Below are 54,070 nucleotides of genomic sequence, written 5' to 3'. Positions count from 1 at the left end.
AGCTTTTCGCAGAAAAGCTAGCTTCGTAAGCATACGCTGTCCCCGGATTTCAACCGCTAATTCGGTTCAAAATCAAGAAATCTGGGGACAACAGCGATCGGAAGATCGATCCCGTGACCGTAGGCTTTCAATTGAGGGTATCCGATAGGGGGTATCCGGGATGAGACGCGACATGAACGATAACCAGCTTCGCATCGTAGGCAAGGCATGGGAGGTCCGCCATACGCTGCGCAAGCTGGCGCGCGCGGGCGGCGCAGGCGCGACGCTGAGCAGCTATCTGCAGAGCGGTGCGCCATCGAGCTCCGCCAACTCGAAAACAGGTCAACCGCAAGCTCGCGGTTAACCTGTCTGAAAGTTGTATGCCATCTACCTGGCTGCCGCGCGTCCGATAATCTCGACGACAAGCCGGGCCGTCTTGGCCAGATCCTCGACCTTGATCTGCTCCTTGGTCGTATGGATATGCTCGTAGCCTACAGCGAGGTTGACCGTCGGGATGCCAAAGCCATTGAAAATATTGGCATCGCTGCCGCCGCCCGAATGGAAGGTGCGCGGCGTGCAGCCGATCGCCTCGATCGCTTCGCTCGCCAACGCCACCACCTCATCCGACTCTGTAAAGTTAAAGGCCGGATAGATAATCTCGCTCTCGAACTCGGCTTGCGCGCCGTAGTCCGCAGCCGCGCTGCTCAGCGCTGCGCGCATCGACTCGACCTGCGCATCCAGCTTGTGCTGGACGATGCTGCGCGCCTCGGCGTCGAGCCTGACATGATCGCAGACGATGTTGGTAGCGCCGCCGCCCTCGAAGCGACCGATATTGGCGGTCGTTTCTTTGTCGATTCGGCCGAGCGACATCCGCGAGATTGCCTTGGCAGCGACCTGGATAGCGCTGATGCCATCCTCCGGATTGACGCCGGCATGGGCCGACTTGCCAATCACCTTCATCGTAATCTTGGCCTGCGTCGGCGCAGCGACCGCGATGTCGCCGATCGTGCCGTTAGAGTCGAGCGCAAAGCCGAGCTTCGCCTTCAGACGGGCAGGGTCCATCGCCCGTGCGCCGTACAGACCGGCCTCCTCGCCGACAGTAATGACGAATTGCACATGCCCATGCGGCAGATTGTTCTCGCGGATGACCCGGATCGCCTCCAGCATCGCCGCGATGCCCGCTTTGTCGTCCGCGCCGAGGATCGTCGTGCCGTCGCTGCGGATATAGCCGTCCGCATCAAGCTGAGGCTTGATCCCCTGACCCGGCGTGACCGTATCCATATGGGAGGTGAAGAAGATCGGCGTCCCTTCGCCGCCGCTCGCCGGAGCGAGCGTAGCGAACAGATTACCCGCGCCGTGACCGGTCTTGGCAGCCGCATCATCCTCTTCGACGAGCAGGCCCAGCTCTCCAAAGCGCTGCTTCAGCACCTTGCTGATCTCCTGCTCATGCCGCGTCTCGCTATCCACCCGCACCAGCGCCATAAAATCCTCGACCAATCGATCTTTGTTGATCATAGACTTTCCTCCATCCCTGCAGTTCGTATACAATAGAAGCATAGATCAGTAACTTGTCCGAAAGGAGACCGATTATGAAAACCAACAAATGGATAAAGATCGTGGTCTACCTGATCATTGCCTCCATGCTGCTCTCTTCACTCGTGATGGGCATCGGCTTGATCCTCTAGACCCGCAGAGCGGACGCCGAACATCCGGCAGAAATGCGGCAGCAGCTCAGCTGCCGCCTGCCGGAGCGTCAGCTCCCTTCCTGTCAGCTCCGCCAGCGACGTCACCCCGTACTGCTGGATGCCGCACGGGATAATCCCCGCAAACCCGCTCTCCGCCAATCCTGCATGCAGATTCAAGGCAAAGCCGTGACTGGTCACGAAGCCTCGGCGATGCCGACACTTGTTGAACTTGACGCCAATCGCCGCGATCTTCTCCTCGCCGACCCACACGCCTGTATACTCTTCCTTGCGTCCGCCGACAATGCCATACTCGCCGAGCCAGTCGATGATAATCTGCTCCAGGCTGCGCAGATAGGCATGCAGATCGAGTCCGACCGCATCCAGATAGAGCAGCGGATAGCCGACGAGCTGTCCTGGACCATGATACGTAATATCGCCGCCCCGATCGATCTGGAAGACAGAGATGCCGCGCTTAGCCAGCTCCTCCTCCGAGAGCAGCAGATGCTCGGGATGCCGCTGCGAGCCAATCGTATAGGTCGGCGGATGCTGGAGCAGCAGCAGCGCCTCATCCTGCTTGCCTTCATCGATCGCCCGCACCAGTCGCTTTTGCAGCTCCCACGCTTCGCCGTACCCGATCATTGGGTAGTAGCGGGCATCGAGCGCCCGTTCTGTCTGACTCATATGCACGCCCCCGCACTAGTAGATGTTGTTCAAAAAGTACGCTTTTGATTACTTTTTGAACTCTCACTAATATAGCTTCGTCTCCAGGTTGTAGCTCTCCAGATTTTCCTTGACCCGTTGCAGGAATCGTCCGCAGATGATGCCGTCGAGTATCCGGTGATCGAGCGACAGGCAGATGTTCGCCATCGAGCGAACCGCGATCATATCATTGATGACAACCGGCCGTTTGACGATCGATTCAAAGGAAAGGATCGCCGCCTGCGGATAATTGATGATCGGATACGACAGGATCGAGCCAAAGGAGCCGGTATTGTTCACCGTGAAGGTGCCGCCTTGCAGGTCGTTCAGCGTAATCTTGCCCTCCCGCGTCTTGCGCGCGAGATCGTCGATATCGCGGGCCAGCCCGGCGATCGTCTTGTGATCGGCGTTGCGGATGACCGGCGTCAGAAGCGCGTCCTCGGTGCCGACGGCCAGCGAGATATTGATATCGCGCTTGACGATGATCTTGTCAACGGCCCACACAGAGTTGAGGATCGGATAGTCCTTGATCGCATTGACGACTGCCTTCATGACGAAGGCCAGATACGTTAGATTGACACCCTCGCGCTTGACGAACTCGTCCTTCATCTTGTTGCGGAGGACGACGATATTGGTCACATCGACCTCGATCGTCGTCCAAGCATGCGGAATCTCGCTCACGCTCTGGCGCATATTACGGGCGATCGTATTGCGGATCGGCGTCACATCGATGAAGTATTCGCCGCGACGGCCGTCCGCCTTGTCCTCGACCTCAACCTCAGGGACGCGCGGCGGCTCCGTCAGATGCAGACCGGTCGTCCGGAGCGGCAGCTTGGGCTCAAGCGTCACTTCGGCGGCTGTATCCGCGCGTACGCTGCGCGGCGGATTCTCGATATAGGCCAGCACATCCTTGCGCGTGACGCGTCCGCCCAGACCGCTCCCCTTGATCGCCGTCAGCGGCACCTGGTGCTCGGCGGCCAGCTTCTGGACCGCAGGCGAATACCGGTGACGCATCGATTGATCCGCATCCTCTGACGGATGTCCATCCTCGTCGTCCGCGCCGTCTGCCGGGCTCCGTACGTCCGGGACCTGGGCGGCTGAGCCTTCGGTCTCGATCAGACAGATCGGCGTGCCTACCTCGACCTTCTCGCCGTCGCCGACGAGTATTTTGACCAGTGTGCCCTTTACCGTGGAGGGCAGCTCGGCGTTCACCTTATCGGTCAGCACTTCGCAGAGCGGCTCATACACATCGACCGGGTCGCCCGGTTGTTTGAGCCATTTATCGATCTGCGCCGAGACCAGCGATTCAGCGAGCTGCGGCATGACGATTTCCGTCAACGATTTCATTTTCTTCATCTCCCGTGCACTTGTATCGTGTCAATACAAAGCGAGCTGCTGCATCGCTTTTTTGACTTTGTCCTTGTTCAGCATGTAGAACTTCTCGCCTGGCGGGTTGATCGGCATCGCCGGCACATCGGGCGGCGTCAGCCGCATGATCGGCGCGTCCAGCTCATAGAGCAGCTCTTCGGCGATGATCGCCGCTACCTCCGCGCCGACGCCTCCGGTCTTGTTGTCCTCATGAATGATGAGCACCTTGCCGGTCTTGCGTACAGCGGAGAGGATCGCATCCTTGTCGAGCGGCTGCAGCGTCCGCAGATCGAGGACATGCGCCGAGATGCCTTCCTGCTCCAGCTCAGCCGCCGCCTCCATCGTATAGTGGAGCGGCAGGCTGTAGCCAATGACAGTCAGATCCTCGCCTTCCCGCAGGACATTCGCCTTGCCGATCGGCACGATATAATCATCGTCCGGCACCTCGCCGGTGACCAGCTTGTAGCATTTTTTATGCTCGAAGAACAGCACCGGGTCGGCGTCGCGGACCGCCGCCTTCAGCAGCCCCTTGGCATCGTACGCCGAATAAGGCGCGACGATCTTGAGCCCTGGCGTGCCGAAGAAAACCGACTCGGGACATTGGGAATGGTACAGTCCGCCAAAGATGCCGCCACCGATCGGCGCGCGGATGACGACAGGACAGGTCCAATCGTTGTTGGAGCGATAGCGGATCTTGGCCGCCTCGCTGATGATCTGGTTGGTCGCCGGGAACATAAAGTCCGAGTATTGCATCTCGGCGATCGGCTTCATCCCGTACATCGCTGCTCCGATCGCGACGCCGGCGATCGCCGATTCGGCCAACGGCGTATCCATCACCCGCTCTTCGCCGAATTGCGCGAGCAGCCCCTTGGTCGTCGTGAAGACGCCGCCCTTATGTCCGACATCCTCCCCGAGCACGAATACATCCTCGTCCCGAGCCATCTCCTCGGCCATCGCCTGACGAATGGCTTCGATATAATCTATCTGTGGCATGCTATGCTCTCCCTTCCCCGTCCTGATCCCCGTATACATGCAACAGGATGTCCTCCGGCGCCGGGAACGGCGCTGCGTCTCCGTAGGCCGTCGCGTCGTCGACAATCTCGCGGATGCGCCCGAGCAGCGCTTGCTCCTGCTCCTCCGACCAGATGCCGCAATCGATCATATACTGTCTGAACTGGGCGATCCCGTCCTTGCCGCGATGCTCGTCGACCTCCTCCTTGGTCCGATACATCAGATCATTGTCGGAGGTGGAGTGCGGCGAGATTCGATACATCATCGCTTCGATCAACGTCGGGCCTTCGCCCGCCACTGCCCGCTCCCGGGCTTGCTTGACCGCCTCGTATACGGCCAGCAGATCATTGCCATCGACACGGACGCCGGGGAAGCCATATCCAGCAGCCCGATCACTAATGCGGCCGCTGATCTGCTTGTGCAGCGGCGTCGAGATCGCATACTGGTTGTTCTCGCACATGAGGATGACCGGCAGCTTGTGCACGCCCGCGAAGTTCGCTCCTTCATGGAAGTCGCCCTGGTTGCTCGAGCCCTCCCCGAAGGTGACGAACGAGACGAACGGCTTGCGCTTCATCTTGGCCGCCAGCGCCAGTCCGACCGCATGCGGCACCTGTGTCGTCACTGGCGACGAGCCGGTGACGATGCGCAGCCGCTTGCTGCCAAAGTGGCCCGGCATCTGCCGTCCGCCGCTGTTCGGGTCCTCGGCCTTGGCGAAGACGGAGAGCATCAGCTCGCGCATCGTCATCCCTACCGAGAGCACGAAGCCATAGTCGCGGTAGTAAGGCAGATAGTAGTCCTGATCCCGGTCAAGCGCGAAGGCGGCGCCGACCTGGGCGGCCTCCTGACCGATCCCCGAGACGTGGAAATTGATCTTGCCAGCACGCTGCAGCAGCAAACAGCGCTCATCGAACGCGCGAGCCAACTTCATCTTGGTATACATATCGATAGCCTGGTCGTCGGTCAGACCAAGCTCCTGGTGTCTGGACGTCTGTTCTACGGATCCGGGTTGGGTCATACAAGCGTCCTCCTTCGATTCGAATCATAGTGCAGTCTTAGCACCTGATTGATACCAGGTACTAAGACTAGGTATTGCCTATTATAAACCTTCACGGCCAAAAAAGAAACGTCTAGTACGCAATCGCAGCGCCATCCACGGCCAGCATCGCTTCGCCAAGCGCCTCCGACAAGGAGGGATGCGGGCGGATCGCCTGCGACACCTCCCATGGCGTCGCGTCGAGCAAGCCTGCCAGCGAAGCCTCCGAGATCATCTCGGTCGCACCGGGCCCGATAATATGTACCCCTAACAGATCAGAGGTCGCTCGATCGGCGATCACCTTGACGAAGCCCTCCGTCTCGCCGCGCACCCACGCCTTGCCGATCGCCTGGAACGGAAGCTTGCCCGTCTTCACAGCATAGCCTCGCTTGCTAGCTTCATATTCCGTGAATCCAATCGATGCGATCTCCGGGCGGCTGTAGATGGCTCTCGGGATGCGATGCGCCTCGAGCGGCTGCGGTTCCAGCCCGCAGATGTGCTCCACCGCGATGATCGCCTCATGAGCGGCCGCATGAGCAAGCTGGAGACCGCCATTCAGATCCCCTACCGCATAGATATGCGGCTCTGACGTCTGCATCATCCGATTGACCGGGATGATGCCGTGCTCCGTCCGCACATCGGTATTCTCCAGGCCGATCCCGTCGATCCGCGCCTCCCGTCCGACCGAGACGAGCATCCGCTCTGCCTCGAGCTGGACTCTGCCTGACTCGGTATCGGCATGCACCGACACCCCTGCTTCCCCGCTGACAAGACTTGAGGCATCCACGTTGATCCCGGTCAGGACGCGTACGCCGCGTCGTGTCAGCAGCCTCTCCATCTCCGCCGACACCTCGCTGTCCTCGCCTGGCAGCAGCCGCGCAGCCGCTTCGGCGAGCGTCACCGACACGCCAAAATCGCTCATCATCGAAGCCCATTCGATCCCGATTACGCCGCCTCCGAGGATGAGCAGCGAGCGCGGCAGCTCCGTCATCGCCAGCGCGTCATCGCTTGTCATGATCCGCATGCCGCCATCATCGAGTCCTGCCAGCTTGCGAGGGCGGGAGCCGGTTGCCAGGATCAGATGCTTCGACACGACATTCTCCATCTCGCCATCTGTCAGCTCGACGGCAAGCGAGCCGCTGCGGGGAGAGAAGATCGAGGGTCCGATTACCCGACCCTTGCCCTTTACCACCTGGATGCCATGCTTGCGCATCAACGATTGCAGTCCGCGATGCAATTGATCGACTGTCTGCTGCTTGCGTTCGAGCACCTTGGCATAGTCCAGGCTGATGCTCCCCTTCTCGACGAGGATGCCGTAAGACTCTGCTTCTCTTACGGTATGGTAGACCTCGGCGCTGCGCAGCAGCGATTTGCTAGGGATGCAACCCTGGTGCAGGCAAGTGCCGCCCAGACGCCCCATTTCTACTACTGCTACCGACTTGCCCAGCTGAGCTGCGCGGATCGCTGCCGTGTAGCCAGCCGGCCCGCCGCCCAGGATCGCTATATCAACTTCTATCGTCATATATTACGCCTCCACTATCTCAACCTGCTATGACTTACTTCTCTATTGTACCTGTTTTCAAAGAGGAAAAAAACATCTCCCCCCGCCGACCTCTATTGGACAGGAGCGGGGCTGTCGGTTATGATAGTTCTAGCTGCTACAGCCTGGCAGTTTTTTTGGAGGAGGAACGGATATGAGATTGATGATATCGCGCTTTATTGCGATATTGCTGCTCGCCATTCCCGGTGTCGCGGCAACCTATGGTTTTCTGGCTATGAAGAATGAAATTTTCCGTTATTTTTCGGACTTCGGCAACGATCAGATTACGCCCGCCTTCGGCTGGCTTCGCTTTATCGTCGGCGCCTTTTTGTTTTTGGCGGGAATTGCCTTCATCGGCGGGTGGATTTTTTTCCGCGACCGCAAGCGCAACTATGTCTCGTCCCGTTTTAAGCCCAAGCGTCCGCGTCCTCCCAGATCCGGATCCACGTCCTAATATGAATGATAAAATTAAAATGGATGGCTCCTTAACGGGAGCCATCCATTATTCTTGTTGCGATCCATTGTCAGTGGACAGGCCGCTGTCTAGTACAGTATAACGCACCTGACCACGCAGTCAACCGGGTTCTTTTGTCTTGTTTTGTCAGCCGCTGCTTAACCTTTAACGCCGCCGACCATCATGCCTTTCACAAAATACTTCTGTACGAACGGGTACACCATAATGATCGGCACACTGGCGACAATCGTCATCGTTGCCCGGATCGAGACTGGGGTCACCGTATTGGCAGCGGTATTACCAGCGTTGGCAAAGGCGTCCGTCGCCGTGCGGCTCGTCATCGAAGCGTTCGAATTTTGCAAAATTTTCTGCAGCTCGTATTGCAGCGTACTGAGCTTTGGATACGAGGAGTTGTACAGGAATACGTCAAACCAGGAGTTCCACTGATAGACTGCGGTGAACAGCCCCACTGTCGCGAGGACCGGCACGCAGAGCGGCAGGATGATCCGCATGAACGTTGTGAACTCTCCTGCGCCGTCGATACGCGCCGACTCGATGATGCTCTCCGGCATGCCATCGATGAAGGATCGGATAATGATCAGGTTGAACACGCCGATCAGTCCTGGGACGATGTACACTGAGAAGGAGCCGATCATATCCAGCTCGCGGATAAGCAGGTAGTTCGGGATCAGACCGCCATTGAAGTACATCGTCAGGATAAAGGCTAGTGTCACGAACTTGCGCAGCACATACTCCTGGCGACTCATCGTATAAGCGACCATCGCCGAGCAGAACACAGTGAGCACTGTACCGATGACGCTCCGCAGCACAGAGATCATCGTCGCGTGCATGATGCTGGCTTCCCTGAAAATATAAGCATAGTTGTCGAGTGTGAAGACGCGCGGCATCAGCGTAATCCCGCCCCGAATCGTGTCAGTTGCCTGGTTTAGCGATACGGCAAGCGTGTTGACAAACGGGTAGAGCGTAATCAACATGAGCACGAAAAGAAACGTATAGTTGCAAATATCGAATATTTTATCTTCTCGCGAGCTGTTTCTGCGAAAGATGCTTTTTTTCGTTGTTGAAGCTGCAGGCATTTCGCCGCCTCCTTTCTCTGGTTAGAACAATCTGGCCTCTCCCATGCGCTTGGCCAGGTGATTGGCGCCGAAGAGCAGGATAAAGCTGACGACGGTCTTGAACATTCCTGCGGCGACCGAGAGCGAGAAATTGCCCTGCGCGATCCCGTACTTCAGGACGAAAATATCGATGACCTCCGAATAGTCAATGTTCAATCCATTGCCGAGCAGGTATTGAGGCTCAAATCCGGCTTCCAGCAGGTAACCGATCTGCATGATCAAGAGGACGATAATAACCGGCTTGATGCCTGGAAGCGTAATGTACCAGATGCGTTGCAGACGAGAAGCGCCATCTATTTCAGCAGCCTCATATTGGGCTGGATCGATCATAGTCATCGCTGCCAGGTAGACTATCGTATTCCACCCGACATCCTTCCACACCGACGCTGCTCCGAACAATCCCCAGAAGTACTCTCCAATCCCCAGGAAAAGAATCTCGTTGCCCTTGTCTATCATCCCCGACCAGACGAGCAACTGGTTGATCGTGCCATCTGGAGACAAGGTAGACTGGACAAGGCTTGCAGCTACGACCCATGAAATAAAGTGAGGCAAATAGCTTACCGTTTGGACGACACGCTTGTAGACGATATGTCTAACCTCATTGAGCAACAACGCAAGGCTAATGGCCGTAACGAAGCCCAATATGAGATTGATGACGCTCATCGCAAGCGTATTGCGCAGTACCCTTAGAAAACGCTCGTCTTGAAACAAAAATTGGAAGTGCTTTAATCCTGCCCAGTTTTGATCCAGAAAGCCTTTGGCCGGCTTAAAATCCTGAAACGCAATCGTCCAGCCCCACAGCGGGACATATTTGAAGATAAACAACCAGATGAGAAAAGGAACCGACATGTAGACAAGAGAACGCTGTCGAATCAGTTTGGTCCAAAAACCAGCCGGTTTTCCTGCTGTCGCCTTGATCGTTGACGTTCCCACAGGGATCTTCTCCATAGCAATCTACTCCTTCCGGCATGATTCGTCTATGGCGGTATGTGGGCGGCTGCTCTACGCAACCGCCCGCCCGCTTCTTTAAAGGTTGTTCAAAAAGTCGCTTTTAATCACGATGTACCGACTTTTGAACTTTTATTTAGCGTTTTGTTCGATCAGCTTTTTAACCTCTTCCGTTGTCCACTTCTCATAAGCCTCTGTATCGAGCTTGCCGAATTCATTCGTATACTCGGTCCAGATTGCGTCGAACTCATTCGGATTGGACAGGACCAGACGCGGGAAGTATTTCTTCGTCAGCTCTTCACGCTGCGTCTCCCAGATCTGTTGCGGCGATCCTTGCTCTTTCGGGATGCCCCAAGCCGGGAACCATGGACGATCATCCGGCTGCGAGAACATTTCCGCATACGTTTGAACGCCGTATTTTTCGAGGATCAGCTTGTCGCCGTCGGTCAGACCCATCTGGAATACTTCCGGCTGTTCGCCAGGGCCGAGGGAGTTGCCGTCTTCGAACGACGAGCCGCCGCCATAACGAGGCCAGTTCCAGCTGTAGTACTTGAAGCCAAACGTTTCGTTGAACGCTTCGGTAATCATGTCGATTTGCTCTTTTGTCCGGTACATGCGGCCTTCATCATTCACTTCATAGGTCTCGCCTTCGATACCCCACATGACCAGCTTTTGGTTCTCGTCAGTCAGCAGATTATCGAAGTATTGAATGATGCGCGCTGGATCTTTGGCGCTTTGCGTAATGCCGATGCCGCGGTTTTTGACGAAGCCCGGTGGATCTAGATACTGATCCTTGCCGCCATCGAACGTTACCGGCAGCGGGAAGTAACGATAGTCGTCCTGCGTCGGATCTTGCAGCGCGGCGTCGCGCAGGGCGTTGGTCGCATTGGCAACCTGCCAGCCGTAGTCGAAGAATCCGAGCACTTTGCCGGAAGTCAGCTTCGCCAGGTATTGGTCGTAGTTGTCTACGAAGGAAGCTTTGTCGAACAGACCTTCCGCATTCAGATCATTGAGCGCCTTCAGCCAGCGCTTCGTCGAATCGGCATTGGCGTAGACTTTAGCCTCGTGCGTATCCATATCGACGATAACGTTGCCGTCGTTCGGGTAGCCCTCGAGATGCATCGGCGGGTTCGCGGTGACGAAGAACCGCCAGTCATGCGTCAGGCTCACAAATCCGGTCAGATCCTCGCTCGCATGTTTGGCGCGATAATCGCGGAGCAGTTGGAAATAATCGTCGAGCTTTTTAATTTCAGGATAGCCTGCTTCTTTTAATACGCGGCGTTGTACCCAGAAGGCGCCTTGCCCGATATTCGGATCCGGGATGAACTCGTTGACCAGGTTCGAGAAAGGCAGGAAGTAAATATTGCCGTCCTCTGCTGTCATCTGGTTGAAGTAAGGACCGTATACCCGTTTGATATTCGGGCCATACTCTTCGATCAGATCGTTAAGCGGGATAAATGCGCCCGCATCGAGAATTTTATCGATCGCAGCATCGGGGATCAGTACATCTGGATAATCGTTGGAGGCGATCATCGTACCGATTTTCGTGTTAATATCGCCGACCAGGAATTCCAGACGGAAGTTGACGCCTGTCTGATCTTCTAGAATTTTACCAATTTTCGTTTCATTGGTATTAACATCCTTTGCTGCCCCGGCTGCGTTAAAAATCGTAAAGGTAGCTTTTTCAACCTGCTTTTCGCCGTTGTCCGGCTTATCCGTGCCTGTGGCAGGCGGATCGTTTGGTCCATTGTTGCCATTGCTGCAAGCGGTTGCCAGCATCATGGTTGCCAGCGTCAGCATTAGCCATTTCTTGTTCATCTGTTTTGCAAACCCCTTTCTTAAACTCTAGTATTTGTAAGCATTTTCAGTATAATTTGAAATCCATTTTCAAGGCACCCAACAAACTATATGCCTTACTGTAAAAAACAAATATGTTTAATTCCATTAAATCTCTTTTGAACGCCATCTAATACTCGGGAGGCGTTTCAGGCAATCGAAGTCTGACCTCTGTGCCTTGACAAGGCTCGCTTTTCATCTCAAAGGATGCCGCTTGACCATAGTGCATGGTAAGGCGGTAGTAAAGATTTTTGAGTCCAACGCTATCCCCCATCTCATCGCCTTCATAAAGCGAACGGAGTAGCTCATTGAGACGCTCTTCGGACATACCTACGCCATTATCCTTGATCGTGCAATGCAAATAACCATCCGCTCGTCGAATCGAGATCTCGATGCGCCCCGGGTCTTTCATCTGTTCAATTCCGTGTATGCTTGCGTTTTCTACCAGCGTTTGGAGCATCATTTTTGGAATTTTGCACATATGGGCGGACTCGTCGACATGTAGCTCGTATTCGAGCTTTTCGCCAAAACGATAGACCTGAATCTCCAGAAAACACAATACCAGATCCATCTCCTCCTTGATCGACACCCAATCCTGATTCCACTGCAACGATTTGCGGAAAATTTTGGCCATATTATGAATAATGCGAGCCGTCTCCGTCTCCTCCTTCATCAGGCTGCGGGTACGAATCGTGTTAAGCGCATTGAACAAAAAGTGCGGATTGATCTGGCTCTGCAACGCATGAAGCTGCGCTCGATTACGCTTCAGCTCCAGATCCTTCTTCTGAATATCCGCGACATAGACGTCGTCGATCAACGTGCCGATCTGTCTCGTCATTCGATTAAACTCGCTTGTCAGCTGGCCGATTTCATCGCGGTAGTTGCCGTGCGCGACCGTTTCGAACGAACCGTGCTTCACTTGCTTGACGTGACGGACCAGACGGACCAGACGCGTGCTTAGCGAGCGAGTGATCCAGATGATGACGAGCGTTGTCGCGAGCAGATTGGAGATCGCCAGATAGAGCACAAACGATTTTGATTTGCTGACCTCCTCCAATACCGAATGCTCCTCAACCGCCAGCATAATCGACCAGTTGCTCAGGTTGTTAATCCCGGCGTCATGCTCGAAGGTGATCACATCGTCTGCCAGCAAAGAAGCTTCAAAAGCGACCGGTTCGGAGATCCAATCCAGGTCGCTTCGGTTCGTATATTGGATAACGCCCTTCTCGTCGAGCAGGTACACATCGCCGTCAAGCGTTGCCGATCCAACCGCTTGTCGTATAGCATCCTGATGGAGATCGATTTTGACGATTTTGGTCCATCGCTCGAAGTTGCCCAAGTAGTTCAGCTTTCGAATAATACTATAATTATTCTCTTTGCCGAACGCGCCTTGCTCAAGATGACGGAACATGATCATCTGGCCCATAACCTCTAGCCTCCGGTACCACCCCGTCTGTTCGACCGCATCCGTGATCGGCAGCACATAACCACCGCCGATAATCGTAGGATTGTCGGTATACAGCCGGATCTGCTTGATGGAGCTGTAGGCCGGGCTGTACTTATTGAGGATCCAGAATACGTTCGTATTGTAGCTGTCCACATACTCATTGTCCGTAATGTATTGACGCTCCAGACTTTCATTCAGGAAGTAATCGGTGTTGAGCACTTCAGAAATGCCAACCGCAATCTCAAACTGATCCCGCAAGTCGTTGGCAACCTTCTCGGCCGTCAGCGCGAGGTCTTGCATCCGTTGCGCCTTGACATTATTAGTAATCACTTGGTAAAAGATAACGTTGGTCAGTACGATTGGGATAAGGACGCATAGGAAATAGATAAGCAGCATTTTATCGCGGAGCTTGATGTGATGTAGACTTAGTTTTATCATCCGTAGTCCCCTGCTTTAGGTTTTGGCGTGAAGTTCGTTGCGATATTCACTAGGCGTCTTCTGGACGACTTTTTCGAATTGGGTTACAAAATAATCCGAATTGCTGAAGCCGACCTGGTCGGCTATCTCATAAATGCGAAGCTCAGTCTGCCGCAATAGCCGCTTGGCCTCGCGCATCCGAATATGCAACAGAAAGTCGTTGAAATACATCCCTTGCGTCTTCTTGAACAGCTGTCCTAAATAGACGGGGTTCATATAAAACTGGGCGGCAATCGACTTGAGACTAATCGATTCGTTGTAGTGCGCTTCGATGTATTGGCGGATCTTTTGAATATTGCCTTTGCCGTTTGCTTTGCGGAGCTCGCCAATCAGACGAATGCTTTCTTTGACGAATTGCATGACCATCACCCGCAAACCGTCGAGCGTCACCAACGATTGGGACCACTCGTTGATCGCGTGAAACGAAGGCAGCTCTCGAACATTGCCTTGCATCGCCTCGATGATGCGCGCCACCCCGTACAGCAATCTCGAGACGGCACGGCTGACTGCCGATTCGGAGAAGTGCTGCTCCCGGAATTGCACATAAAGCTGATCTAGCAGGTCGAATGCCTTGTTTTCCTCCTGCTCCTCGATCGCTTCCATCAGCCGACTGAACAACGTATCCTCCAGATCGCTATATTGCAGTTGGACCGACTGCAGCTCTTCATAGATAAAAGGCTGCAATTCAGGCACCGCATATTTGTAAGCGCGCAGTTGAAGGGTGCTGCGGTACGAATCATGAAGCTCGCAAACGTCGCGCGCGACTTGTCCTGCATACAGATAGACATGTGTTCCGAAGGCTGCGATCAAACGGTCGTAAAAATCGCGAAGAAACCCGCCCCAGCTACCGCGCCCGCGAAATTCCATCGAAGGGTCTGCCGCTAGCAGCGAGTAGATGCCGGACTGGCGTTTATGAATGTAGCGTTCCCCTGGACCATACAATCGGTTGATCGTCTCGAGAAGGTTTTCAGGCTGACTGACGGTTCCCGGCACCAGATCACAGTTGTTGAATTCGATCTCCACGTAACGCATCTTACGGCCCCGCAGCTGCAGCGCCTCCTCCGCTTCGCCCGTCATGCTTAACGGCATCCGGCCGTTGATCATTTGTTCGAAATAAAACTGAATCTGCGCCCGACTGCGCTCGGCCTGCTCTTCTCGCCGTTTGCTCAAGACTACGTTAAGCTTGGCCAGCAACTGCTCCATCTCTTCTTCGTCGATTGGCTTCAGTATAAAATCCTCTACCCCAAAGCGCACTGCTTGCTGGGCATAGCTAAAATCGTTGTAGCCGCTAATGATGACGAATATAGGCTTCAGCGTTGTCTGTTCCTTTACGGCTTGTATCAGCTGCAGTCCATCCAGCTCGGGCATCCGAATATCGGTCACCACAAGATCCGGCGCAGTCTGCTCTATAATATGTAGTGCCTCTTCGCCATTGGCGGCTTCGGCGATAATATCGAATCCATGCTTGCTCCAATCGGTAAATTGCTTTAACCCCTGTCTGGCATAGATTTCATCATCGACCAGGACGACTTTAAACATAGGCTGCCCCTCCTTGCATTGGTAACCGCTTTCAATAATTATACCTTACTTTAAGACTCATTTGACTTTCAGATGTTTAGCTTTTGCTTAGTTAATTTTACACCTTTCCCCAAACTGCTGATTCCGACCATGCAAGCATAGACGGATTACTTCAACTATACTACACTTGTCTAAATTGAAACCAGCAAGCGTCGCTCGCAACAAGAAAAAACCATGCTTTGACCGGTTGTCACATATCGGCAACGGCAGGTACGATGAGAGCGAAAGCAACAACATGCGAAGGAGGAAACAGGTATGAAGGAAATACAACACGTATCGAGGCAGTTGGATTACAACCTGGCGCCAGAAGGCTACGATCTTCCATTAACGGATCAGCCACAAGGCAAGCTGGAGACGGTAAGCTATCCATCCTCGACAGTGGGAACAACTCGTCAAGCAGTTGTGTATACCCCGCCTGACTATGAGTCGGGACAGCCCTGTTCTGTGTTGTACTTGCTGCATGGCATCGGCGGCACCGAACGGGAGTGGCCGGATCAAGGAAGCCCTCAGGCGATTTTTGATAACTTGTATGCGGGGGGCAAGCTGGAGCGGATGATCGTCGTCATGCCAAACGGTCGGGCGATGAGGGATGATCGGGCAGTCGGAGATATTTTTGATCCGGAGCGCGTACAGGCCTTCTCGACCTTCGAGCAGGATTTGTTAGACGACTTGATTCCTTATGTCGAGTCGAATTACAAGGTACGGACCGACCGAGAGCATCGGGCCATTGCCGGACTGTCGATGGGCGGTGGCCAATCGTTGAACTTCGGGCTGCGGCATCTGGACCGCTTCGCATGGGTAGGCGCCTTCTCACCTGCTCCTAACACATACGAGCCTGAAGTACTGGCGCCTGCTCCTGCTAGGCTGAAAGACGAGCTGTCTTTGCTCTGGATATCTTGCGGTGTAGACGACGAGCTCAAGTACATTAGCAACCGCACGCATCATTACTTGGCCGCACAACAGGTGCCGCATATATGGGTCGAAGAGATCGGCGGCCATGATTTCACCGTCTGGAAACGCGATTTATACCACTTCTCACAGCTTTTATTTTCCTGAAAAGCACAAGCGCCGCAACACGCTGGATATCCCCAGGCGTTGCGGCGTTTGATTGACAGCTCACCTTTGCAATGGCTGTCCGTCCTAACCCTTTCACGACACCTTGTGCTCAATTCTCAGCTTGTCCGCGACCATCGCAATGAACTCCGAGTTGGTCGGTTTCGACTTGCTGATGTTGATCGTGTAGCCGAACAGGTGACTGATGCTGTCGATGTTGCCGCGCGTCCAGGCGACCTCAATCGCATGACGGATCGCACGCTCGACACGGGATGGCGTCGTCTTGAATTTCTCAGCAATCGCGGGGTAGAGCGTTTTTGTAATGGCCCCCAAAATTTCGATATTGTTGTACACCATCGTAATGGCTTCACGGAGGTACTGGTATCCTTTAATATGCGCAGGTACGCCAATTTCATGTATGATGCTCGTAATATTCGCGTCCAGATTTTTGCCTTTGGCGAGCGGCACAACATTGGACTTGGGCATGCTGCTCGTTGTAAAACTTGAACTGGACGTAACGGAGGTGTGACCGACGAGCTGACGAATCCGGTTGGCGAGAATTTCCATATCGAACGGTTTCAAAATATAGTAGGAGGCGCCGAGTTGCACCGCTTTTTGCGTAATATTCTCCTGACCAAATGCAGTCAGCATAATAATTTTCGGCATTGACTGGAGGTTCATCTCACGCAGCCGCTCCAGTACACCCAGACCATCTAAATGAGGCATGATGATATCCAGAATCAGGACATCCGGAACATTGTTCATTTCTTCCAGATGGCGCAGTACTTCTTCACCGTTATAGGCGATACCAGTTACAACCATGTCATTTTGCTCAGAAATATATTCTGAAAGCAAATTCGTAAATTCCCGATTGTCATCCGCCAAAAGTACTTCAACTTTTTGCAATGGTGGGTCCTCCCTTTGAAATCTAATTTCCTACTGGATGGAGCAAGCTCGCAGAAGGTCTACTGAACGTCCATTCGACGGAAGCCACTTCTGCTCGTACTACACGTTTTCGACATCCGTTAGCGATTTCCTTCTGTCGAAAATTATTTTTCTTTATTTTTTTTTTGCAATGCTTTATAATTAATATTTTGTTCCATGAGTCGTGCTTTTTCGTTGACTTTCTTTTTTTTTCGACAAATTCGCTGGCTCCACAAAAAAATAACTCAAGGCGGGCATTAGCTCGCCTTGAGTTTGGAAGCGGACGGGCTGAGTAGCACACCCGCGTCCTGTAGCATCCATTCGATAAAACAACCATATCCCGATGAAGGATCATTAACAAATACATGCGTCACAGCGCCAATCAGCTTGCCGTTTTGAAGAATGGGGCTGCCCGACATCCCTTGTACGATTCCCCCGGTTTTTTCGATCAACGCTTTGTCCACCACTTTAATAACCATGCCTTTCGTGGCCGGTGACTGCTGTTTGGATACATGAGACACTTCAATCTTAAATCGTTCAACTTTTTGTCCGTCTAGCACAGTCAAGATCTCGGCCGATCCCTCCTGCACCTCTTCCGCGAATGCAATCGGCACAGGCTTGGTATCATAACTATGAGAAGGTAATTCGGTCATCTGACCAAAGATGCCAAACGCTGTATTGCGTTTTACATTGCCGAGCACCTTGCTGTTCTTCAGGAAATGTGCCCGCTTCTCGCCTGGTTCGCCATTTTGGCTTTTGTTGATCGAGGTAACATTGGACTGAACAATCTCGCCGTCGCCGACTTCAATCGGGGATTGGGTATCCATGTCGGTAATAACATGTCCCAGCGCGCCGTATACGCCTTGATCCGGCGCGTAAAAGGTCAAAGTGCCAACACCAGCAGCAGAGTCGCGTATATAGAGTCCGAGCCGCCAGGCTTGATCCTCTACATCAAACACGGGCATCAGTTGCTTGTTCAGCGTCTGACCTTTACGCTTGATGACAAGCTCAAGCGGCTTTCCGTGTTTGCCAGCTTTTTTGACCATGTCGGCCACTTTGGCTACCTCGTTCAAATGTACGCCATTTACCTTGACGATCAGATCGCCGACTTCGATTCCGGCTGCTTCGCCGGGCGATAACTTGTGGGTGGAGGCCGTCACCTGATGATGACCGACGACCATGATTCCCGCGGATTTGACCTTGACGCCGATCGTCTGACCGCCGGGAATGACCTTAAGATCGGGAACGACATTGACCTTAACGGTTTTGAAGGGAATCGTACCGAATAATTTCAGGGTCATCTCGGTTTCGCCGCTCCCGTAAGGCTCCAGTGCGAGCGGGCGATTAAGATTGACCTGGACGGATCGGTTCGTCGATCCATTGACGCGTACCACCTCGGGATCCACCGTCAGCTGCGCGTGTACCGGCATTGCATAATCCAGTTGCTTGGATTGACCGGCAAACATGCGAAGTTCATTCGGAAAGGATGCGAAGTGTTGAAACGGGGAGGAAAGCCCGATCAGGCAAACGATGATTGCCAATGCCAAACCGAACCATCGCTTTCGTTGACTGGAGTTCAATGCGTTCACGCTCCCTATGGTTCCATCGCATGACGATGTCGACACCGTCAATGGCGTACCTATAAGGTAACCCCGCCAACCCCCTTTTATGTCCCACAAAACATTCCCGAAATGGCTGTGCTACGCCCCTTTGCGACGACTCGCGAGATCCAGCATTTCCTGCGCATGATGCCGCGTCTTCTCGGTTACTTCGACGCCACCAAGCATGCGTGCAAGCTCCTCGATACGCCGAAAGACCTGCAGCTCTGTAACCGACGTGGAGGTACGCTCCGCAATGATGTTTTTGCAGATCTCGTAATGATGGTCAGCCATGCACGCGACCTGCGGCAAATGCGTAATCGAAAACACTTGGCAGCGCTTGGAAAGGTCGGACATTTTCTCGGCAATCGCTTGAGCCGCCCGTCCGCTCACCCCGGTATCGACCTCGTCAAATACGAGCACCGGCACAAGGTCAATCCCGGCGAAAATCGCCTTCAAAGCAAGCATAATCCGCGACATCTCGCCACCGGAGGCAATTTTGTTGAGCGGCTTAAGCGGCTCGCCCGGATTAGGCGCAATCATGAACACTGCTTCGTCTGCGCCCTGCGCCGTCAGACGCACCGTCTCGCCGTCTCGCAGCTGATCCAGATGCACGCGAAAGGTCGTCCGCTCCATCTGGAGATGCTTCAGCTCGCTTTCGATCGCCTCGGCCAGACGAACCGCTGCATGTCGGCGCAGTCCAGACAGTGCAAGCGCTTGAGACATCGCAGCGTCATAGGCGGCTTGCTCTTCTGCACGAAGCTGCTGGCAATATTCATCACGGTTTTCCAGCTTATCCGCTGTCGAGGAGATCCGCTCCAGATAAGCCAGAATATCCGGTATCGTCTCCCCATACTTGCGCTTCAAGCTATGGATTAAATCGAGCCGCTCTTCAATATAGGCAAGCCGCTCCGGGTCGGCTTCGATGCCGTCACGGTAACCGCGCAGTTGGAACGCCGCATCCTCAGCCTGATAATACGCGGACTGTAGCTGCTCGACGAGCGGGTCCAGCACGGCATGGTCGTAAGCCCGGATATCCTCCAGCCTGGCCAATGCAGCCCCAAGCTTCTCCAAACCGCCTGCAGCCTGCAATAAGGAATACGCTTCCGAGGCATAATCCAGCCGTTTCTCGGCATGCGCCAGCCGGCGCTTCTCCTCGATAAGCGCTTCATCCTCGCCGATGACGAGGGAAGCCGCCGAGATCTCTTCGATTTGGAAACGGTACAGATCCAACATCTGCATATTCTGGCGGGCGCTATCCTCCAGCTCCCTTAGCTTGGTGCGGATCTGCTGATGCTTGCGGTAAGCGACCTGGTAAAGCCGCTTCTTCTCCATGAGAGGTATGCCCGCGTACAGATCCAGCCACTCCAGATGCTTTTCGGTTTTGATCAGCGACTGATGCTCATGCTGACCATGCAGATTGATGAGACATTCCCCGACCTCGCGAAGCATCGTTAAATTGACGAGTTGGCCATTGATTCGACTTACGCTTTTACCCTGAGTGGATATTTCCCTGCGGATGACCAGCATCTCCTGCGGGTCGGCTGTGACTCCGAGTCTGGATAATACAGACCATACCGGATGAGTATCCGAGAGGTCGAACATCGCTTCGATCTCCGCTTTGTCGCAGCCATGGCGCACCATATCTGCCGCCCCTCGGCCGCCTGCGACTAATCCGAGCGCGTCGATCAGGATGGACTTGCCGGCTCCCGTTTCGCCTGTGAGCACATGAAAGCCTTGATGGAAACCAACTGTCACCTGTTCGATCACCGCCAGATTGCGGATGGATAATTCTCGAAGCATAGTTAACCTCTCCTTTACTTATTTTTCAGCAATTGTCCCTTAACTTTCATTCGCATTCATAAACGATAGCAGACGCTCGACAACCTCGCTGCTATGCTCCGTCTTCCGGCAGATGATGAGGATCGTGTCATCGCCGCATATCGTCCCCATGATTTCTTCCCATTCCAAATTGTCGATCAGCGATCCAAAGGCATTGGCCGTGCCGGGCAAGCTCTTCATAACGACCAGATGATCGGTATAGTCGATATGGACGAAATGGTCGAGCAGCGCTCGCTTCAGCTTGTGGATCGGATTGATGCGATGCTCCTGCGGAATCGCATATTTATAGCCTCCTGCATCGGTGGGAACCTTGATCAGCTGCAATTCCTTAATATCCCTCGATACGGTCGCCTGAGTCACCTGCAGACCGCTGCTCCGCAGCATGTCCACCAGCGTTTCCTGCGTCTCGATGTCATGCTTGGCGATCAATTCCTTAATCTTGATCTGTCGAAAGCCTTTCATGAGCATCCCCCCTTCTGTCATTCATTCACATGAAAGGTAATTGTACGAATCTGATTATTCTTCGCATCGACGTACAATATACCTGCGCTGTGGGGAACCAGCAAGGAATAGACCAGCAATCGGTCGCGAACGCCGCTGCCTGTCCAATCCATCGGCATGCGCTCTCTGGCTGTCTTGACCAAAAACAGTTCGCCGCGCTTCTCCGCGACATAGTCAATATAAAGTCTGCTGCTCAGCATCTCCCCGTCCAGTCCGACGCCGATCGGGATCCGATGCCTGGCGGAAGTGACGCTATAGCCCGCCTCCTCCAACAGCTGTACATGACGATCCGCTCCATCCGGCTCCTCACCGTTGTCGAGCAGGATGAGCCGATTCGTCACCGGTTCGTGGAGCCAGACGTAAAATCGCTTATAGACCCATATTAGAAAGAGTGCTCCGACGACGAACATAATAAACCAGTCAGCCATTCCCCACCGCCTCTTTTTTGAGCAAGTTTAAAAATGAAGCAAACCAATTTTTTTAAACTTGCTCATTTGTGAATGGATGTACCATACACTTCGCTACGGGCGGATGAAATTCCTGTTACACAGTTTACGAACACTTGTTTGCTTCGATATTAGTGTACCAAATTGTTGTCCGTCTGGCTATACCCAAAACAAAAAAATTATGATTAATGTCAAGCTGCCAGGTGAGGACTACTTTTATCAGCACTGCCGTGATGTCCCTAACCAAAACAAAAACGATGCAACATTTTCTGTCGCATCGCTCGTATAGCAGCTATCGCTTGGTCTTGCCTGCCGCAAAGGTCACTCCCGCCTCTCGGACGATCTGTGCAATCTGCTCCTGATCGATCTCGGAGACCTCTTGGCCAGGCCGCCAGAGCCAGTAGGCCAGAAATTCGATGTTGCCCTCTCCGCCCGTAATCGGAGAAAAAGTCAGGCCTTGCAGTGCAAAGCCCAGCTCGGCAGCAAAGCTAAGCACGTGTCGCAGCACATCTTCATGTACTGCGGGGTCCCGCACGACGCCCTGCTTGCCTACCTTCTCCCGCCCCGCCTCGAACTGCGGCTTGATGAGCGCCATCACGCCCGCTCCGCTGGCGATCAATCCCGCCAGAGCAGGCAGAATGATACGCAGCGAGATAAACGAAACATCAATCGTCGCAAACCCTGGCGCAGGTCCCTTCAGATCCTCGGGCTGCATATAACGAAAGTTGGTGCGCTCCATGACGCACACTCGCTCATCCTGCCGCAGCGACCAGTCGAGCTGATTGTAGCCGACATCGATCGCATACACATAGGAGGCTCCATTCTGGAGCGCGCAGTCCGTAAACCCGCCAGTGGATGCGCCGATGTCCAGCATCGTCGCACCGGTCAGGTCGATCCCGAAGTGCTTGAGCGCCTTTTCCAGCTTGAGCCCGCCTCGACTAACGTAAGGGTGAAGGGCGCCCTTTACGGTAATGGAAGCCGAGCGAGGCACCTTGGTGCCGCTCTTCTCGATCCGCTCGCCGTCGACCAGCACCAGACCGGCCATCAGCGCCGCTTTCGCCTTTTCGCGGCTATCATAAAATCCCTGCTCCACGAGCAGCAGATCAATCCGTTCCTTGATCGTGCGTTCAGTCGTCATGTCTCTCTCCCAAATCCTAGCTTACTGAGTCGATACGCTCTTGTGCTGACGAGGCAGCAGCTTGATCAGTTCCGCCGCGACACGCTCTCCTGTCAACCCGCAGTCTCTGCGTTGCTCCTTAATGGAGCCATGCTCGATGAAGGCGTCCGGGATACCGACGATGCGGACAGGCACATCATGGATGTCCTGTTCCGAATAGAACTCTAAGATCGCACTGCCAAGTCCGCCCTGCTGCGAACCTTCCTCAAGCACGACGATACGCTGTCCTTCGGCCGCCAACTGACGCAGCATCTCGGCATCGAGCGGCTTGATAAAGCGCGCATTGACGATGCGGATGCCGAGACCGTCGCGCTTCAGCAGCTCGGCTGCCTCCTCCGCCACTTGAAGCATCGGACCGATAGCGACGATCACGGCCGAATCGCCCTCGCGGACGACATCCCAGGTACCGATCGGGATCGGCTTCATCTCCGCTTCGATCTCAACGCCGGTGCCGTTGATCCGCGGGTAGCGCACCGCAATCGGTCCGCCGTCGTAAGCAAGCGCGGTCTTCATCATATGCCGCAGCTCATTTTCGTCCTTGGGCATCATCAGCACCAGATTCGGGATGTGTCGGAGGAAGGCGATGTCATAGACGCCATGATGCGTCTCGCCATCCGCGCCGACGAAGCCTGCGCGGTCGATCGCGAAGACAACATTCAGATTTTGCCGGCAAATATCGTGCACGACTTGATCATATGCCCGTTGCAGGAACGTCGAGTAGACGGCAAATACCGGCTTCATTCCTTCGAGCGCCAACGCTGCCGACATCGTCGCCGCATGCTGCTCGGCAATGCCTACATCGATCATCCGCCCCGGGAAACGATCCGCGAACTTCAGCAGGCCGGACCCGCCCGGCATCGCAGGCGTCACCGCGATAATCCGGTCATCCTGCTCGGCCAGCTCGATCAGGGCGTCCCCGAACACTTGCGTGTACATCGGCGGTCCGACCGCCTTGAGCACTTGACCCGACTCGATCTTGTACGGCGATATGCCATGCCACGTATGCGAGTCGGCCTCGGCTGGCTTATAGCCCTTGCCCTTGGTCGTCAGGACATGCAGCAGCACAGGGCCATTGACATTGTTCGCTTGGAGGAACGCTTCCTCCAGCTTTTGCAGGTCGTGACCGTCCACCGGGCCTAGATACGTCAAGCCGAACTCCTCGAACAATACGCCGGATACGACCATGTATTTGAGGCTGTCCTTGACGCGCTCCGCCGTCTTGGCCAGCTTGCCGCCGATCGCCGGAATTTTGTTGAGCAGATACTGCAGCTCATCCTTGGCTTTTTTGTACGTCTTGTCGGATCGGATCTTGCCGAGATAGTTGTGGATAGCTCCGACATTGGGCGCGATTGACATCTCGTTGTCGTTGAGCACGACGATGAGCTGACGCTTCTCGTGGCCGATATGATTGAGCGCCTCCAGCGCCATCCCGCCCGTCAGCGCGCCGTCGCCGATAACCGCGATGACCTTATGGTCCTCGCCCTTCAGATCGCGCGCCATCGCCATGCCGATCGCAGCCGACAATGAGGTGCTGCTATGTCCGGCTTCCCACACGTCATGCTCGCTTTCCGAGCGCTTGACGAAGCCGCACAGCCCCTTGTATTGGCGCAACGTGTCGAATCGATCCATCCGGCCGGTCAACATCTTGTGCACATACGATTGATGGCCGACGTCGAAAATAAACTTGTCCTTGGGACTATTATACAAATAGTGCATGGCAAGCGTCAGCTCGACGACGCCCAGATTGGGCGCCAGATGGCCGCCGGTCGCAGACAGCTTCTCGATCAGGAACTGTCGGATTTCCTGTGCCAGCTCCTCAAGGTCGCTCAGCGACAGCGCTTTAAGATCTTTCGGTTCTTTTATTTGTTCCAGCAGCACGTGTTTGCCTCGCTTTCCTGGACTGATAACACTTCATGTCCATGAACGTCTGACTTTTTCCGCTATTATAGCACAATTCTATAATAAACCCAATTGCGCTCCAGAAAACGACACTAATGATCGCGCCGCATCAAATAATCGGCGATCTCGATCAGACGTTCAGGCTCGCGCAGGTCGGCTCTGGCAAGGCTCGCCTTCGCTTCCTCGGTAAGCCGCTCGACCAAGGCCTGACTCTCTTCCAGCCCAATCAGATAAGGATACGTTACTTTGCTCTGGGCGACATCGCTGTTCGTCTTCTTGCCGAGCTTTTGCTCATCGCCGACCAGATCGAGGATATCATCCTGGATCTGGAATGCCAGCCCAAGCTTGCGGCCGAACTCCGCCATCGCCTCCAGCTGCTCCGGCCCCGCGCCGCCTACCCGCCCTCCGGCCAGCAGCGTAAAGGTGACCAGGTCGCTGGTCTTGTGCAGATGGATATACTCCAGCTCCTCCAATGAAGTGACACCCTGCTCGCCGAGAATATCCGCCGCCTGGCCACCTACCATCCCGCAAGCGCCGGATAGCCGTGCCAGATCGCTCGTAATCGCAAGCGCCGTCTCCGCCGACACCAGCTCGTGCTCGGCGGCCTTCGTTATGCAATAGAACGCATGCGTCAGCAGCGCATCGCCCGCCAGCACCGCCATCGCCTCGCCGAATACGATATGATTGGTCGGCTTGCCGCGGCGCACCGCGTCATCGTCCATCGCCGGCAGGTCGTCATGCACGAGCGAATACGTATGGATCAGTTCAATCGCGCAGGCGACCGGCATCGCTGCCCGCTCCACTTCCTCAAGTCCTCGGGTTGCCCGGGCAGCCGCCAGAACGAGGATCGGACGGAGCCGTTTGCCACCAGCTGTAATCGAGTACATCATCGATTCGCGCAGCTTGCCCGGGATATCCCACTCGTCCGGGAGGATGCGCTGCAGCGCTTCGTCAATCCGTGCCGCTTGCCTTTCGATATAGCTTTCGATCGTCATCGCAGTTTCACGCCTCTTCCCCTCTAATCTCGTGCGCCTCGGCGAACGGCTGACGCTGCACGCCGTCCGCTGTCTCGATTAACGCTTCGATTCGGCGCTCGACCTGCTCCAGCTTGCTGCCGCAAAGCTGCGAAAGCTTCATCCCGTCCTGGAACAGCTCGATCGCCGTCTCCAGCGGCACATCTCCATTTTCCAGCCGGGCGACGATCGTCTCCAACTGCTCCATCGCTTCCTCGAAGCTAACCGACTTGTCATTCGTTTCCATCGCGTTCTTCCGCTCCTCTCATCGACCATACATGACACTCCAACTGCCCGTCCGACAGATTCACTTGCACCAGATCGCCGGGTTGGACATCATTGATCGAACGAATCAATCGCTGCTGCTTCTCGTCATAGACGAGACTGTAGCCGCGTCCCATCACCTTGAGCGGACTGAGCGCGTCCAGCCCGCGGATCAGTCCGTGCAACTGCATACGCTGCATCCGTACTTGGCCTGCGACGCTCTGCTCCAGCTGCCGCTGCAGCGTCGCCAGCCGACGTCGGGCATAGGTTGCCTGGACGCCGGGATGCTGACCAGCCAAACGGGCGCGGGCGCGTCCGAGCCGCTCTCCGGCAGCCGCTAGCCGCCGCGCCGTACGCTGCTGCAGTTGCTCCCGCAGCCGGTCTAGCCGTTCGGCAGGCTCCAGCAAGTATCGCCGCGGGTGGACGAACAGCGGCGACCTTTGCAAGCGTCTAAGCCGCTGCTTCTCCTGTTCCAGCTTGCTGCGCAGCGACTGCTGTAGCCGTTGGCGGAGCCGCTGGAGCTGCTGCCGCAGCTCCGCCTGATGCGGCACCGCCAGCTCGGCAGCTGCCGTCGGCGTCGCGGCCCGCAGATCCGCGACGAAGTCGGCGATCGTGTAGTCCGTCTCGTGACCGACCGCCGAGATGACCGGGATCGCCGAAGCTGAGATGGCGCGAGCTACGCTCTCTTCATTGAAGGCCCAGAGCTCCTCCAGGGAGCCGCCGCCCCGCCCGACGATCAGCACATCGGCTTCGCCGAGACGGTTCATCAGCTCGATCGCCCTTACGATCGAGGGGGCCGCCCCCTTGCCCTGGACGAGCACCGGAGCGACCAGTACAGGGATGAGCGGATAACGTCGCTCCAGCGTCGTCAGGATGTCCCGCACCGCCGCGCCGGTAGGCGAAGTGATGACGCCGATTGCGCGCGGAAACAACGGCAGCGACCGCTTCCGGCCGCTGTCGAACATCCCTTCGCCCTCCAGCTTCTGCTTCAACTGCTCGAAGGCGAGATAGAGGCTGCCGAGCCCGTCCGGCTGCATCTGTATCGCATAAAATTGATAATTGCCATCCCGCTCGTAGACCGAGATATTGCCGCGCGCCATCACCTTCATCCCCTCTTTCGGGATAAAGGGAAGGCGTTGATTATGAGAGCTGAACATAATGCATTTTAATCGGCTGTCCTTGTCCTTCAAGGTGAAGTACATATGGCCGCTGGAGTGATGCGTAAAGTTGCTGATCTCTCCGCGCAGCCAGATGTCGGAGAGCAGCTTGTCCGATTCCAGCTTCATCCGGATGTATCGATTCAGCTCCTTGATCGAATAGATGCGCGGTTGCTCCGCCATCCGATCAGTCTCCGATGCCATTCAGGCGCTTTGCGGCCTTCAGCGTGTTGCCCAGCAACATCGTAATCGTCATCGGTCCGACGCCGCCCGGTACCGGCGTGATCAGCCCCGCTGTGTCGAGCACATCCTCATAATCGACGTCCCCTGCCAGCTTGCCGGTGTCGAGCCGGTTGATGCCAACGTCGATCACTGTAGCCCCAGGCTTAATATACGACTTGTCGATTGCCTTGGCCTTGCCGATCGCGACGACGAGGATATCGGCGCTGCGAGCGATCTCCGCCATGTTGGCCGTCCGCGAGTGGCAGATCGTCACCGTCGCATGCTCGCGCAGGAGCAACATCGCTACCGGCTTGCCGACGATATTGCTGCGCCCGATGACGACAGCGTGCTTGCCCGCGATCTCCACGCCAGAGCGCTTCAGCAGCTCGATGCAGCCGGCCGGCGTGCATGGGAGCAGGCTGTCGTCGCCGATCATCAGATTGCCGGTGCTCATCGGGTGAAAGCCGTCGACATCCTTCTCGACCGCGATCGCGTCGATGACCGCCTTCTCGTCGATATGCCTAGGTAGCGGCAGCTGCACCAGGATGCCATGGATCGTCGTCTGGCGGTTCAGACGGTCGATCAACGCCAGCAGGTCCTCCTGCGTCGTATCCTCCGGCAGCCGGTGTACCTCCGAGTACAGTCCGAGCTCCTGACAGGCTTTGTCCTTGCTCGAAACGTAGACGCGCGATGCCGGATCTTCCCCGACGAGCACGACGGCGAGGCCAGGCGTGATGCCGTGACCGTGCAGCCGCTGCACCTCCTGTCGGATTTCCTCGCGGATCGCTGCCGATATCTCTTTGCCTTCAATTCGTTGTGCGCTCATAACCAGACTCCTCTCTTATCGTTAAGTTGCAGATGCGTCTTCGGAACGGGATTTTAGCTGATCGAGGGCGCCCAGCAGCTTGCCCAGCACGCCATTGACGAATTTGCCCGACTCGTCCGTGCCGAAGTGCTTGGCCAGCTCGATCGCTTCGTTGAGCGCCGCCTTGGGCGGCACATCGTCGCGGTAGACCATTTCATAACAAGCGAGCCGCAGCACTTGACGGTCGACGCGCGAGAGACGGTCGACCTGCCAGCCCGTCAGGAATTGCTGCAGCATATCGTCGATGCTTTGACGCTGCTCGATGACTCCGCTCACCAACTCGCGTACATAAGCGTCGATTTTGGCCATCTCGCCCCGGTCCGCACCGAGCTCATTGTCTTCCTGCGCCGCTTCCTCCACCAGCATGTCCACAGCATCAGCAGCATTCACGTCATTCATTTCCATCTGGTACAGTCCCTGTACCGCTATTTCACGAGCCAGTCTTCGTTTCATGGAACCTCCTTGATTGATACGTTTTGTCCTGATCCTGATGTCCCCAGAATCCCAAAAAACCTATGACTTCCTCCCGCTGGCGGCCGGCTTGACCGGACGTCCTTCGCCTTAGACGAACGAAAGGAGGAAATCACAGGATTTATTTGAACCAGCGCCAGCGGTCGGTGAGCCAGTCCGTTATCCGTCCCCAGGGGATCATGGGAGGAGCCGCCTCGTCCTTCTGCTTGCCAAAAAAATAACCGATCCACAGCAGCAACGCAACGAACAGCATATCCCAGAATCCTGCGATCAGATAGATCATCCCCAAAAATACCGCAAGCGTCATGCCTGCGATACGTCCCCGATATTGCAGCCAATATTCCCTCCACATCGGATTCGTCACCTCTATTCCACACGACTCTTGAACGTCTGGGTCTGGATGATGTTAGCGACGAACACCGTAACATCGGCCACGGGAATGCCAGTGACCTCCTCGACATGGTTCTTGACTGCGCGTTGAATGTCCTCGGTCAACACAGGGATCGAGCTCTCGCCATCGACGACAGCGCGCAGCATGATGATTAGCCCCGCTTCAGCCACCCGGATGCGAGCCTTCAGATCCTTGACGCCGCGCTGCTTGCCTGCGGCCTTGAGCGCCAGATTCTCCACGGTCTCCATCGAGATGCGGATATCGCCGAACTCGGTGCGCTGGTCGATCGAAGGGGCAGCGGCGTTGCCGCGCTTGACAGAGACGTAGAAGAAACGAAGGCTGATCAGCAGGAGGGCGACCGCAACAGCGATGATGGTCACCATCAGCCACAGCTTGCCGCTATACAGCTCGCGCACCCATAGATTGGTCGTCGCCTGCGGGATCCACCGGGCGGCGAGCGCCACGATGACGACTGATAATGCGCCGATGATAAGACTGTAGATAAATAAGAGAAGCCTGTCCACTATTTTAATCAATCGTCTGGCCTCCTTTGGCGCTTGACGCATGAACTGCGATTTCAAACAAAATCCCCCCTGTGCCGAGCTGGCAAGCCCTTCACGAGGGGGGTCCGAAATGTCATCGTAACTACTTCAGCCGATTGACGGCCGTGTCCTCGTCCTCCAGCTTTTCGGCTGCCTTGAAATGGACGTCATGGATATGAACGTTCACTTCAACAACGAGCAATCCGGTCATCGTCTCGATCGAGCGCTTGACGCTTTGCTGGATCTCCGAAGCGATATCAGGAATCCGATTGCCATACTCCACAATAATGGAGACGTCGATCGCCGCTTCGCGTTGTCCTACCTCGACCTTGACGCCCTTGGAGAGGTTTTTGCGGCCAAGCAACTCGGCGATTCCGCCCGCGAAGCCTCCGCTCATGCCAGCGACGCCAGGCACCTCGATCGTAGCGAGGCCAGCGATCACTTCTATGACTTCAGGCGCGATCTGAATCGTTCCCATATCCGTTTTCTCGTAATCCGCAGCAATTGTGCTCATTTGCATTGTACACCTCCCATAAAATGCGGAACCGTCTATCGCTTCCGCAAGAGCTTATCCGCTTCTTATTCTCTATACTATACCATTTGCCAAGAATTATGACAAACGCGATCAAATGGCGCAGACAAGGTCTGACGCCCGGTACGATAGCTAGTTCAAGTCATGCTCCTCAAGGAATTTGATATCGAAATTACCTTGAATGACCTTGGGGTGATTTAGCAGCTTGAGATGGAAAGGAATCGTCGTCCGGATGCCTTCGATCGCAAATTCGGACAAGGCCCGCTTCATCGTCGCAAAGGCTTCCTCGCGCGTCGCCCCCCAGACGATCAGCTTGGCGATCATCGAATCGTAATGCGGCGAGATCACATAGCCGGGATACGCGCCGCTGTCGACCCGCACTCCTGGGCCGCCCGGAGGCAGGTAGAAGCCGATCTGGCCCGGAGAAGGCATAAAGTTGCGCTCCGAGTCCTCCGCGTTGATCCGGCATTCGATCGACCAGCCGTTGATCTGCACATCCTCCTGACGGAAGGAGAGCGGCTTGCCCTCGGCAACGGAGATCATCTCCTTGATCAGATCGATGCCCGTGATCATCTCGGTGACCGGGTGCTCGACCTGAATCCGGGTGTTCATCTCCATAAAATAAAAATTGCCGTCCGGGCCAAGCAAAAACTCCAGTGTCCCGGCGCCCGAATAATCGACGGCGAGCGCAGCGCGCACCGCCGCCTGTCCCATCCGCTCGCGCAGCTCCGGCGAGAGCACCGGACACGGAGCTTCCTCGATCAGCTTCTGCCGGCGACGCTGGATCGAGCAGTCTCGCTCGAACAGATGAACCGCGTTGCCATGCTTGTCGGCGATGATCTGGATCTCCACATGCTTCATGCCGGTCAGATATTTCTCCAGATAGACGCCGGCGTTGCCGAAGTTTTTCTCGGCCTCTTGCTGCGCCATCGTGATCTGCTGGACGAGCGAAGCCTCGTCCTCAGCGATCCGGATCCCCTTGCCCCCGCCGCCTGCGGTAGCCTTGATGATGACCGGATACCCGATATCGCGAGCGATCGCGACCGCGTCGTCGACGTCCTCGATCAGGCCGTCGGAGCCGGGGATGATCGGCACGTCGGCCTCCTTCATCGTCTGTTTGGCGACCGACTTGTCGCCCATCCGGCTGATCGCGTCAGGCGATGGTCCGATGAAGGCGATGTTGCACGAATCGCAGATCTCGGCGAAGTTCGCGTTCTCCGCCAGGAAGCCGTATCCGGGATGAATGGCGTCGCATTCCGTCAAGGTCGCGACGCTCATAATGTTGGTCAGATTGAGATAACTGTCTTTGGAAGCCGTCGGACCGATGCAGTAAGCTTCGTCCGCCAGTCGGACATGCAGCGAGTCGCGGTCCGCTTCCGAGTATACCGCTACGGTGCCGATGCCCATCTCGCGGCAAGCGCGAATGATGCGAACCGCAATCTCGCCGCGGTTGGCGATCAATATTTTTTGAAATTCCACCCGTCGAACTCCTTTCGAAAAGAGACTTCGTTACTCCGGCTTGACCAGGAACAGCGGCTGACCGTACTCGACGAGCTGGCCGTTCTCTACCAGGATCTCCACAATCTCTCCGCGGACCTCGGCTTCAAGCTCGTTCATCAGCTTCATCGCTTCGAGGATGCACACGACAGTCTTCTCGCCGACGCGATCGCCGACCTGAACATAGACAGGGTTTTCCGGCGAGGAGGCGCGATAGAAGGTGCCTACCATCGGCGAGACGATTTTGTGCAGGTTATCGACCGGCGTTGGGGCCGGAACGGCTGCAGGCGAGGACAACTGCTCGGCCGGAGCGGCTCCCGTCTGTGGAGCAGTCGGCGCAATGCCCGGTTGTGTATATGTATGCGTTATCGGCGCGCTTTGAATATTGACCACTTCGGTTTTGCCCGGTTTGCGGATCAACAGGCGGGCGCCTTCGTTTTCGAGCTCGAGCTCTTGGACGGAAGTCTGATCGACCAGCTTGATCAGCTCTTTGATTTCGCTCAGTTTGAACATCGTATCATTCACTCCTTAACAGTTGTGAAGCACAGAATCGAACATAACGTAAGTATTATATCACAACCGATTTTGAGAAACGAGTCATAATTTCCCCTCCATTGCGCGGTTTTGCGACGCATATCGCCACTTGGCCAAAAAACATTCCCGACCGGGCTGCGGCAGCCCGGTCGGGATGAACTCGTTTAAGCGTTCTTTTGGTGCCGTCATTTACTGCACAAACTGCACGGTAACCTGCTCCGGCGACACATTCAAGGCGCGCATGACTTTGTCGAGGATGCCGGCAGCCTGACCGCGCTCCAGGTTTTCGCTCTGGACGACGACCTTGTATTTATCCGCCTCCGGCGTAATCGCCACCTTGTTGAACTCGCTGCCCAGTTCCTCCTCCAGACCGCTGATCTTCTCGTCGACCTCCTGGATGGTATCGAGCTGCGCAATCGCCTCGGAGGCGTCCTCGGGGTCCTGGCTCATGTCGGTGACGATGCCGTAGAGACGATCGACCTCGGAGCTCAGCTGCTCGGCCCGCAAGTACTGCTGTTGCGTGAAGTAATCGCTGCTGATCGCCTGCTGCTCTTTCAGGATGTTCAGCACTTCCTGGTCCGCCTCGCTGGTCGGCTCCGCGTTGTCCTTGCCGCCAATGTGCTCATCCTCAGTGACGATGATCTCCTCGGTGAGACCAGGCATCCCGGCGCTGGTTGCCTCCGTGGCGCCCTCTCCGAGCACGACATCGGTGATGCCCTTGGCGTCTGTGATATCTTGCGGCGTTGCGTCTTCCGTGAACAGATAGTAGGCCGAGAGAATGACCATCAGCGACAGCATCGAGACCAACCAGATCGTCTGACGTTTCGTATTCATCGATTATCAACCTTCCTTTTATATGAGTTTTATGTTCCCTGCATTTTATCAATCAAGGCTGCTTGCTCGGCACCACAGAGATGCGGTGAGCAGGCACCTGGAATCCTTTTTGCACCGCATCGAGCAGCAGGCTCCGCACCGTCTGGTCCTCGGCGCCGCGGGCGACGATGAGGATGCCGCGGATGCGCGGCTTGATCGTCTTCGTCACGAACGGCCGCTTCTCGCCCGCCACCTCGTACAGTACGATTTGCCCGTCGGTTGTCGTCGAGGCGACATGGCGCTTGCCGCCGTTTTTGTCCGTCTCGTCCGAGAGCTGCTCCGACTCCTTGATGTTGCGCTGCACGACCGCTTCCTCGGTCGACTCCACGGTCACCAGCACATCGACCGAGCCGACGCCGACGATCTTCTCCAGGATTTCCTTGAGCCGCTGCTCGAGCGGACGCTCGATCGCTGCGAAGATCGAGTCTGGCTCATCGTCGGAGGCGCCGAATGCCGGGCTGGGCGACGTATCTTCCGCCTTTGGCTGATCGACGACAGGCGCGACGTCCTCGAAGTGGATGAATGACTGGGCGATCATCAGTCCGATCCCGAGGCAGCCGAGCAACAACAGCCAGCGCACCGTTCGGACCCGCTTCGGCCCGGAAGGCCCCCCTCCTACCCATGCCTCGATCTGATCCAGCCATTTGGCCATGCGTGCCCCTCCTTCCAGCCTTCGTTTATTCTCCGTCCGCCTGCAGCACCTCCACCCGCTCGGCAGCCACGCCCCAGCCATCCTGCAGGATCGTCCTGATCGCCGTCTGCCAGCGCGGCGCCGCTTCGCGGCTCGTTTGCTCCTCAGACAACAAGGGCGTGCCGACCGGCGTGCTGACGGACTCGCCCAGCCATACGTCGATAGCGATCGGCTCGATCGGCTCGCCGCTGCCCGACTTGCCGCTGTCGGTGCTTGCCCGATCAGACGATCGTGCCACGAGCGTGACCCGGACCGTCTCGATCCGCCAGTAGCCGTCCCGCTCGGCAGCGAGCGTCACTGCCACCTCCGGCGCCGGGATGCCGCTGCGGCGAGCGATCTCCTCGGCCATCTCGGCGCCGACCTTGGCTGCGGCGAGCTGCGCCACTTGCTCCTGCTGCCGCTCCCGCAATCCGTCGGCCTGGCGCTGGACCTCTGCCAGCGACTCGCTGCCATCCGCTAGCTGGCGATTCGCGGTGCTTTGCCAGTCGCGGATGCTCGCCTCGAGCCGGGTCCCCAGCTCGCCCTGCAGCAGCGTCAGGATCGGCGAGAGCAGCGCCAGCAGGATGAACAGCCCGAGCACCAGCCGGACGTAGCGCTGATAGGCGTTGCTTGGCAACAGCAGCTCGACGATGCCGGCCAGCAGGACGATCGCGATGATCTGCCTTAGCCACTCCACCAGCCAAGCCATCATGCCTCACCTCCGATAGACTGCCATCACCTGGCCATGATCGCCGCGTTGCCTGCCGTGAGGATGATCGTCACAGCGAGGAAAAACATCAGGCTGACCGCAGCGAGAGCGGCGAACACATAAATCATCGACTTGCCGATCGTCTGCAAGCAGACGATAATCGGGCTCTCGCCGAGTGGCTGCAGGATCGCGGCGGAGACATTGTAGATAAGCGCCAGCGTCAGGATCTTCACTGCAGGGAAGACGCAGAGCAGCAGCAGGATGACGACGCCGGCGATGCCGACGGCGTGCTTGAGCAGCAGCGAGGCCGACATCACGGTGTCGGTCGCGTCGGAGAACATCCGTCCAACCACCGGGACAAAGTTGCCTGTAAGGAACTTGGCCGTCTTGATGGCCGCGCCGTCCGTGACCGCCCCGGTTGCGCCGCGTACCGAGATGACGCCGAGGAACACCGTGAGCAGCACCCCCAGCAGCCCGACGCTGAGGTTGCGCAGCAGATCGGCGAGCTGGGTCACCTTGTAGCGGTCGGACAGACTGCTGGCGATATGCAGCACAGCCGAGAAGAACAGCAGCGGGAAGACAACCGTGTAGATAACCGTGCCTACCGTATGGATCATGAAGATAATCAGCGGATGCATCACCGACACCGTCACGATGCTGCCCATCGAAGCCAGCAAGGTCAGCAACAGCGGGATCATCGCCATCATAAAGTCGATCATCGAGCTAATCGCATCCCGTGCGTAGCCGATCGCGACATGGAAGCTGTTGATCGCCAGGATGATCATCACCATGTAAGCGACAGCATAAGCCACCTTGCTCACCGAGCGCCGCTCGAAGGCTGTCTGCAGCGTCTCCAGCATCATGCTGAATACGGTCAGCAGCACGATCGTTACGAGCAGCTTGCCGTTGTAGAGCACCTCATGCAGCAGATAGCGCAGCAGGCCGCCTGCGACCGTAGCCAGCTTCAGCCCCTCGCCCCCCGGGAGGATCATCTCGACGAAGCTGGGTAGCCGCTCTTCGGGGAAATCCCCGCCGTACTCCGACATCAGCAGGCTCCAGTACCGCTCCACCTCGCTCATATCGAGCTGCTCGGCGGTATCGCGCGCCAGCTGCTGCGGACTCGCGGCTCCATCGGCCGGTGCGGCGTACGCGCCGGCAGCAGGCAACAGCAGCAGCAGGAGCAGCAACAGCGCAAGTGTGGCAATCCACCGTTTCATAGCTTCAGCTCCCCGCCGGCAGCAAGTTCAGGACCGTCTCGACGATCACGCTGATGATCGGCACCGCCATCGCCAGGATGAGCACCTTGCCGGCAAATTCAATCTTGGACGCAATGCTCTCCTGACCGGCGTCGCGCACGATCTGGGCGCCGAACTCGGCGATGTAGGCGATGCCGATGATTTTCAGGATCGTCTCCAAGTAGATGGTCGGCACGCCCGAGCGGCTGGCCAAGTCCTGCAGCACCCGGATGATGATATCGATCTTGCCGATCAGGAACAAGAATAGATAGATGCCAGTAAAGGCGGCGAGTACAAAGGCAAACATCGGCTTCTGCTCCTTGACGACGACGATCAACAGCGTGGCGATAAGGCCGACCCCGACGATCTGCACCATGTCCATAACGCTCACCCACCAAGGCTGAAGACCGCCACTGCCGCGTCGGCCCCCGCATTCATTGAAACAGGAAAATATCCTTAATCTCCTGGAACAGATCGTTCAGCATGCGAACGACCATAAACAGCACAACCACAAAACCGATCAACGTTACCCAATGAGCCATATCTTCCTTGCCCATCTGCTTGAGCACAGTATGGATCATCGCGATGATGATGCCGATACCTGCGATTTGAAATATTGCGCTGACATCCATGTTCATCTGTTCGGCACCCCACTACACCATCAGAATAACGATCAGCGCAGCGGCCAGGATCCCCAAGCTTTTGCACATTTTCCCATACCGGACCTGGTCCTCCCGTGCCGCATCCTCTTCCGATTGCAACTGCAGCAGCGCCAACCGCAAATGCTTGAGTTGATCCTCCCTGTCGCTAATGCCGAGCAGCGTGCCCAACTGCAGCAGGATGTCGAGGTCGGCGCGCTTCATCGCCGTGCGAGGCCAGTGCGCCCTCAGCGCCGCCTCCCAGCAGTCGCGGAAGCTCTCCTCGGCCCCGCCCGCCAGACGCTCCGCCGCCTCGCTCAGCATCGCCGCAGCCGGCTCGGCCAGCGATGCGGCCGCACGCCTGAGCGCTTCGTCCAGCGGTGTGTAGCCGTATCCGATCTCGGTCTCCAGCCGTTGCAGCGCCTGTCCGAGTTGACGGATCTGGCGCGGCCGCTCGGCGAATCGGGCCGCCTGCTGGAACCCGAGCATCGTGCCCGCGAACAGGATGAGCAGGGCGCCCAGCAGCTTAACCATACCCGCCCCCCTCTGCCGCCCCTAGCGGATGGCCGCGAGCGGACGGGAGCTGACGGCCAAAGCCGCGCCTGGAGGCTGGCGCGAGCGATTGCACGCTGCATCGCACCGCCCTGCCCGTCCGACGCATCGTTACAGCGCTGTCGAAGACGCCCTCTTCGATAAGCTCGCGCAGCAGCGGGCGCTCTTGAGCATCCTCCAGATCGTAGGCGTGAGCGGTCGCGACGAGCCGGATCCCGGCCCGACTCGCCTCGCGGATCGCCTCCGCGTCCGCCCGGCTGCCGATCTCGTCGATGACGATTACCTCCGGCGACATCGAGCGCACCAGCATCATCATCCCCTCGGCCTTTGGACAAGCATCCATCACATCGGTACGCGGCCCGACATCAAAGGCCGGCACTCCCCGATAACAGGCGGCGATCTCCGACCGTTCGTCGACGATTCCGACCTTGCGTCCGCTCCACGAAACCGCATCGGGATGATGCCAGTTACCTGTGCTGACGCTGCGGGCGAGATCGCGGAGCAGCGTCGTTTTGCCTTGCTGCGGCGGACCCAGGATGAGCGTCGAAGCGATCGATTGCCGCTGCCTGTCCAGCAGCTGCGGCAGGATGCCGTCGGCCGCTCCTCTCACCTCTCTGGCGATTCGTACATTAAATCCGCTGACGTCGCGGATGCCGCGGACCGCTCCGCCCTCCAGGACGGTGCGACCGGCCAGTCCGATGCGATGGCCGCCCTCGACCGTAATATAGCCGCGCCGCAGCTCTTCCTCCATGGCATAGAGCGAGTGCTTTGTTATTTTTTCGAGCAGTTGGCGACAGAGCAGCGCATCCGGCTTGTACACCCCGTCGCTCGGCGATTCCCACAGACGGCCGTCGCTTCCGACGAACAACGATCGTCCACCGCAGCCGATCTCCAGCGGACGGCCTTCACGGATACGGATCTCCTCCAGTTCGGCTTGCGCCTGCGCCGGCAGGCGATCCAGCAACGTCTGCAACGTCTGCGGCAGTACCCCCTTGATCCGACTCCACATTGCGCATCCCTCCCGGCAGTTTGTCCTCCTGTTGTACTCCAGTCTATGCGGCAGATGCGGGATTATGACAGCGGCCCGCCATCCCGCTTACTTTTTCAGGATGCCGATCAACAGGCAAGCGACCCCTGCGAGCACCCATCCCATTTTGACCGCTGACAGCTTGTCCGAGATGCCGACCAGGCCGATCGTCATGGTCGAGATCAGGATGAGCGGTCCGACCAGTGCCAGCGACGCATTCACTGCCAACGCCTTCTCGATTTGATTGAACTTCAGCATCAGCAGCGCCGCCCCCATCTCGATGGCGCCAGAGCAGATCCTCAGCACCGCCATCGCCAAGACCAATCTGTCCATGCCTTTTCCCCCTTTCTCTATGCCGCTTCTCTCCTATCCTATGCGAGAGGTTGTCCTTTTAGTGCGTGTTCAAAAAGATCGGTTTTCTAGGCATACAGACACCAGCCCGCCGCCCGGAGCATATAGTGAGCCAAAAGATAACTTAGGCGCATGCTTTACCATTTAACGTTACGAGCGAGGGAGAATGGCTTATGGAGACAATTTCACGCACAGGATGGCACCCGCTACTGTGCGACCCGATCGGCGAACGCGAATCCCGGCGCGAACTTCGCAGGACGGGGCTTGCCAGACAGACTGACTGCGGCAGGACGATGGTGATCGACAAAGGCCTGGGCTGGCATGCATTCAGCGATTTGATCGAAACCTCGGGCGACTATATGGATTGCATCAAACTCGGCTTCGGAACGTCGGCGCTCTATGATGAAGATCTGCTGGCCAGCAAGATCCGCCTGGCGCGCCGAAGAGGCATCCGGATAATGCCAGGGGGCACCTTGCTGGAGACGGCAGTGCGTCATGGCGTGGAGGAGGCTTTCCTGGAACGAGTCTGTCAAATGGGCTATGACACGATCGAGGTATCCGACGGTACGATCGAGCTGCCTCGCGCGGATCGGGATGCGCTGATCAAGGCAGGACTTCGGCGGAGCTTGCAGGTCTATACGGAATATGGCAAAAAAACGGATGGCTTTCGCATCGATCTCGATGCGCTCGCCGCAACCGCCGAAGCGGATTGGGAAGCGGGGGCAGAGCTTGTATCCATCGAAGCCCGCGAGTCGGGCGTTGGCGTCGGCCTGTTCGACAGCGAAGGCCGCTGCAGCGATGACGAGCTTGAGACGATTCGCCGCCGTTTCGGCGACTTATCGCGTTTCCTATGGGAGGCACCGCAAAAGCAACAGCAGCTGGCGCTGCTGCGCAAGCTTGGCTTGAATGTCAATCTGGGTAACATCCAGCCGACGGATGTCCTGACGCTTGAGGCGATGCGACGCGGTTTGCGCTCCGACACCTTCCCTGCCGCCGTAGCTCTGGAAGCCGCTGTCGTGTTTGATTATGTGATTTAGCAGCTCGCCCTAGGGCCGGTCTAATACACCGCTGTGCGGCATATAGTGGGGGAGGGGCTTGTACCGCCCCGAGTCAGCGGAGCGGGAGATGCTTGCAATGATGGTTGGAGAGATTATCCTTGTCGGCTTGATCATCGTCGGCTTGATCGGAAAGTCGCCGATTATCTCGACAGCGGCCTGCGTCCTGTTAGTTGTCAAGCTGATCCACTTAGACCGATATTTGCCGACGATTGAACGTCGGGGCCTGGAGCTTGGCTTGCTGTTCCTGACCTTCAGCGTGTTGGTGCCGTTCGCCTCCGGCCGCATCCAGCTCCGCGAGATTACCGCAGCGCTGACGTCGTGGCCGGGCTGGCTGGCATTGGCCGGCGGAGCGATCGCTACCTATGTCAACGGCAAAGGGCTGGAGATGCTGAAGTATGATCCGCAATTGATCGTTGGCCTCGTCATCGGTTCGATCCTTGGCATCGTGTTCCTGCGCGGCATACCGGTCGGACCGCTGATGGCGGCCGGCATCACAGCGATTTTATATAAGATTTTCACGATGATCAGCGAGCGGTTGGGCTGAGCTTCGTCACGCTCTACTCTGCGGTCCCGGTCACCGGTTCGCGGCGGATCAACGCACAACAGCCCCCGGCTACGATGCCGGGGGCTGTATCGATTGATGCGGCGAGACAAGGTCTATTCGCGACGATCCTGCGGACCGCCGACGAACACTTGCTCTTCCGTATCGAGATTGTAGGCGGTATGGAGCGCCCGCACGACGTCATGAAGCGGTTCAGCCTCAATGACGCAGGAGCATTTGATCTCGGACGTGCTGACCATCTTGATGCTGACGCCGAGCGCCGAGATTGCTTCGAACATTTTGGCTGCGACGCCGGGATGGCTCACCATGCCTGCGCCGACGATCGACACCTTGACGAGATTGTCCTCGGAGGTCACCTCGCGATACGGCACATCGCCACGGATGTCCTCGATGACGCGCAGTGCTTTTTCTTTGTCGCTGTTGTACACCGAGAAGGAGAAGTCGGCCTGGCCGTCGGCAACGCCGCTCTGGACGATAATATCGACATCGATTCCATTGTTAGCCAGCGCTCCGAACACCTTTGCCAGTACTCCAGGCACATCCTGAGCGCCCAACAAGCTGATGCGCGCCACGTTTTTGTCGAAGGCAATGCCTCGCACGACGATTCCCTGCTCCATTACCGCTTCCTCCTTCACCTGCGTTCCTTCATTATACGTAAAGCTCGACCGGACGACGAGACAGACGTTGTTGTGCTTGGCGTACTCGACCGCGCGCGGATGCAGCACCGCCGCGCCGAGATGCGCCAGCTCCAGCATCTCGTCATAGGAGATCTCCTCGAGCTTGCGGGCACACTTGACGACGCGCGGATCGGTCGAGTAGACGCCGTCGACATCGGTATAGATCTCGCAGCGATCCGCCTCGATCGCCGCCGCGAGCGCGACAGCCGTCGTATCGGACCCGCCGCGGCCAAACGTCGTAATCTCGCCTTCCTCCGACATCCCCTGGAATCCGGCGACGATGACGATCTGCCCTTCCTCCAGCGCCTTGACGACCCGTTCGGCCTTGATATCGGTGATGCGGGCCTTGCCATGCACCGATTCCGTACGGAATCCGGCCTGCCAGCCTGTATAAGAAACCGCCTGACCGCCCAACTGATGAATCGTCATCGCGAGCAGAGCGATGGAGATCTGCTCTCCCGTCGTCAGCAGCATATCCATCTCGCGCGCGGGCGGATTCGGGTTCAACTGCTTCGATTGATCGATCAGATCATCCGTCGTATCGCCCATCGCTGAGACGACTACAGCGATCCGATGACCTTCCTGCTGTCTCTCCAGGATGCGCTTCGCCACGCGCTGCATGCGCTCCGGCGTGCCCACGGAGCTGCCTCCGAATTTCATCACTAGCAACGACAACATTACTCACTCCCGTAACTTGACATATGAACACTCTAGATAATAACCAAGTATAGATTATAACATAGAATCAAAAAAACCGCTCTTGCCAAATTGGCAAAGAGCGGCTCCGCTGCGCGTGCTGCGCCCTAGGGCGTGTATGCAAACCCGCTCAGGGGCATCTAAGACTGCCTTTCCGCCCCCTGCGGCGTCACTTTTGCTTGCCGTACCCCCGGTACGACTGCACAAAAGTTCCTTGCATGGAACGAAAATTCAGCCCAATCTGCTACCCTCCGAGTATGCAAACACCCCTAGGCGCGGGAGATGTACTTGCCTTCGCGGGTATCGATCAACAGCACATCGCCTTCGTTGATAAACAATGGCACTTGTACCGTGTGACCGGTTTCGAGCGTTGCGCTTTTGGTCGCGCCTTGCGCCGTGTTCCCTTTGACGCCCGGCTCGGTCTCAGTGACCTTCAACTCGACGCTGTTCGGCATCGTGATGCCGATGATCTCGCCTTGGTAGCTGGCGATGTTGACATTCATGTTTTCCTTCAGGAAGTTGATCTCCCACTCCAGCTGACCCTTGTCCAGGTTGAACTGGTCGTACGTCTCGTTGTCCATGAACGTATACTCGGCGCCGGAGTTGTACAGATACTGCACCTCGCGGTTTTCGATCATGGCGCGACCGATCGTCTCGCCGGCACGGAATGTTTTTTCCACGGTGTTGCCGTTGCGGAGGTTTTTGAGCTTGGAGCGCACGAATGCCGCGCCTTTACCCGGCTTGACATGTTGAAACTCGAGTACGGTAAAAATATCGCCGTCCACTTCGACGGTCAGGCCTGTCTTAAAATCGTTGACTGAAATCACTGCAAGTCCCTCCAATTGTACGTGTGAATTCCTATCCCAGGATCATAAGCTCTTTCGGGGATGAGGTCAATATTTTAATCCCGTTATCCGTAATGACGATATCATCCTCGATCCGTACTCCGCCGAAGCCGGGGAGATAGATGCCGGGCTCGACCGTTACTGTCATACCGGGGGTTAAAACTGTCTGGCTCAATCTGGACAATCGCGGAGCCTCGTGAATCTCCATGCCCAGACCGTGTCCCGTACCGTGTCCGAAATAATCACCATAACCATAACGCGTGATAATATCGCGCGTCAAGGCATCGGCCTCCAGACCGGTCATGCCGGGACGTATATGCTCGAGCGCATGCAGCTGCGCCTCCAGCACGATATCGTAGATCTCCTTGTGCTTGGCTGTCGGCTGACCGACGACGACGGTCCGGGTCAGGTCCGAGCAGTACCCATTGTAGTAAGCGCCAAAGTCCAGCTTAACGAACTCATTAACGCCAATGACACGCTTGCTGGCAACGCCATGCGGCAACGCCGAGCGCTCGCCCGAGGCGACGATCGTATCAAAGGAGGAGGACGTCGCGCCGCGGCTGCGCATGAACACTTCCATCTCCAGCGCGATATCCGCTTCGACCATCCCAGGCTTCAGCAGCCCGACGATATGCGCAAACGTCTCATCGGCTAGCACAGCCGCCTCCTGCATAATCGCAAGCTCCTGCGCGTCCTTGATCGCGCGCAGCTCCTCCACCACGCCCGATACCGGTACGAGCTCCACGCCAGGGAGCGCTTCGCTCCAGTTGGTATAGTCGCTGAACACGACGAACTCCTGCTCGAAGCCGAGACGGCTATAGCCGCCTGCGCCGAGCAGCTCCCGCACCTTGTCGATCGGGCTCGCGCCATGTTCGACTACCGTGAAGCCGGGGGATTGCTGAGGCGCTTGCGACATGTAGCGAAAGTCGGTCAACAGCCAGCTCTCTAGCTCCGTAATCAGCACATAGCCAGCGGAGCCTGTAAAACCACTCAAGTAGCGGCGATTGATCGGGTGGCTGATCAACATTGCCTTCAATCCCCGATCCGCCATCCGTTCTCTTAGCTGATAGACGCGTTTGTTAGCCATTTGCTGACTCCCTTCCCGCAGGATAGCGTCCCTCACCCTCGCCGGATATGGTCCAGCAAGGCGGAGAAGCCGAGGTCGTAGCTCTTGTCGCCGAATCCGGCGATCTGCCCTACAGCCACCGGCGCGATGACCGACTGATGTCGGAACGCTTCCCGCTTATGTATATTGGACATATGCACCTCGACTGTCGGTATGCCGCAGCCGGCGATCGCGTCCCGGAGCGCGTAGCTGTAGTGCGTATACGCGCCGGGATTGATCAGGATACCGTCGGCTTGGCCATAAGCAGCCTGGATGCGGTCGATGAGCGCGCCTTCGTGATTGGACTGAAAAAAATCAATCGATACGTCCGCTTCCGACGCCAATGAGGCCAGACGGGCTTCGATCTCGGCCAGTGTCATCGTACCGTACACGCCGGGCTCGCGAACCCCCAGCATGTTCAGGTTAGGACCGTTCAGAACCAGTACAGTCGTCACTTCGGACACCTCCTGATGGATTAGCTGTCTGATTCCAAGAATCACTTGCCATTTTACCACAGGAGCCGCGGTTTTGAGAAGCGTTTCCTATGAAGGCTTGCCGGAAGACCCGAGCTTGGCGCCCATCGGCTCGCGAGCCGTCACTTCATTGAACTCGAAGGCGATCGTATAGCCGATGAAAAGACCCCACACCGCAAAAAAACAAAGCTCTGCGATGACCGTATTCCAGCCCAGTCGGGGAATTGGCGCCATCAGCCCAATCATCGGTCCCACAGCGGCGAACAGGACGCCCCACCAGAGCACGCCGTAGATAACGCCCGCCCACGGACCGCTAAAGCGCCCCAGCAAGCCTTTGTATACATAGGCGGCAATAATCGAGAATACAATAAAGCTGCCGATCCCGATCAGGACGCCCCAGTATGTCTCCAAAAACGAGCGACGGAAAAACGGCTCGACCAAAAATCCAGGCACAACCGATGTGAAATTGACCAGATGCATAAGCCAGCGGACTACACCCCAAAGCAGACCGGCATACATGCCGAGCACCAGACAATAGGTCCATGGATTCGTTTGGTTGCGCTCGCGTTTTTCTCTTTTTTTCGTCTTTGTCACAGCTCCATCCTCCTTGACTCGAAGTTGCTCTTCTGCGCCTACGAAGGTTAGTATGCGACAAGCGCGGCCTGGCTCATACGCCTGCCGTGGACGCCTCAGATCGAATTGGCAATGCGACGCCGAATCAAGTACAATGGAAGGAAAGAAACTAATGAGGATGGTGACCCACTCTTGCCGCAAGACAGCAAAGCTATATATGGCGGACAGGCTGTGATCGAGGGCGTCATGTTTGCTGGCAAACATGTGAACGTCACGGCCGTGCGCCGCAAAAACAATGATATCGTCTTCTACGAGGTTCCCAAGTCCTCCCCTCGCTGGGTTCAGAACCTGAAAAAGATCCCGCTCGTACGCGGTGTCGTCGGCATCGTCGAATCAAGCGCCAAAGGCTCCCAGCATCTCAACTTCTCTGCCGAGGCGTACGCGGAGGACGAGGGTGAGTCAGAGGGCAAGCAAGAACAGACGGCGCAAGCCGCCGCTCCGCCCAAAAAAGAAGAAAAATCCGGATGGAATTTGACAATGATTCTTGGCGTCGCCGTCATGGGCGTGCTCTCCTTTGTTTTTGGAAAGCTCGTATTTACGGTCGTCCCGGCCGTGCTGGAGGAACTTATCTTCGGCAGCAGCTTTAGCATCTTCGTGCACAATCTGATCGAGGGCCTGATCAAGATCATCTTCCTGCTGACTTACCTGTATCTCATCTCGCTGACACCGATCGTCAAGCGTCTGTTCCAGTATCACGGAGCTGAGCACAAAGTGATTAGCGCCTACGAAGCGGGCGAGGAGCTGACGGTCAAAAACGTCCAGAAGTATACACGGCTTCATTATCGCTGCGGCAGCAGCTTCATTATTTTATCGGTCATCATCGGTGTAATCGTCTACTCGTTTTTCCAGTGGGATTCGCTCTGGCAGCGCGTCTATCTGCGCGTCCTGCTGCTGCCGCTCGTACTTGGCGTCTCTTATGAAGCGCTTCGCTTCACCAATGCGCTGCGCGATACGCCCGTGCTCCGCTTTCTCGGCTATCCCGGCTTGTGGCTGCAGAAGCTGACGACTAAGGAACCTACCGACGATCAAGTCGCCGTCTCGATCGCCTCCTTCAACCGGATGCGCGAGCTGGACGGCCAGATGGCTGAGCCAAAGCTCGGACAGTCCGCCGTATAAGGCGAGATCAGGCGAGCTGGATATTCGAAGAGAGGATGTGCTGCAAGTGCGGAGATATCATCCCGGCGTGATCATTATTGTTGTGCTGCTCGTGATTGGTCTGATCACCTCGATCGCCAGAGACCCTTCGTTTCTGATTATCGGCGCAGCCGTGTTTGGCGTCATCTTCCTGCTCTACAAGTTCCCGCCTGATCGATGGTTCGGCCGTCAGTCCGGGAGAGCCAAGCGTCCGCAGATCAAGCCTTCGGCGCGTACTGCGCAGAAGATGCAAGCCAAGACCAAGCCCGCCCGCAAGAATATCCCGTTCCGGGTCATCGAGGGCGGCAAAGACGATGACGATCTGCCGAAGTATCACTAAGCACAACTGCATGGTCGCTTCATCGCTTGATTACCGCACGCAAAAGGGCAGTCGAGACGGATAGTACTTCCGTCTCGACTGCCCTTTCTATGTAGATTACTCCGTATCCAGGCTGGCCCGGACTTGCCGGAGCTCGTCCAGCCGTGTCGGATCGGCACGGAAATATTCGACCAGCGATTCGATGCATGTAATCGAGTCCCAGCTGAGATGATGCTCGATGCCTTCAACATCGGTATAAATATTGGCTTCCTGCACACCGATTGTCGACAGGAAGTCTTCCAGCAACTGATGCCGGTCCATCAGACGTTTGCCGATTTTTTTGCCCTTATTGGTCAGCATCAGTCCGCGGTATTTTTCGTAGATCAGATATTTGTCCTTGTCCAGTTTCTGGATCATCTTGGTGACCGATGAGGGATGAACCTCCAAACCTTCGGCGATATCCGAGACACGGGCATAGCCCTTTTCGTCGATTAATTTATAGATTCTCTCCAAGTAGTCTTCCATGCTCGGAGTAGGCATCGAAAGCTCCCCCTCACTTGCTTCATTCCACCTATCAACGGTGTTGCTCTTAGTATCATACACTGTTATTAGCCCGCATAGCAACCTCGCCGCCTGCATCTTCCATGACTGTAGCCCCATCCGGCTCCGTACACTAACGGCAAGCAAGCCATCATCCATTCCTAGGAGGGCCAAGCCATGTCAACGACGGAGACGCCTCAGCGACCCCGCAAAAGCAAGCTGCACGAATCGTTTGTACCCGAGCTGGTCTATTTTGAGCCTGGCGCGCTGGACTATCCCAAGGGCCAACAGATCTATCGCTGGGTCGAGGAGCAGGGCATCCCGCTGCGGATGACCACCTCGCATAACCGGATCACCAACCTGCCCGGCGAGGGCGAGCTGGAGCAGTACAAGATCGCCAAGCGGACGCTTGTCGTCGGCGTGCGCAAGACGCTTAAGTTCGACCAGTCCAAGCCTTCGGCGGAATACGCCATCCCGATCGCCACCGGCTGCATGGGGCACTGCCACTACTGCTACCTGCAGACGACGCTGGGCGCCAAGCCGTATATCCGCGTCTATGTTAATACAAATGAAATTATGGATGCCGCGCGCGACTACATCGAGGAGCGCAAGCCCGAGATTACTCGCTTCGAGGCGGCTTGCACTTCCGATCCCGTAGGTCTGGAGCCGATCACCGGCAGCCTGCGCGAGCTGATCGAATTTATGGCGCAGCAGGAGCACGGACGTCTGCGGTTTGTGACCAAGTTCCATCATGTCGACTCGCTGCTCGACGCCCGGCACAACGGCCATACGCGAATCCGCTTCAGCGTCAACAGCGCTTATGTGATCAAGCACTTCGAGCCGGCGACCTCCCGCTTCGAGCAACGTATCGAGGCGGCAGCCAAGGTCGCCCATGCCGGATACCCGCTCGGCTTCATCATCGCACCGATTATTTGGTACGACGGCTGGGAGGAAGGCTACGGCGAGTTGATCGCCAAGCTTGCCGAAGCGCTGCCCGAGGAGGCGACGCACGGCCTTACCTTCGAGCTGATCCAGCACCGCTTCACCAAGACGGCCAAAAACGTCATCGACAGGCGTTACCCGAAAACCAAGCTGGAGATGGACATCGAAAAGCGCAAGTACAAGTGGGGCCGCTGGGGTCAGGGCAAATACGTCTATCCCGATGAAAAAGCGGATGCGCTCCGCATGTTTTTATCGGAGCGCATCTTCGAGCATTTCCCGCAGGCGGAAATCGATTATTTCACGTAGGCGACCTCTATCCCATCCAGGACGGTGCAAACTGATTGAGCCAGACGGTCAGTCGCGACATCTGATCGGTGAACAGCAGGATGCCCATCAGGATCATTACGCCGCCGCCGATCTTCATGATCGTCGACGAATACTTCAGGATCCACCGTGTCGAGCCGATGAAAAACGCCAGCACGAAAAACGGAATCGCAAAGCCAAGCGCATACGCGGTCGTCAGTCCAAACCAGGTGCCGGGGTTGGTGGCGGCCAACAGCAGGATCGCGCTCAGAATCGGGCCGACGCACGGCGACCAGCCGGCCGAGAAGCCGATGCCGAAAATGACCGAGCCGAGGTAGCTCTTCTTGCCGAGCTGAACGTCCATCTTGCGCTCCTTCATAAGGAACCTCGGCTGCCAGAAGCCAATCAGCACGAGCCCGAGCACGACGATCATAATCGCCGACACCTGACGGATCAACTGCTCGTAGTCGCGGAAAAAGTCGCCAAAGGCGCTCGTGCCGTAGCTCAGCGTGTAGAACACGATGCTGAAGCCGATCATAAAGAAAAACGTATGTATCATCGTGCGGAGCCGGACATCCCGGGTCCGCCGTTCGGCCTTGAGATCGGTGACGGAGATCCCTGTAATATAGGAGAGATAGGATGGATAGAGCGGCAGGCAGCAGGGGGAGATGAACGACAGGAATCCAGCCCCGAAGGCCAGCCAAATATTCAAATCCACAGCAAGTCCCCTCCTCGAATAAAATAGTCGATCAAATGCGCAACCCGCGCTTGACCAGCATGAGCAGTATCAGTACAGCGATCAACAGCAGCACGATTGTCGCGCCCGGAGCGAGATTCCAGATGCCCGCCATCATCAGTCCGCCGATCATCGCCAGCTCGGCGATCAGGACGACAATGACGATCGATTGCTTGAAGCTCCTGGCGATGATCAAGCTGCAAGCGGCCGGGATCGTCAGCAGCGCAGACACCAGCAAGGCGCCGACCAGCTTGATCGAGGCGCTGATGACGAGCGCGGTCATCACACTAATCATAATATTAAAGTAACGCACAGGCAAACCGTTAACGGCAGCCGCATCCTCGTCGAAGGTGAGCAGGAACAGCTCCTTGTAATGAATGAAGACGGCGGCCAGCACCAGCACCGTGACGACGGCGATGACGATCAAGTCCTCGTTGGCGAGCGTGTAGATGCTGCCGAACAGATAGCTGGTAATGTTCACGTTAAAGCCGACACCGATCGTGAACAGCATCGAGGCAAGCGCCACGCCGCCCGACATAATGATCGCGATGGAGAGCTCTGCATACGTCTTGTACGTGCGGCGCAGCTTTTCGATAGCAAAGGATGCAATCAGCGCAAACACTAGTCCCATCGCAATCGGGTAGACGCCTAGCAGGAAGCCAAGCGCCACTCCGGCGATGGAGACGTGAGCGAGCGTATCGCCGATCATCGCCAGACGTCGAAGCACAAGAAAAAGCCCCAGTAAGGGGGCTGTAATGCCAATAAGCACACCGCCGGCCAAGGCCCGTTGAAAAAAGTCAAACGATAATATATCCACTTGTGCAAGTCCTTCCTTCCCCGTCGGCAAACATTGCCTAGCTTGGCACCGGCTGCCGTTCGTCAAGCGACTTCCGCAAATCCCGCAAGCTGTGCGTCAGGTCCGTCTCCCGACAGTTGTCCAACTCGTGGGTATGCTTGACATAAAACTTCAGCTTGCCGTTCTGCTGCAGCGGCTCCTCTCCCAGATACGAGCGGATCATGTCCATATCGTGGGAGACCATCAGGAACGTAATGTTGTGATGCTTATGCATATGCTTGATCATGTGAAAAAAATTCTCCTGCGTCTCCGCATCGATGCCTACCGTCGGCTCGTCCAGGATCAACAGCGACGGGTTGTTGATCATCGCCCTCGCCAGGAAAGCCCGCTGCTGCTGGCCGCCAGACAGCTGACCGATCCGCTTGTCGGCCAGATCCTCGATCCGCATCGCATGCATCGCATCGTCAGCCTTGCCGGCGTCGGCCCGGGTGATCCGCTGGAACAGCTTTTTGCGACCGTACAGCCCGGACATGACAACCTCGCGCACCGTCGTCGGGAAGAGCGGGTTAAAGGAGTTCTTCTGCGGCACATAGCCGATCCGCTCCCATTGCTTGAACCGGTCGGCCGGCTCGCCGAACAGGGAGATCGAGCCCTGCTCCGGCTTCAGCAAGCCGACGATCATCCGCAGCAGCGTCGTCTTGCCCGCGCCGTTGGAGCCGATCAGGCCCACGAAGTCACGCTCCTTGACGGAGAAGTCGAGATTTTCGATCACCCGCTTCTGCTCATAGGAGAAGGAGACGCCTCGAATCGTAATAATATCCTGATGACACGCGCCCCCGGCATTTCGGGATACATCCGGCCGCTTATCCATCGCCACTCTCTCCTTTCCTACGGCACGCACTGCGCTCTCGCAAGCTTCCGCTAGGCCTCTTGTACTCTCTCTATTGTAATGCTTTCATCAGATTTTGCAAATTAGCCTCCATCAGCGAGATAAAATCCTCGCCGCGCGCCTCCTGCTCCGGCGTCAGACCCTCGATCGGGTTCAGCACAAGCGTGTCGATCTTCGCTTCCCGGGCCAACGTCTGTGCCAGCTCCGGCGAGACCAACTCCTCGAAGAATATATACTTCACGCCATGCTCCTCGACGAATTTAGCGATGTTTTTGAGATCCTGCGCTCGCGGCTCGGCATCCGGCGAGAGGCCCATAATCGACAACTCGGTCAACCCGTAGTCGCGACTCAAATAACCGAACGCCTGATGCGAGGTGACGATTTCCTTGCGATCGGTTGTAGACAACTGCTCGGTAAATTTGTTATCGAGCTCCGTCAGCTTGCCTTTCAGTGCGGCATAGTTCGCTTCATAGGCATCGCGGTTCGCTTCATCCACCTGTACGAAGCTGTTCTTGACATTTTCGGCCATAATCAGGGCCGACTTGGGGCTCACCCATGTATGCGGATCGACGCCGCCATGATCGTGACCATGGTCGTCGGTCGCTGCCTCTCCAGCATGCGCCTCGTCTTCGTGCGCATGCTCGTCTTCGCCCTCGTGGCTGTGGTCCGCCTCGCCCTCATGCGCATGGTCGTCTTCGCCTTCGTGGCTGTGGTCCGCCTCACCCTCATGCGCATGCTCGTCTTCGCCCTCGTGGCTGTGGTCCGCCTCACCCTCATGCGCATGGTCGTCTTCGCTTTCGTGGCTGTGGGAATGGCCGTCGCCATCAATCAGCTCGATGCCTGCGCTCATCTCTGCCGTGACGACCGTTGCATCCTGGTTCAAGCCTTTCAGGAATTGGTCCACCCAGCCCTCCAGGCCAGCTCCGTTATAGAGGAAGAGCTGCGCTTGCGAGGCACGCTTCAGATCCTTGCTGCCGGGCGTCCAGTCATGCGGCTCGACGCCAGCCGGGATCAGATTGACGACATCGGCATGCTCGCCGCCGATCTCTTTGGCCAGATAATAGACGGGATAGATGCTCGTAATCACCTGCACCTTGCTCTCAGACTTCACTTCATTCCCCGAGCCGCTGCTGCCTGCGCCATTGCTATCATTGCTGCCGCAGCCTGCCAGCACTAGCGCAGGCAGCGCAACCGCCACCAGAGCCCGCTTTGCGCCTCGACCGATTTGATTCCACTTTGCTATCATTGCATTCATTCCTTTATCTAGTTAATCTTAATTAGTAATCGTAAGGATTACGTTAAGATTATAACGGGCTCTTGTACCGGTGTCAACCAAAACCACCTCGCTCTAATGCCCGCCCTAGCGCTTATGATCAGTATATCCATAATGTATGAAGGCCCCCTCATATACGAGGGGGCCCGCTGCAATACGTAAAACTTACTTGACCAACGCGCCGTTCGGCATGCTCTCTGGCACGGTCGCCAATGTCAGCTGATCGCCCTCGGAGGCGGCCAGGATCATCCCCTGCGACAGCTCGCCACGCAGCTTCACCGGTTTCAGGTTGGTGACGCAGATGACCTTGCGACCGACCAGCTCCTCCGGCGTATAGTGCTTGGCGATGCCCGAGACGACCTGTCGCTGCTCGGTGCCCAGATCGAGCTGCAGCTTGAGCAGCTTGTCGGCCTTCGGCACCGGCGCCGCAGCGATCACCTGCGCGACGCGCAGCTCCACCTTGGCGAACTCGTCGATCGCGATCTCCGGCCTCGCCTCGCGCTCATGCTCCGGGGCGCCGCCCGCAGCGGACGCTGATGCTCCTGGGCCAGCCGTCGCTCCGCTCGGGGCAGCCGAGGTCGTATCGCTTGCCTTGCCATCCGCAGCGCTTGCCTCACCAGCCGCAGGCGACGGAGTGCCTCCCGTCATCGACGCTGCGATATAGGCGACCTCCTCCGCCGCGTCCAGGCGTGGGAAGATCGGCGAGCCTTTGACGACGCGCGTGCCAGCCGGCACCAGGCCAAAGCTCGCTGCCGACGACCAACTGGTCAGCTCGCCTTGGGCGATGCCGAGCTGCTGCCATACCAACGACGGGGTATGCGTCAGGAACGGCTGCAGCAGGATCGCGATGATCCGCAGCGACTCGGCCAGATGCGTCATCACCGAGCCCAGCTCCTGCGAGCGTGCCTCATCCTTGGCCAGCGCCCAAGGCATGGTCTCGTCGATATACTTGTTGGTGCGGCTGACGAGCTGCCAGAGGCTGGCCAGCGCGACGGAGAATTCCATCCGCTCCATCGCCTCCTCAACAGCGCGCACCGTCTCGGCGGCACAGCTCTGGAGCGGCTGGTCGAAGGCCGTGACTTGGCCGGCATATGCCGGGATCTCGCCACCGCAATACTTCTCGATCATGGCGATCGTCCGGTTCAGCAGATTGCCCAGGTCATTAGCCAGATCGAAGTTGATCCGCTCGACGAAGTTCTCCGGCGTGAACGTGCCGTCGGCGCCGAACGGCACTTCGCGCAGCAAGTAGTAACGTAGCGCATCAAGGCCGTAACGATCGATCAGCAGCACCGGATCGACGACATTACCTTTCGATTTGGACATTTTGCCATCCTTCATGAGCAGCCAGCCGTGAGCGAATACCTTTTTGGGCAGCGGCAGGTCGAGCGCCATCAGCATGATCGGCCAGTAGATCGTATGGAAGCGTACGATTTCCTTGCCCACCAGATGGACATCCGCCGGCCAGTAACGACGGAAGTTCTCGCCGTCCGAGCCATAGTCGAGCGCCGTAATGTAGTTGGACAGCGCATCGATCCAGACGTAGATGACATGCTTCGGATCGCCTGGCACCTTGATGCCCCAGTCGAATGTCGTCCGCGACACCGCCAGATCCTCGAGCCCTGGCTTGATGAAGTTGTTGATCATCTCGTTTTTGCGCGACTCCGGCTGGATGAAGTCCGGGTTGTCGTTGTAGTATTGCAGCAGCCGGTCGGCGTACTTGCTCATCCGGAAAAAGTAGCTCTCTTCCTTCACCAGCTCGACGGGACGTCCGCAGTCCGGACAGTTGCCGCCCTCGAGCTGACGCTCCAGGAAGAAGGATTCGCACGGCGTACAGTACCAGCCTTCGTATTCGCCTTTGTAGATATCGCCTTGCTCGAGCAGCCGGGCGAAGATTTGCTCGACCTGCCGCTTGTGCCGCTCCTCCGTCGTCCGGATGAAGTCGTCATGCGAGATGTCCAGCGTATCCCACAGCTTGCGGATGCCGCTGACGATGTCGTCGACGAACTGCTGCGGGGATTGCCCCTTCTCGGCCGCCTTGCGTTCGATCTTTTGTCCATGCTCGTCCGTGCCCGTCAGATAGCGGACATCGTAGCCGCGCAGCCGCTTGTAGCGAGCCATTGCATCGCCGGCCACCGTCGTGTAGGCGTGCCCGATATGCAGCTTGTCGCTCGGATAGTAGATCGGCGATGTGATATAAAATGTTTTGTTTTGTTCCGTCATGTTCGCTTCCTCCTCGGTATCCATCATTCATACATCACTACAGAAAAATACAAAAAAGACCCCCGTCCACATATGGGACGAGAGTCATCACTCACGCGGTACCACCCAAATTCCCTTCCGCACGTCGATCGCGAAAGGCTCCTTGTGCCGCCCCGAGGGCGGCGCTGCCGCTAACGCCGGCAACACGCGCTGCGCCTAACCCCCGCATCGCTCGCGAGTCGCTCGGCGACAGCTCCTCCCGGACCATATTCGGCAGCGGCGCATACCGGCTCTCACCAACTCCGGCTCTCTGCGATGCGCCTGCCTGCTTACTCATCCGTTCATCAGAGATATCTATTGCCCAGTGCCAGGCACCGGACGTTGTGAACATGCAATTCGTAGTCACTATTACTTAAGTGTACCCTACCTCTATGTCAAAATATACCGGACGATCGACGATTCGTCAAGCTGGCGGATGCTCCGCCGTCTCGCCGCTCGGCGGCGGCACGTGATCGATCCCGCCCGGGTGGAAGGGATGGCACTTGCATAGCCGCTTCACCGTCAGCCATGTCCCCTTGGCCGCGCCGTGCACCTCCAGCGCCTCCAGCGCATAAGCCGAGCACGTCGGATAAAATCGACACGTCGGCGGCTTGAGCGGGGAGATCACCTTGCGGTAGAACAACACAGGCAGCTTCAGCACCTGCCGCATCGGCGGG

General features: G+C 56.9%; 58 protein-coding genes. 9 read left to right on the top strand and 49 right to left on the bottom strand.

Annotated elements, in window-relative coordinates; genetic code table 11:
* The first annotated feature begins 160 nt into the window (after positions 1-160).
* A complete protein-coding gene (gene mciZ / locus PA598K_RS04655; protein WP_260405266.1) occupies positions 161-343 on the top strand; it encodes a Z-ring formation inhibitor MciZ in 183 nt (60 codons plus the stop codon).
* A 23-nt stretch (positions 344-366) separates the two neighbouring features.
* Here the strand turns inward: mciZ and PA598K_RS04650 are convergent, their stop codons facing one another.
* The gene (locus tag PA598K_RS04650; RefSeq protein ID WP_128655809.1) at positions 367-1,494 is read right to left on the bottom strand and encodes a M20/M25/M40 family metallo-hydrolase; all 1,128 of its coding nucleotides are present in this window, start codon (positions 1,492-1,494) and stop codon (positions 367-369) included.
* 74 nt (positions 1,495-1,568) lie between these two features.
* Here PA598K_RS04650 and prli42 point away from each other — a divergent pair, with 74 nt between their 5' ends.
* Positions 1,569-1,664, top strand: a complete 96-nt coding sequence (gene prli42 / locus PA598K_RS35925; protein ID WP_185601559.1) for a stressosome-associated protein Prli42 — start codon at positions 1,569-1,571, stop codon at positions 1,662-1,664.
* Here the strand turns inward: prli42 and lipB are convergent.
* The 5 genes from lipB to lpdA form a co-directional block, all read right to left on the bottom strand.
* A complete protein-coding gene (gene lipB, locus PA598K_RS04645; protein ID WP_128655808.1) occupies positions 1,632-2,345 on the bottom strand; it encodes a lipoyl(octanoyl) transferase LipB in 714 nt (237 codons plus the stop codon). The two genes, prli42 and lipB, sit on opposite strands and share 33 nt — an antisense overlap.
* A 66-nt stretch (positions 2,346-2,411) precedes the next feature.
* Complete coding sequence (locus PA598K_RS04640) at positions 2,412-3,710, bottom strand: dihydrolipoamide acetyltransferase family protein (RefSeq protein ID WP_376739036.1); 1,299 nt, start codon at positions 3,708-3,710, stop codon at positions 2,412-2,414.
* 30 nt (positions 3,711-3,740) lie between these two features.
* Positions 3,741-4,724, bottom strand: coding sequence for an alpha-ketoacid dehydrogenase subunit beta (locus PA598K_RS04635; protein WP_128655805.1), 984 nt, complete (start codon positions 4,722-4,724; stop codon positions 3,741-3,743).
* A 1-nt stretch (position 4,725) separates the two neighbouring features.
* Positions 4,726-5,757 carry a thiamine pyrophosphate-dependent dehydrogenase E1 component subunit alpha gene (locus PA598K_RS04630; protein WP_128655803.1) on the bottom strand — a complete coding sequence of 344 codons (1,032 nt, stop codon included), beginning with the start codon at positions 5,755-5,757 and terminating at the stop codon, positions 4,726-4,728.
* A 112-nt stretch (positions 5,758-5,869) separates the two neighbouring features.
* Positions 5,870-7,297 (bottom strand): dihydrolipoyl dehydrogenase, encoded by a 1,428-nt coding sequence (gene lpdA / locus PA598K_RS04625; RefSeq protein WP_128655800.1) that lies wholly within the window; start codon positions 7,295-7,297, stop codon positions 5,870-5,872.
* A gap of 172 nt (positions 7,298-7,469) precedes the next feature.
* On the opposite strand from lpdA, the gene PA598K_RS04620 reads away from it, so the two are divergent.
* The gene (locus PA598K_RS04620; protein WP_128655798.1) at positions 7,470-7,769 is read left to right on the top strand and encodes a DUF2627 domain-containing protein; all 300 of its coding nucleotides are present in this window, start codon (positions 7,470-7,472) and stop codon (positions 7,767-7,769) included.
* Between the two features lie 158 nt (positions 7,770-7,927).
* On the opposite strand, the gene PA598K_RS04615 is transcribed toward PA598K_RS04620, so the two are convergent.
* From PA598K_RS04615 to PA598K_RS04595, 5 genes are all read right to left on the bottom strand, one after another.
* Positions 7,928-8,866, bottom strand: a complete 939-nt coding sequence (locus PA598K_RS04615) for a carbohydrate ABC transporter permease (protein WP_128655796.1) — start codon at positions 8,864-8,866, stop codon at positions 7,928-7,930.
* Positions 8,867-8,887: 21 nt separating this feature from the next.
* The gene (locus tag PA598K_RS04610; RefSeq protein ID WP_128655794.1) at positions 8,888-9,853 is read right to left on the bottom strand and encodes an ABC transporter permease; all 966 of its coding nucleotides are present in this window, start codon (positions 9,851-9,853) and stop codon (positions 8,888-8,890) included.
* A 132-nt stretch (positions 9,854-9,985) separates the two neighbouring features.
* Complete coding sequence (locus PA598K_RS04605) at positions 9,986-11,671, bottom strand: extracellular solute-binding protein (protein ID WP_128655792.1); 1,686 nt, start codon at positions 11,669-11,671, stop codon at positions 9,986-9,988.
* Positions 11,672-11,819: 148 nt separating this feature from the next.
* Positions 11,820-13,574 (bottom strand): sensor histidine kinase, encoded by a 1,755-nt coding sequence (locus tag PA598K_RS04600; RefSeq protein WP_128655791.1) that lies wholly within the window; start codon positions 13,572-13,574, stop codon positions 11,820-11,822.
* 15 nt (positions 13,575-13,589) lie between these two features.
* Positions 13,590-15,152, bottom strand: a complete 1,563-nt coding sequence (locus PA598K_RS04595; RefSeq protein ID WP_128655789.1) for a response regulator transcription factor — start codon at positions 15,150-15,152, stop codon at positions 13,590-13,592.
* Positions 15,153-15,446: 294 nt separating this feature from the next.
* Between PA598K_RS04595 and PA598K_RS04590 the strand changes: the two genes are divergently transcribed.
* Positions 15,447-16,247: an alpha/beta hydrolase gene (locus tag PA598K_RS04590; protein WP_128655787.1), complete on the top strand. Its 801-nt coding sequence runs from the start codon at positions 15,447-15,449 to the stop codon at positions 16,245-16,247.
* Between the two features lie 93 nt (positions 16,248-16,340).
* On the opposite strand, the gene spo0A is transcribed toward PA598K_RS04590, so the two are convergent.
* The 26 genes from spo0A to PA598K_RS04460 form a co-directional block, all read right to left on the bottom strand.
* Positions 16,341-17,150 (bottom strand): sporulation transcription factor Spo0A, encoded by an 810-nt coding sequence (gene spo0A, locus PA598K_RS04585; RefSeq protein WP_128655786.1) that lies wholly within the window; start codon positions 17,148-17,150, stop codon positions 16,341-16,343.
* A gap of 275 nt (positions 17,151-17,425) precedes the next feature.
* Positions 17,426-18,748, bottom strand: a complete 1,323-nt coding sequence (gene spoIVB / locus PA598K_RS04580; protein ID WP_185601557.1) for a SpoIVB peptidase — start codon at positions 18,746-18,748, stop codon at positions 17,426-17,428.
* Between the two features lie 120 nt (positions 18,749-18,868).
* Positions 18,869-20,569 (bottom strand): DNA repair protein RecN, encoded by a 1,701-nt coding sequence (recN, locus tag PA598K_RS04575; protein WP_128655783.1) that lies wholly within the window; start codon positions 20,567-20,569, stop codon positions 18,869-18,871.
* A 39-nt stretch (positions 20,570-20,608) separates the two neighbouring features.
* Complete coding sequence (gene ahrC, locus PA598K_RS04570; RefSeq protein ID WP_128655781.1) at positions 20,609-21,070, bottom strand: transcriptional regulator AhrC/ArgR; 462 nt, start codon at positions 21,068-21,070, stop codon at positions 20,609-20,611.
* Between the two features lie 17 nt (positions 21,071-21,087).
* Positions 21,088-21,537 (bottom strand): hypothetical protein, encoded by a 450-nt coding sequence (locus tag PA598K_RS04565; RefSeq protein WP_128655780.1) that lies wholly within the window; start codon positions 21,535-21,537, stop codon positions 21,088-21,090.
* A 310-nt stretch (positions 21,538-21,847) separates the two neighbouring features.
* Entirely contained in the window at positions 21,848-22,693 is an 846-nt protein-coding gene (locus PA598K_RS04560) for a TlyA family RNA methyltransferase (protein ID WP_128655778.1), read from the bottom strand.
* A gap of 21 nt (positions 22,694-22,714) precedes the next feature.
* A complete protein-coding gene (gene dxs, locus PA598K_RS04555; RefSeq protein ID WP_128655776.1) occupies positions 22,715-24,610 on the bottom strand; it encodes a 1-deoxy-D-xylulose-5-phosphate synthase in 1,896 nt (631 codons plus the stop codon).
* A gap of 113 nt (positions 24,611-24,723) precedes the next feature.
* Positions 24,724-25,626, bottom strand: coding sequence for a polyprenyl synthetase family protein (locus PA598K_RS04550; RefSeq protein ID WP_128655774.1), 903 nt, complete (start codon positions 25,624-25,626; stop codon positions 24,724-24,726).
* A 7-nt stretch (positions 25,627-25,633) separates the two neighbouring features.
* Positions 25,634-25,891 (bottom strand): exodeoxyribonuclease VII small subunit, encoded by a 258-nt coding sequence (gene xseB / locus PA598K_RS04545; protein ID WP_128655772.1) that lies wholly within the window; start codon positions 25,889-25,891, stop codon positions 25,634-25,636.
* The gene (xseA, locus tag PA598K_RS04540) at positions 25,878-27,248 is read right to left on the bottom strand and encodes an exodeoxyribonuclease VII large subunit (protein ID WP_185601554.1); all 1,371 of its coding nucleotides are present in this window, start codon (positions 27,246-27,248) and stop codon (positions 25,878-25,880) included. The genes xseB and xseA overlap by 14 nt, the downstream gene beginning before the upstream one ends.
* A 4-nt stretch (positions 27,249-27,252) precedes the next feature.
* Positions 27,253-28,113 (bottom strand): bifunctional methylenetetrahydrofolate dehydrogenase/methenyltetrahydrofolate cyclohydrolase FolD, encoded by an 861-nt coding sequence (gene folD / locus PA598K_RS04535; RefSeq protein WP_128655768.1) that lies wholly within the window; start codon positions 28,111-28,113, stop codon positions 27,253-27,255.
* Positions 28,114-28,134: 21 nt separating this feature from the next.
* Positions 28,135-28,605 carry a transcription antitermination factor NusB gene (gene nusB, locus PA598K_RS04530; protein WP_128655766.1) on the bottom strand — a complete coding sequence of 157 codons (471 nt, stop codon included), beginning with the start codon at positions 28,603-28,605 and terminating at the stop codon, positions 28,135-28,137.
* Positions 28,606-28,744: 139 nt separating this feature from the next.
* Positions 28,745-28,975, bottom strand: coding sequence for a DUF2273 domain-containing protein (locus PA598K_RS04525; RefSeq protein WP_128655764.1), 231 nt, complete (start codon positions 28,973-28,975; stop codon positions 28,745-28,747).
* A gap of 14 nt (positions 28,976-28,989) precedes the next feature.
* Entirely contained in the window at positions 28,990-29,550 is a 561-nt protein-coding gene (amaP, locus tag PA598K_RS04520) for an alkaline shock response membrane anchor protein AmaP (RefSeq protein WP_128655762.1), read from the bottom strand.
* A gap of 109 nt (positions 29,551-29,659) precedes the next feature.
* Positions 29,660-30,070 carry an Asp23/Gls24 family envelope stress response protein gene (locus PA598K_RS04515; protein ID WP_128655760.1) on the bottom strand — a complete coding sequence of 137 codons (411 nt, stop codon included), beginning with the start codon at positions 30,068-30,070 and terminating at the stop codon, positions 29,660-29,662.
* A gap of 150 nt (positions 30,071-30,220) precedes the next feature.
* Positions 30,221-31,567, bottom strand: coding sequence for an acetyl-CoA carboxylase biotin carboxylase subunit (gene accC / locus PA598K_RS04510; protein WP_128655758.1), 1,347 nt, complete (start codon positions 31,565-31,567; stop codon positions 30,221-30,223).
* 30 nt (positions 31,568-31,597) lie between these two features.
* Positions 31,598-32,098, bottom strand: coding sequence for an acetyl-CoA carboxylase biotin carboxyl carrier protein (accB, locus tag PA598K_RS04505; RefSeq protein ID WP_128655756.1), 501 nt, complete (start codon positions 32,096-32,098; stop codon positions 31,598-31,600).
* A 210-nt stretch (positions 32,099-32,308) separates the two neighbouring features.
* Positions 32,309-32,953, bottom strand: a complete 645-nt coding sequence (locus PA598K_RS04500) for a SpoIIIAH-like family protein (RefSeq protein WP_128655754.1) — start codon at positions 32,951-32,953, stop codon at positions 32,309-32,311.
* A 52-nt stretch (positions 32,954-33,005) separates the two neighbouring features.
* A complete protein-coding gene (gene spoIIIAG / locus PA598K_RS04495; RefSeq protein WP_128655752.1) occupies positions 33,006-33,644 on the bottom strand; it encodes a stage III sporulation protein AG in 639 nt (212 codons plus the stop codon).
* 25 nt (positions 33,645-33,669) lie between these two features.
* Positions 33,670-34,374, bottom strand: coding sequence for a stage III sporulation protein AF (gene spoIIIAF / locus PA598K_RS04490; RefSeq protein ID WP_128655750.1), 705 nt, complete (start codon positions 34,372-34,374; stop codon positions 33,670-33,672).
* A gap of 23 nt (positions 34,375-34,397) precedes the next feature.
* Positions 34,398-35,588 (bottom strand): stage III sporulation protein AE, encoded by a 1,191-nt coding sequence (spoIIIAE, locus tag PA598K_RS04485; protein ID WP_128655748.1) that lies wholly within the window; start codon positions 35,586-35,588, stop codon positions 34,398-34,400.
* Positions 35,589-35,592: 4 nt separating this feature from the next.
* Positions 35,593-35,988, bottom strand: coding sequence for a stage III sporulation protein AD (gene spoIIIAD / locus PA598K_RS04480; RefSeq protein WP_128655746.1), 396 nt, complete (start codon positions 35,986-35,988; stop codon positions 35,593-35,595).
* 52 nt (positions 35,989-36,040) lie between these two features.
* Positions 36,041-36,244, bottom strand: coding sequence for a stage III sporulation protein AC (spoIIIAC, locus tag PA598K_RS04475; protein ID WP_128655744.1), 204 nt, complete (start codon positions 36,242-36,244; stop codon positions 36,041-36,043).
* A 15-nt stretch (positions 36,245-36,259) separates the two neighbouring features.
* Complete coding sequence (spoIIIAB, locus tag PA598K_RS04470; protein ID WP_128655742.1) at positions 36,260-36,778, bottom strand: stage III sporulation protein SpoIIIAB; 519 nt, start codon at positions 36,776-36,778, stop codon at positions 36,260-36,262.
* Positions 36,771-37,805: a stage III sporulation protein AA gene (spoIIIAA, locus tag PA598K_RS04465; RefSeq protein ID WP_128655740.1), complete on the bottom strand. Its 1,035-nt coding sequence runs from the start codon at positions 37,803-37,805 to the stop codon at positions 36,771-36,773. Before spoIIIAA ends, spoIIIAB begins: the two co-directional genes overlap by 8 nt.
* An 87-nt stretch (positions 37,806-37,892) precedes the next feature.
* A complete protein-coding gene (locus PA598K_RS04460; protein ID WP_128655739.1) occupies positions 37,893-38,156 on the bottom strand; it encodes a YqhV family protein in 264 nt (87 codons plus the stop codon).
* 191 nt (positions 38,157-38,347) lie between these two features.
* On the opposite strand from PA598K_RS04460, the gene PA598K_RS04455 reads away from it, so the two are divergent.
* On the top strand, positions 38,348-39,211 hold the full coding sequence (locus PA598K_RS04455) for a phosphosulfolactate synthase (RefSeq protein WP_128655737.1): 864 nt from the start codon (positions 38,348-38,350) through the stop codon (positions 39,209-39,211).
* A 100-nt stretch (positions 39,212-39,311) separates the two neighbouring features.
* Positions 39,312-39,776 (top strand): DUF441 domain-containing protein, encoded by a 465-nt coding sequence (locus PA598K_RS04450; RefSeq protein WP_128655955.1) that lies wholly within the window; start codon positions 39,312-39,314, stop codon positions 39,774-39,776.
* 113 nt (positions 39,777-39,889) lie between these two features.
* Here the strand turns inward: PA598K_RS04450 and PA598K_RS04445 are convergent, their stop codons facing one another.
* From PA598K_RS04445 to PA598K_RS04425, 5 genes are all read right to left on the bottom strand, one after another.
* A complete protein-coding gene (locus PA598K_RS04445; protein WP_128655954.1) occupies positions 39,890-41,146 on the bottom strand; it encodes an aspartate kinase in 1,257 nt (418 codons plus the stop codon).
* A 290-nt stretch (positions 41,147-41,436) separates the two neighbouring features.
* Complete coding sequence (gene efp / locus PA598K_RS04440) at positions 41,437-41,994, bottom strand: elongation factor P (protein WP_128655735.1); 558 nt, start codon at positions 41,992-41,994, stop codon at positions 41,437-41,439.
* 31 nt (positions 41,995-42,025) lie between these two features.
* Positions 42,026-43,099, bottom strand: a complete 1,074-nt coding sequence (locus PA598K_RS04435; protein ID WP_128655733.1) for a M24 family metallopeptidase — start codon at positions 43,097-43,099, stop codon at positions 42,026-42,028.
* 32 nt (positions 43,100-43,131) lie between these two features.
* Entirely contained in the window at positions 43,132-43,572 is a 441-nt protein-coding gene (gene aroQ, locus PA598K_RS04430; RefSeq protein ID WP_128655731.1) for a type II 3-dehydroquinate dehydratase, read from the bottom strand.
* An 87-nt stretch (positions 43,573-43,659) separates the two neighbouring features.
* Complete coding sequence (locus tag PA598K_RS04425; RefSeq protein WP_260405264.1) at positions 43,660-44,184, bottom strand: YqhR family membrane protein; 525 nt, start codon at positions 44,182-44,184, stop codon at positions 43,660-43,662.
* Positions 44,185-44,355: 171 nt separating this feature from the next.
* Here PA598K_RS04425 and PA598K_RS04420 point away from each other — a divergent pair, with 171 nt between their 5' ends.
* Entirely contained in the window at positions 44,356-45,339 is a 984-nt protein-coding gene (locus tag PA598K_RS04420; protein WP_128655728.1) for a DUF1385 domain-containing protein, read from the top strand.
* A 46-nt stretch (positions 45,340-45,385) separates the two neighbouring features.
* Positions 45,386-45,697, top strand: a complete 312-nt coding sequence (locus PA598K_RS04415) for a hypothetical protein (protein WP_260405263.1) — start codon at positions 45,386-45,388, stop codon at positions 45,695-45,697.
* A 96-nt stretch (positions 45,698-45,793) separates the two neighbouring features.
* Here PA598K_RS04415 and mntR read toward each other — a convergent pair whose 3' ends face one another.
* Positions 45,794-46,216, bottom strand: coding sequence for a transcriptional regulator MntR (gene mntR, locus PA598K_RS04410; protein ID WP_128655726.1), 423 nt, complete (start codon positions 46,214-46,216; stop codon positions 45,794-45,796).
* A 177-nt stretch (positions 46,217-46,393) separates the two neighbouring features.
* On the opposite strand from mntR, the gene splB reads away from it, so the two are divergent.
* Positions 46,394-47,464, top strand: a complete 1,071-nt coding sequence (gene splB / locus PA598K_RS04405) for a spore photoproduct lyase (RefSeq protein WP_128655725.1) — start codon at positions 46,394-46,396, stop codon at positions 47,462-47,464.
* A gap of 7 nt (positions 47,465-47,471) precedes the next feature.
* On the opposite strand, the gene PA598K_RS04400 is transcribed toward splB, so the two are convergent.
* From PA598K_RS04400 to yidD, 6 genes are all read right to left on the bottom strand, one after another.
* Positions 47,472-48,179: a cytochrome c biogenesis CcdA family protein gene (locus tag PA598K_RS04400; protein WP_128655723.1), complete on the bottom strand. Its 708-nt coding sequence runs from the start codon at positions 48,177-48,179 to the stop codon at positions 47,472-47,474.
* A 31-nt stretch (positions 48,180-48,210) separates the two neighbouring features.
* Complete coding sequence (locus PA598K_RS04395) at positions 48,211-49,014, bottom strand: metal ABC transporter permease (RefSeq protein ID WP_128655721.1); 804 nt, start codon at positions 49,012-49,014, stop codon at positions 48,211-48,213.
* A 37-nt stretch (positions 49,015-49,051) separates the two neighbouring features.
* Entirely contained in the window at positions 49,052-49,864 is an 813-nt protein-coding gene (locus PA598K_RS04390) for a metal ABC transporter ATP-binding protein (RefSeq protein WP_128655719.1), read from the bottom strand.
* A 70-nt stretch (positions 49,865-49,934) separates the two neighbouring features.
* A complete protein-coding gene (locus tag PA598K_RS04385; RefSeq protein WP_376739035.1) occupies positions 49,935-51,128 on the bottom strand; it encodes a metal ABC transporter solute-binding protein, Zn/Mn family in 1,194 nt (397 codons plus the stop codon).
* A 192-nt stretch (positions 51,129-51,320) separates the two neighbouring features.
* Positions 51,321-53,375 carry a methionine--tRNA ligase gene (gene metG / locus PA598K_RS04380; RefSeq protein ID WP_128655716.1) on the bottom strand — a complete coding sequence of 685 codons (2,055 nt, stop codon included), beginning with the start codon at positions 53,373-53,375 and terminating at the stop codon, positions 51,321-51,323.
* Between the two features lie 442 nt (positions 53,376-53,817).
* Positions 53,818-54,063 (bottom strand): membrane protein insertion efficiency factor YidD, encoded by a 246-nt coding sequence (gene yidD / locus PA598K_RS04375; protein ID WP_128655714.1) that lies wholly within the window; start codon positions 54,061-54,063, stop codon positions 53,818-53,820.
* Between the last annotated feature and the right edge of the window lie 7 nt (positions 54,064-54,070).

It is taken from the genome of Paenibacillus sp. 598K, from assembly GCF_003851045.1.
Lineage (GTDB): Bacteria > Bacillota > Bacilli > Paenibacillales > Paenibacillaceae > Paenibacillus_D.
The sequence above is the reverse complement of the archived record's forward strand: the minus strand, read 5'-3'. Positions and strand labels throughout refer to the sequence as shown.

Bases quoted from the DNA above. Each gene is read 5' to 3' on its own strand.
- PA598K_RS04650 (WP_128655809.1), bottom strand. From the start codon at position 1,494: ATGATCAACAAAGATCGATTGGTCGAGGATTTTATGGCGCTGGTGCGG.
- PA598K_RS04560 (WP_128655778.1), bottom strand. From the start codon at position 22,693: ATGACGACTGAACGCACGATCAAGGAACGGATTGATCTGCTGCTCGTG.
- PA598K_RS04515 (WP_128655760.1), bottom strand. From the start codon at position 30,070: ATGAGCACAATTGCTGCGGATTACGAGAAAACGGATATGGGAACGATT.
- spoIIIAA (WP_128655740.1), bottom strand. From the start codon at position 37,805: ATGTGGAGTCGGATCAAGGGGGTACTGCCGCAGACGTTGCAGACGTTG.
- splB (WP_128655725.1), top strand. From the start codon at position 46,394: ATGTCAACGACGGAGACGCCTCAGCGACCCCGCAAAAGCAAGCTGCAC.
- nusB (WP_128655766.1), bottom strand. From the start codon at position 28,605: ATGAAACGAAGACTGGCTCGTGAAATAGCGGTACAGGGACTGTACCAG.
- PA598K_RS04635 (WP_128655805.1), bottom strand. From the start codon at position 4,724: ATGCCACAGATAGATTATATCGAAGCCATTCGTCAGGCGATGGCCGAG.
- spoIIIAG (WP_128655752.1), bottom strand. From the start codon at position 33,644: ATGGCCAAATGGCTGGATCAGATCGAGGCATGGGTAGGAGGGGGGCCT.
- PA598K_RS04620 (WP_128655798.1), top strand. From the start codon at position 7,470: ATGAGATTGATGATATCGCGCTTTATTGCGATATTGCTGCTCGCCATT.
- PA598K_RS04390 (WP_128655719.1), bottom strand. From the start codon at position 49,864: ATGGATAAGCGGCCGGATGTATCCCGAAATGCCGGGGGCGCGTGTCAT.
- lipB (WP_128655808.1), bottom strand. From the start codon at position 2,345: ATGAGTCAGACAGAACGGGCGCTCGATGCCCGCTACTACCCAATGATC.
- spoIIIAF (WP_128655750.1), bottom strand. From the start codon at position 34,374: ATGATGGCTTGGCTGGTGGAGTGGCTAAGGCAGATCATCGCGATCGTC.
- folD (WP_128655768.1), bottom strand. From the start codon at position 28,113: ATGAGCGCACAACGAATTGAAGGCAAAGAGATATCGGCAGCGATCCGC.
- prli42 (WP_185601559.1), top strand. From the start codon at position 1,569: ATGAAAACCAACAAATGGATAAAGATCGTGGTCTACCTGATCATTGCC.
- PA598K_RS04595 (WP_128655789.1), bottom strand. From the start codon at position 15,152: ATGTTTAAAGTCGTCCTGGTCGATGATGAAATCTATGCCAGACAGGGG.
- spoIIIAE (WP_128655748.1), bottom strand. From the start codon at position 35,588: ATGAAACGGTGGATTGCCACACTTGCGCTGTTGCTGCTCCTGCTGCTG.
- spoIIIAB (WP_128655742.1), bottom strand. From the start codon at position 36,778: ATGGTTAAGCTGCTGGGCGCCCTGCTCATCCTGTTCGCGGGCACGATG.
- mntR (WP_128655726.1), bottom strand. From the start codon at position 46,216: ATGCCTACTCCGAGCATGGAAGACTACTTGGAGAGAATCTATAAATTA.
- PA598K_RS04640 (WP_376739036.1), bottom strand. From the start codon at position 3,710: ATGAAATCGTTGACGGAAATCGTCATGCCGCAGCTCGCTGAATCGCTG.
- PA598K_RS04525 (WP_128655764.1), bottom strand. From the start codon at position 28,975: ATGTGGAGGGAATATTGGCTGCAATATCGGGGACGTATCGCAGGCATG.
- PA598K_RS04630 (WP_128655803.1), bottom strand. From the start codon at position 5,757: ATGACCCAACCCGGATCCGTAGAACAGACGTCCAGACACCAGGAGCTT.
- xseB (WP_128655772.1), bottom strand. From the start codon at position 25,891: ATGGAAACGAATGACAAGTCGGTTAGCTTCGAGGAAGCGATGGAGCAG.
- mciZ (WP_260405266.1), top strand. From the start codon at position 161: ATGAGACGCGACATGAACGATAACCAGCTTCGCATCGTAGGCAAGGCA.
- spoIIIAC (WP_128655744.1), bottom strand. From the start codon at position 36,244: ATGAACATGGATGTCAGCGCAATATTTCAAATCGCAGGTATCGGCATC.
- yidD (WP_128655714.1), bottom strand. From the start codon at position 54,063: ATGCGGCAGGTGCTGAAGCTGCCTGTGTTGTTCTACCGCAAGGTGATC.
- PA598K_RS04450 (WP_128655955.1), top strand. From the start codon at position 39,312: ATGGTTGGAGAGATTATCCTTGTCGGCTTGATCATCGTCGGCTTGATC.
- PA598K_RS04385 (WP_376739035.1), bottom strand. From the start codon at position 51,128: ATGATAGCAAAGTGGAATCAAATCGGTCGAGGCGCAAAGCGGGCTCTG.
- ahrC (WP_128655781.1), bottom strand. From the start codon at position 21,070: ATGAAAGGCTTTCGACAGATCAAGATTAAGGAATTGATCGCCAAGCAT.
- lpdA (WP_128655800.1), bottom strand. From the start codon at position 7,297: ATGACGATAGAAGTTGATATAGCGATCCTGGGCGGCGGGCCGGCTGGC.
- recN (WP_128655783.1), bottom strand. From the start codon at position 20,569: ATGCTTCGAGAATTATCCATCCGCAATCTGGCGGTGATCGAACAGGTG.
- PA598K_RS04500 (WP_128655754.1), bottom strand. From the start codon at position 32,953: ATGAATACGAAACGTCAGACGATCTGGTTGGTCTCGATGCTGTCGCTG.
- PA598K_RS04610 (WP_128655794.1), bottom strand. From the start codon at position 9,853: ATGGAGAAGATCCCTGTGGGAACGTCAACGATCAAGGCGACAGCAGGA.
- PA598K_RS04615 (WP_128655796.1), bottom strand. From the start codon at position 8,866: ATGCCTGCAGCTTCAACAACGAAAAAAAGCATCTTTCGCAGAAACAGC.
- spoIIIAD (WP_128655746.1), bottom strand. From the start codon at position 35,988: ATGGACATGGTGCAGATCGTCGGGGTCGGCCTTATCGCCACGCTGTTG.
- PA598K_RS04590 (WP_128655787.1), top strand. From the start codon at position 15,447: ATGAAGGAAATACAACACGTATCGAGGCAGTTGGATTACAACCTGGCG.
- PA598K_RS04565 (WP_128655780.1), bottom strand. From the start codon at position 21,537: ATGGCTGACTGGTTTATTATGTTCGTCGTCGGAGCACTCTTTCTAATA.
- accB (WP_128655756.1), bottom strand. From the start codon at position 32,098: ATGTTCAAACTGAGCGAAATCAAAGAGCTGATCAAGCTGGTCGATCAG.
- PA598K_RS04435 (WP_128655733.1), bottom strand. From the start codon at position 43,099: ATGGCTAACAAACGCGTCTATCAGCTAAGAGAACGGATGGCGGATCGG.
- PA598K_RS04600 (WP_128655791.1), bottom strand. From the start codon at position 13,574: ATGATAAAACTAAGTCTACATCACATCAAGCTCCGCGATAAAATGCTG.
- PA598K_RS04605 (WP_128655792.1), bottom strand. From the start codon at position 11,671: ATGAACAAGAAATGGCTAATGCTGACGCTGGCAACCATGATGCTGGCA.
- PA598K_RS04455 (WP_128655737.1), top strand. From the start codon at position 38,348: ATGGAGACAATTTCACGCACAGGATGGCACCCGCTACTGTGCGACCCG.
- PA598K_RS04460 (WP_128655739.1), bottom strand. From the start codon at position 38,156: ATGGACAGATTGGTCTTGGCGATGGCGGTGCTGAGGATCTGCTCTGGC.
- xseA (WP_185601554.1), bottom strand. From the start codon at position 27,248: ATGGCGGAGCAACCGCGCATCTATTCGATCAAGGAGCTGAATCGATAC.
- metG (WP_128655716.1), bottom strand. From the start codon at position 53,375: ATGACGGAACAAAACAAAACATTTTATATCACATCGCCGATCTACTAT.
- PA598K_RS04550 (WP_128655774.1), bottom strand. From the start codon at position 25,626: ATGACGATCGAAAGCTATATCGAAAGGCAAGCGGCACGGATTGACGAA.